A 42,345-nucleotide genomic window follows, 5' to 3' on the forward strand; every position below is an offset into this window, starting at 1 on the left:
GCACTTAATGTGCTTTCCGTCTTGCGCAGGACTGTAGAGCAGCAAACTTAACCCCCGCCCCCAGCCCCGGAGACCCTCCCGGATGGCCCCAAAAATTTTTTCAAAAAAGTTGTTGCGCGCCGGACAGACTTCTGTGTATACTAATCCCCGCAGCGCACGCGAGCGGAAACAAACGCGAACGTCTGCCTGGGGAGTTAGCTCAGTTTGGTTAGAGCGCCGGCCTGTCACGTCGGAGGTCGCGGGTTCGAGCCCCGTACTTCCCGCCAACGCAATTAAAGCCACGTCTTCGGACGTGGCTTTTTGCGTTTGATGCACTTTGTTTCGATAGAACGATCGCCCTGGCGCATCTTCGCCCAGAATCCCCGCCCCTTCGGGAACGCAAGTAAAATCTAATAAGCATATCTGTCTAAACAACAGCTTTGTTGCGCAACACCTGTTCAACGAAGCAGGGGGTTAGGTTATACTAAATTGCACTGTGGGCCGCATCTGATGCATTTCGCTCCAAGCGCGGCATTCAGTGGATATCCGATTTACCATTTGGATGTCCTGCGGTCATTTAGCGTCTCGACACAAGCTCGGCCCCGGAGCTCGTTCGAGCTGTTCGTATTCCTTGAAAGGGGAAAAATGGACATATCGAGGAAGACTGATTACGCCCTTCGTATGTTGGCGATGCTTGCCGAGGATCCGGAGCGTTTGCTTTCTGTTCGCACCGCTGCCGAAGAGGTCAATGTCCCGTATTCGTTTGCCCGCTCGATTCAGCACGGTTTGGTCCAGGCCGGTATTGTGGAGAGCCTGCGTGGCGTCCACGGTGGCATGCGTCTCAAGGTCAGTCCGGACGACGTTACCATTCGTCAGGTCGTCGAGGCCGTTCAGGGCCCTATGGTTATGAATGATTGCACCGCACCCGATGGCGACTGTGCGCGCATGGGCACGTGCTGCTATCATCCCCTGTGGGCCGGAGCTCAAGCATTGATGCGCGACTACCTCGATTCCGTTTCGCTCGGCGACATCGTCGCTCACCGCCAGTTCCCGGCCGTCGATCCCAAGTTCGCCGACCGCGAAGCGTTTCCCGAGTACGCCACCTGTGCGTATACATGCCGGGAGGAATAGCGCCGCATAAGGAGCATAGATATGATTCAGGACCCCTTTCGTTCGATGATTCGTTCGGAAGGGGTCCTGCGTTATCGCGACCTTCCGTGGCGCCGCACGCGCGATCCGTACATCATTTGGCTTTCCGAGGTCATGTTGCAGCAAACACAGGTGCCACGCGTGGAGACGCGTATGCCGGCGTGGCTCGATCGCTTTCCGACCGTGCAGGCGCTTGCCCAAGCCGCGCCTTCCGATGTTTTGGACGCTTGGCAGGGCATGGGCTACAACCGACGCGCTCTGGCGCTCCACAAGGCCGCTCAGCGCGTTGTGGAGGACTGGGACGATGAGTTTCCGCGTGAGACGCGTGACTTGGTCGCTCTGCCTGGTATTGGCCCGGCAACGGCGCAAGGTATCCGGTCGTTTGCGTTTGACCTTCCAGGCGTGTATCTGGAGACCAACGTGCGCACGGTCTTTCTGCATCACTTCTTTCCCGATGTACCGGCTGTTCCCGACCGCGAGCTGGTGCCGCTGATTCAGGCGGCCTGTCCGGCGGCCCCCGGTGCGGCGACCGACGAGATCGCTCCCTTTGCCGTGCCGCTCGATGATGCCGACACGCCGCGCGCGTGGTATTACGCGTTGCTGGATTACGGCGCATATCTAAAAAAGACGTTGCCCAATCCGTCCAGGCGCTCGGCGGGCTATAGCCGTCAATCAAAGTTTGAGGGCTCACGTCGCCAAAAGCGCGCGCATATCGTGCGCATGTTGCTGGCAGCGCGCGATGGCCAACCGGCGGGGATTACGCTTGCTGATGCCGTGGTGGGCGTTAACGATATGGAAGCGGCGGCTGGGCGCGGGCCGGTCGAGCGCGAGCTTGTCGCGGGCATTCTGGCCGACCTGGAGCGTGAGGGCTTTTGCCGAGCCGAGGGCGATCGCTGGCTGAGCATCTAGCCCGTGCAAATCTGAAGAACAGGATTGTAAGGTTTAGATTTCCGACATGAGGGCATCCTAAAGACGAGGCCGCTCGAAGCCTACGGGCGGCATGCGTTGAAGGGAAGTACACCTATGGATTTTGAGAATTCCCAAACCAAGAAGAACCTCGAGACCGCTTTTGCTGGTGAGTCCCAGGCACACACCAAGTATCGCTACTATGCCTCCAAGGCAAAGAAGGACGGCTACGTTCAGATCTCGAACATCTTTGCCGAGACGGCTGGCAACGAGTCCGAGCACGCCAAACTGTGGTTTAAGTATCTGCACGATGGCGCCGTCCCCGATACCCTGGACAATCTGCGCGATGCCGCCGCGGGTGAGAACTACGAGTGGACCACGATGTACGACGAGTTTGCCAAGACCGCCGAGGAAGAGGGCTTTGCCGAGATTGCCGCAAAGTTCCGTGGTGTCGCCGCCGTCGAGAAGGCCCACGAGGAGCGCTACAACAAGCTCGTCGAGCGTATCGAGTCGGGCGAGGTGTTTGAGCGTGAGGGCGTAAAGGTGTGGAAGTGCCTGAACTGCGGGCACCTGCATGTGGGTGCCGAGGCGCCTGAGGTGTGCCCGGTGTGCAACCACCCCAAGGCGTACTTTGAGGAGCAGGTGGTGAACTACTAGCGCTTGGCGCTGGCTGCTGCGGAGCGCAGGGCGGGGAAATACCTTTCCCTCTCGCTCACGGCTTCGCAGAGTCGCGCGAGGCAAAGGTATTTCCCCGCCTTGCGCTCCGGCGTTGGGTCGTCGCGTGCTCGATACAGAAAAGCTGATAAAAAAGGTTGTGTGCCGCCCCTTTTTGGGGCGGCACGTTTTTGTGGGGTCCCGGTCTCCACAATTTTCGTCAAGCTATTGGTTAGATTTTGGTCAGTTGGCGTAAGGGTGGAAGGCCAAAAGATTGTTGGCGAAAAAAGCTCAGAGAAAGTGCTGGTAGGGGAGTTGTTGAGCTTTTCGACAGCTTTTGAGCAAAAGAAACTTTGTGGCTATTGCCGGCGATTGCGTTGTCGCGGTCATGGCGGTGCGGGATGCTGGTCGTAAGCGTCGAATGCTCCGATTTTGGAGGCCAGCATGGATCTGTTTCTTGAGACTCCGCAGCAACAAGCTGAGCGCATGCTGCGTCAGCAGCAACGACTCATGGAGATGCAAATGCAAGGGGTTGCCAACCAGGCGCCCGTGCAAAACGTCGTGCCCGCTGCTGTACCTGCAGCTGTGCCCGGGTGTGAATCGGCGCCAGAGGCCTATTCCGTACAGCAAGATTCATATGCGCAGGAGCTCGCGTTCGACAAGCATCGTGCGCGTCGCCGTCGCTGGGCCCAGCGCCTGCGTACGTTGGCGATGATCGTGCTCATCCCGTTGGGGCTTGCGGCCATCTTTCTGGCGTCGTATGCCCTCACGTGCATCCTCAACGGTGCATCGCCCAACGAGGTGCTCAAACATCTAGCGGCCCTGGGCCAGCGCCTAGATGACGTCATAACAACCATCCGCGCCGGCTGGGAGAGCTAGCGTTTGTCGCATTAGGACTTCTAGGGTGTAGGGATTATCGCCACGAGTGGAATCCTTGCATCCTGTGGGTTCTGTCGTGCGACTGAATAGTATTATTGAAGATGAATAATAATAAGGGATACAGGTAATACAAAAAGGAGGTGCTCGGTTGAATCTGACTTTTGAGGGATTTTTGAAAGGCTATTGCCGGGAGCTATCCGGACAGCAGTCGCTGAGTTTTAGAAAACTGGTTGAGCAGGCGACGACGGTTGCGCCGCGCGTGGCGGAGCCTCTGTTTTTGCTCGCTTTGGCGCAAGGAAAAGCCGAATACGTTCTGGGTTTATCCGAGGGCTCGTGGATGGAAGAGGATTACCGAGGCGTTTTGTCCTTGTACGATCAAGCGGGTGGCATGGCGTCTCTATGCGCCAAAAGTGAGCTCCCTAACCGTTATGCCAACGTTTGGCGTGCGTATAGAGCGGTGAAGGAAAAGCCAGTGGCGGACAGAAGGATCAACGCCCTGATGCGAAAAAGAACATTGGGGGCGCTAGGGGAATCGGGCGTAACGCGCTACGGTCTCTGCCGCGATTTGAATCTGAATAAGGGAAACGTATACGCATACTTGGCCGGCGATGACTCAAAGGTGAGCAGGGAGACGGCGCGTCGCATTATGGAATATGCGGAGGAGAGGGGCACCCAAGAAGGGGCCGGCCGCCCGGTGCGTGTGGCGGGGTAAGATTGATCGCGGTTTTGATTGGTGCTCGATTGGGTTTGTTGGGCGGAGTTTATGTCTGCTATTGATATTGCGCTTGTTGTGATTGCCTTGGTGGCGGTGGGGGTTGCTGTGGCTTGCGCCCTCCAGCTCAAGAGCCTGCGTGCCGAGCTGCGGGAGCGTGGCGACAGTAGCGCGGAAACGCTGGTAGCGCTCGAGCAGGCCAACAGCACGCTCGACACCCTGAACGTCGCGTTGGCCGAAACCCGCCGCACGGCAAATGCCATCGCGCAGCAGCAGACGACCGATGCCGCCGTAGAGCAGCAGCGCTACCTGACCATTGCGCGCGAGTTCTCGCAGGCCGGCGACCGTATGGATGACCTGCGCCGCGAGACGGCCCAACAGCTTGGCGCCAACCGCGAAGGCATCGAGCATCGCCTGGACAAGGTGCGCGAGACGGTCGATGCTCAGCTGGGCGCCATCCGCAAAGACAACAACGTGCAGCTCGACCAAATGCGTGCGACGGTGGACGAGAAGCTCTCTCGCACGCTCAACGACCGACTGTCGGCATCGTTTAAGCAGGTGAGCGACCAGCTCGAGGCCGTGTACAAGGGCCTGGGCGACATGCAGTCTATCGCCACCGGCGTGGGCGACCTTAAACGCGTGCTGGGCAATGTGAAGGCGCGTGGCATTTTGGGCGAGGTGCAGCTGGGCGCGATCCTGGCGGACATCCTTACGCCCGACCAGTATCTGGAAAACGTTGCCACCAAGCCCGGCGCCTCGGAGCGTGTTGAGTTTGCCGTCAAGCTGCCGGTAGACGAGGGCGACCCCGTGCTGCTGCCGATTGACTCCAAATTCCCGGGTGATGCGTACGAGCATCTGCTCGACGCGCAGGAGTCGGGCGATGCGGAGACCGTGGCGGCTGCGCGCAAGACGCTCGACACCATGGTCAAGCGCGAGGCCAAGGACATCTGCGAAAAGTACCTGAGTGTGCCGGCAACGACCAACTTTGGCATCATGTTCGTGCCGTTTGAGGGGCTGTACGCCGAGATCGTCAGCCGCCCCGGGCTTATCGAGATCCTGGGCCGCGACTATCACGTCAACGTAGCCGGTCCCAGCACCATGGCCGCCATTCTCAACAGCCTGCAGATGAGCTACCAGACGTTTAGGCTGCAAAAACGTACCGACGACGTGCTGCGCGTGCTCTCCGCCGTCAAGGCCGAGCTGCCGCGCTATCAGGCGGCGCTGCGCCGCGCCCAGCAGCAGATCGAGACCGCGGGCAAAACGGTCGAGGGCATCATTACCACGCGCACCAACGTCATGGAGCGCAAGCTCAAGGACATCGACGCGCTGGAGGATGCCGACCAAGCCGATGAGATTTTGGGGCTCACATCCGCGGAGCTGCTCGCAGGCCAAAAAGACGAGGACTAGCTGCATCTGACGGCGGGGCGCCGGTGTAAACGCGGGTGCCCCGCTGCTTTTCGCATCGTGCTTGCCTGAAGTGCGCTTCAATGTGCAACAATGGCGTTTCGCCCTATCAGACGCGAAAGGAAGCCCATGTCTCAGAGAAGCACCAGTCCGCTCAAACGCTCCACTGTGCGCCGCACGCTGCGGCGGTTTTGGGGTGTCACGCGCACACAGCCGCTGATTGTCTTTCTCTCGGTGTTCTCGTCGGCGGGCTACATCTTTTTGCTCACGTTTGCCAACACCTACGTTATGGCCCTCATCGTCGACCGCGTCCAAGCCGGCCCCGTGGCGGGCGACCAGGTGTTTGAGGTCTTTGGCCCTTACATTCTGGCGCTCGTACTCGTTAACCTGGTGGGCCAGATCCTCTCCAAGCTACAGGACTACACCGTCTACAAGCTCGAGATTGCGGGCAACTATCACCTGGCGCGCCTGTGCTTTGACACGCTCTCCAATCAATCCATGACATTCCACACCAGCCGCTTTGGCGGATCGCTCGTGAGCCAGACGAGCCGTTTTATGAGCGGCTACACGGGTCTGGTGGACGTGACGGTGTATTCGCTCATCCCCACTATCACCTCGGTCATTTGCACGGTGGCGGCGCTCGCTCCGGTGGTGCCCACATTTACCGTGATCCTGGTGTGCATCATGGTCGTCTACATTGCGTTTGTCTGGCTTATGTACAAGCGCATCATGCCGCTTTCGGCCGCGACGTCCGCCGCGCAGAACAAGCTCTCGGGCGTGCTCTCCGACGCGGTCACGAACATCTTGGCCGTCAAGACCTGCGGGCGCGAGGACTTCGAACGCGATCTGTTCGACGCCGCCGATCGTGCCGCGCGCGACGCCGAGACGGTCTCGATGCACGCCATGATGCAGCGCAACTTTACGACCTCGGGCCTTATCGTCATCACCATGGCCGTGGTGAGTGTGTTCGTGGCGGGCGGCAACGCGTGGTTTGGCATCTCGGCGGGCTCGCTCGTCATGATCTTTACCTACACCTATAACCTCACCATGCGCCTGAACTACGTGAGTTCCATGATGCAGCGTATCAACCGCGCTTTGGGCGATGCGGCAGAGATGACGCGCGTGCTGGACGAGCCACGTTTGGTGGCAGACGACCCGGACGCCCCTGAGCTCAAAGTAACCGAGGGCGCGATTGATTTTGAGCACCTGAGCTTTGCGTACCGTGACGCTGCGGCGGGCGAGAACGTGTTCGATGACCTGACACTTCATGTGGCGGCGGGCCAGCGCGTGGGCCTGGTGGGCAAATCGGGCTCGGGTAAGACGACGCTCACCAAGCTGCTGCTGCGCCTGGACGATGTCCAGGGCGGCCGCGTGCTCGTGGACGGTCAGGATGTCTCGCGCTGCACGCAGCAAAGCCTGCGCCGCCAGGTTGCCTACGTGCCGCAGGAGGCGCTGCTGTTCCACCGCTCCATTCGCGAAAACATTGCCTACGGTCGTCCCAACGCCACTGATGAGCAGATTCGCGAAGCCGCGCGCCTGGCCAATGCCCTGGAGTTTATCGACCGATTGCCCCGTGGCTTTGACACCATGGTGGGTGAGCGCGGCGTCAAGCTCTCGGGCGGCCAGCGTCAGCGCGTGGCTATCGCCCGCGCCATCCTAACCGACGCGCCGATTCTAGTGCTCGACGAGGCGACCTCTGCCCTGGACAGCGAGTCCGAGGCGCTGGTGCAGGAGGCGCTCGAGAACCTGATGCGCGGGCGCACCTCCATTGTGGTGGCGCACCGCCTGTCCACCGTGGCGGCGCTCGACCGCATTGTGGTGCTGGCCGATGGTGAGATTGTCGAGGACGGCACGCATGCGCAGCTCGTCGAGGCGGGTGGCGAGTACGCGAGCCTGTGGAGCCGTCAGACCGGCGCATTCTTGGAGGCGTAAGCGTCTCGGACGTGGGACAATTGTGCCCATAAGTTGATTGTGCCGTTGAGCCGAGGAGTCGTTATGCCACGCGAGACCAATGCCGCCAAGCGCGAGCGCGCTATCGAGGTGTGCGAGCGCCTCAACCGTCGCTATGGCCCAGTCGAGTGCTTTTTGGACCACGAGAATCCCTTCCGCCTGCTGATCGCGGTGCTACTCTCGGCGCAAACGACCGACGCGCAGGTCAACAAGGTGACGCCGCGGCTGTTTGCCCAGTGGCCCACGCCCGAGGCCATGGCCGGGGCGAGCGTGGCTGACGTGGCAGACACCATCAAGTCACTTGGCTTCTACAAGAGCAAAGCCAAGCATGCCGTCGAGGCCGCGCAGATGATCGTCGCCGACTATGGCGGCGAGGTGCCGGCCGACATGAAGGAGCTTGTAAAGCTGCCGGGCGTGGGACGCAAGACGGCGAACATCGTGCTCAACGTGGGGTATGGCATCGTGGAGGGCATTGCGGTGGACACGCACGTCAACCGCATTGCGCACCGCCTGATGTTGAGTCCCAGGACGCATGCCAAGGAGCCGCTCAAGACCGAGCAGGATTTGCTCAAGATTTTGCCGCACGAGTATTGGGAGTCGGTCAACCATCAGTGGATCACCTTCGGTCGCGAAATCTGCGATGCCCGCAAACCCAAGTGCGACGAGTGTCCGCTGGCAGATTTGTGCCCCAGCGTGCGCGTAGCGGGGTAGGGCGGAATGCATCTTCGTCTGGCGTTTTTTGCAGGGCCGGGTTTGCCCTTGAGCAGGAGTCCTCTCCATGCGCTACCATGACAAACAATGATCTTTGACGTACGACCCGCCGAGCTTGCCCCGGCGGGCTTTTGGCGTTGCGATGCCGGAGGAACAGCATGCTCATTCACCGTATAGCCGCGCAGCTCTACACTGCCGAGGCACTGCAGACCGTCGAGGCCGGACTCGATGCCGGCGAGGACGTGACGTTGGCCGTGTCGCAGTCGGGTCGCACGCTTATGGCGGCCGCCCAGTTTGCGCGCCGTCCGCGTCCCACGGTCTATATCGTGAGCGGCGAGGACGCTGCCGATCGCGCCGCGCGCAGCCTGGCCGCCTATGTGGGCCTGGCGCACGTGTGCCGCTTTCCCGAGCGCAAGGACTACCCGTGGCGCGAGCAGGCGCCCGACGATGCCGTGGTGGCGCAGCGCTGCGAGGCCCTGGGACGCATCGTGCGCGGTGACAACTGCATTATGGTTGCCTCGGCCCGCGCGTTGCTGCGTTGCGTGCCGCCAGTCGAGAGCCGCTACTGGGAGTCCACGACCTTTGCGGTGGGCGAGGAGATCCCTTTTGACGAGGTGCCGCAGCGCCTGGTGGGCATGGGCTATACCAATGCCGGTGCCGCCGACGCGCCCGGCCTGTTCCGCGTGCATGGCGACACCGTCGAGGTATTTCCCGCGCAGGAAAAGGCGCCCGTGCGCATTGAGTTTTTCGGCGACGAGATTGACCGCATCCGCCGTATGGTGAGCTCCACGGGCCAAACTATCGGCAACGAGGACAGCATCGAAATCTTCCCCTGCCGCGAGCTGGCGCTCACCGACGAGGCCGTTCACAACATGCACGTGGCGCTCTACCGCGCCAGCCAGGACGACAGTAAGCTGGCGGCGCTGCTCGAGATGGTGGATGCACGCATCGTCACGCCCGAGCTCGACCGCTTTTTGCCGGTGATGTACGGCCAGACCGTGAGCCCGCTGTCGCATGTGAGCGGCCAGGCGCTCGTGGTGCTGTCCGAGCCGCGCTCGCTGTTCGACGACTGCCTGCGCGCCTACGAGGATATCGAGGCACGCGCCGGCGAGGCGGGGATTGACCGCTTGGACGGTCTGTACGTGCGCGCCCAGCAGCTCGACTTTGGTGCCCAGCAGCGCTTGAACTACGTGAGCTTGATTCGTGCCGGTGGTGCGGTGACGGCAGAGCTCAAGATTGAGCAGCCGGCCATCGCGGGCTCGGACAATCGCTTTATGACGCGCATCCAGGAGGTCGTGGGCAAGCGCTATGCCTGCGTGTTTGCCATCCCCGACCGCGGTGCACGCGAGTCGATGGAGCTCACCTTTGGCGATGAGGGTATTACCTTTGAGGAGTCGCTGACGGCCGCGCCCGAAAACGCGGGCGCTATTGGCGACCGTGTGCGCGTGGCGGCGGCGGATTCTGCCGACCGTGCTGCCCGTCAGGAGGCCCATGCTTCCATTCGCGAGCGTAAGGCCGACGCGCTCAACGCCCGCTCGCTCGAGGCAGGCGCCGCGCAGGCTGCCGCCGGCGCCGCCGTGCCCACCATCTCGCGCGGGCGCGTGACCTTTGTCGACGCTGCCCTGCCGCAGGGCGTGGTGGTGCCCGACGCCAATTTGGCCGTGTTCTCGATCGCCGACCTCAATGCCCGCATGGATGCCAACCGCGCGCGCAGCCGCCGCAAGGTTGACATTACGCAGATCACCTTCCCGTTTAAGCCGGGCGACTACGTGGTGCACGCAACGCATGGCATCGCGCTCTTTAGCGAGATCGCGCGCCAGGAAGTGGGCGGCAAGGAACGCGACTACTTTTTGCTGGAATATGCCGACGGCGACAAGCTCTACGTGCCGCTCGAGCAGGTCGACCGCATCACGCGCTACGTTGGCCCCGACGGCGACAAGCCGCGCCTGACCAGGCTCAATACCGCCGACTGGACGCGTGCCACCAACAAGGCGCGCAAGAACGCCAAAAAGCTGGCGTTTGACCTGGTCGACCTGTATACGCGCCGCTCGTCGATTACCGGTATCGCCTGTCCGCCCGATACGCCCGAGCAGATCGAGATGGAGGAGAGCTTCCCCTACGACGAGACGCGCGACCAGCTGGAGGCTATCGCCGACATCAAGGCCGACATGGAGGCGCCCAAGCCCATGGATCGCCTGCTCTGCGGCGACGTGGGTTTCGGCAAGACCGAGGTCGCCCTGCGTGCGGCGTTTAAGTGCGTGGACTCCGGCCGCCAGGTCATGGTGCTCTGCCCCACGACCATTCTGGCCCAACAGCACTACGAGACCTTCTTTGAGCGGTTTGCCCCGTTTGGCCTGGAGGTCGAGGTGCTCAGCCGCTTTCGCACCCCGGCGCAGCAAAAGCGCGCGCTTAAGGCGTTTGCCGAGGGCACGATTGATGTGCTCATCGGCACGCACCGTCTGCTTTCGGCCGACGTGAACCCCAAGAACCTGGGCATGGTGATCATCGACGAAGAGCAGCGCTTTGGCGTGCAGCACAAGGAGCAGCTCAAGAACCTGCGCGAGCAGATTGACGTGCTCACGCTTTCGGCAACGCCGATTCCGCGAACCATGCAGATGGCCACGAGCGGCGTGCGCGACATGAGCCTGATTACGACGCCGCCGACTGGGCGTCGTCCCGTGATCGTGCACGTGGGGGAGTACGACCCCGACGTGGTGAGTGCGGCGATCCGTCTGGAGGTGGGTCGCGGCGGTCAGGTGTATTACGTGTCCAACCGCGTCAAGACCATCGACGATGCCGTGGCGCGCGTGCACGAGGCCGCGCCCGAGGCGCGCGTGGGCGTGGCGCACGGCAAGATGAGCCCGCGCGAGGTCGAGGACGTGATGATCGAGTTCGCGACCAAAAAGATTGACGTGCTCATCGCCACGACCATCGTGGAGAGCGGCATCGACAACGCGACCGCCAACACGCTCATCATCGAGGATTCGCAGCGTCTGGGCCTGGCGCAGCTCTACCAGCTCAAGGGTCGTGTGGGCCGCTCGGCCACGCAGGCCTACGCGTACTTTATGTTCCCGGGCGAGCTGCCTCTCACCGAGGAGGCCACGGCGCGCCTGACTGCACTTTCCGAGTTCCAGGACCTGGGCAGCGGCATGCGCATCGCCATGCGCGACCTGGAGATTCGTGGCGCCGGCTCGCTTATGGGCGCCGAGCAGCACGGCAATCTGTCGAGCGTGGGCTTTGACCTGTTTACACAGATGCTGGGCCAGGCCGTGGCCGAGGCGCGCGGCGACGACGACGCCGGCGTGGAGGCGGCGAGCGTGGGCATTAACCTGCCGGCCGATTACTTCTTGTCCGAGGAGTACCTGCCGGCGGTGGATCAGCGCGTGCTCGTGTACCGTAAGCTCGCAGCGGCCGAGGACTTGGAGAGCATCGATGAGGTGCAGGAAGAGACCGAGGCCGCGCATGGCGAGCTGCCGTTGGCAGGGCTCAACCTGTTCAACCGCGCGCGCATCCGTATTCGCGGCGAGCGCCTGGGGCTCGAGAGCGTCACGCTCAGCGGCGGTCGCATCACGTTTTTGGGCGTCGACGTGCCCAAGAAGGTGGCCTTTGAGCTTAAGACCCGCTATGGCGCGGTGAGCTTCCCCAAGAGCCGCAAGCTGTCGGTGCCCTACAAGGCGGGCGCCGGTGCGGGCAGCGGCTTGGGCCGTGGCCTCGATGCCAACGACGGCACCGGCCCCGTGGCCGCGGCGCTCATGCTGCTGCAGCAGTTGGGCGCTAGTGACGACGACTAACAAGTAGGGGACGTGGCGGGACGAAGTCATCTTTGCCCCGCCATCTCGCAGATTGATTTCAGCCCCATCGAAAGGAAAGCATGTTCGGATACATCTATAAGAAAGATGTCGCCATGATCGCGGTCGTCCTGTGCCTTTGTCTGGGCGTGGGCAGCTTCTTCGATTATCAGATCTCGAGCGCGCTGTTCAACATCGGCAGCATGTACGGTCGCTTTATCGAGGCCGCCGGCGAGCTGCCGTTTGAGCTGACGGCGAGCGTTGCGGGCGTTATGCTCGTGCGCGCGGTGCGTCCCGATTCCAGAGGGAGCAAATGGCTCGCCGTGCTCGGCGTCCTTGTCAACGTTGGCCTGGCCGGCTATGAGATCGTTTCGTCTCTGAAGGTTGGCGGCAAACTCATCGCGTTTCAGTTGGTGCTGACGTTTGTGCTGGTCATCGTCGCCAACCTCATCGCCTATCGCCTCACGCGCACGACCGAGCCCGACGAGCTTACGCGCTGGGCGTTGATGGTGCTTGCCGTGTGGGTCGCTCAGGTCATTATCCTCAACGTGATCGTCAAGCCGCTGTGGTCGCGCCCGCGCATGCGCGTGATCGAGGTGACGCAGGGACTCGATTTTCAGCCGTGGTGGGTGATCGGCAACCCCGACAAGTGGGCCTATATCGCCGCCGGCGTGATCAAGGACGGCTTTAAGTCGTTTGCGAGCGGACACACGGCGCACGCGGCGATCGGTATTATGCTTGCCGGGCTTCCTGCGGCGTCCTTTAAGGAAAAGCCGTCGCGCCGTCGCGTGGTCTTTTGGACGGCGGCTGCGGTTGCGGCGCTCGTCGCCTTTGGCCGCATTGTGATCGGTGCGCACTTTTTGACTGACGTGAGCTGCGGCTTTGCCCTGGTGCTGGCACTTGAGTGCCTTGCCGCGCGCATTGCCTATCCGGGCGGCGTACAATAGCGGCGTTTAAATCATCGGGCCCATGCCCGGCTAGAGAGGATTGCCATGCTCGCGTTCAACAACGACTATTCCCACGGTGCTCATCCGGCAGTGCTGCAGGCGCTCGTCGATACCAACATGGAGCCGCAGCCCGGCTACGGTACCGATGCGCACACCGAGCGTGCCAAGCAGCTCATTCGTGAGGCCTGTCAGGTACCCGATGCCGACGTGTTTTTTCTGGTGGGCGGCACACAGGCCAACGCGACGGTGATTGACATGCTGCTTGCGCCCTACGAGGGCGTCGTTGCAGCCGAGACCGGCCACGTTGCCTGCCACGAGGCGGGTGCCATCGAGTTTGGCGGCCACAAGGTGCTTACCATTCCCGGCTACGAGGGCAAGATGCATGCCGAGGATCTCGACAGCTATATCCAGGTGTTTTACGAAAACGAGAGCTACGAGCACACGGTGTTCCCAGGTGCCGTGTACGTGAGCCTATCGACCGAGTACGGCACGCTGTACTCCGCCGCCGAGCTTGCGGCGATTCATGCGGTGTGCCAGAAGCGCCAGATTCCGCTGTTTGTGGATGGCGCCCGTCTGGCCTATGCGCTGGCGGCCGATGAGTGCGACATTACCCTGCCCGAGCTGGCGCAGCTGTGCGACGTGTTCTACATTGGCGGCACCAAGTGCGGCGCGCTTTGCGGCGAGGCCGTGGTGTTTTGCGGCATGCACGCTCCGGCACACCCCATTCCGCGCATTAAGCAGCACGGAGCGCTGCTGGCCAAGGGCCGTCTGACGGGCGTTCAGTTTGAGGCGCTCTTTACCGACGGCCTGTATTTTGAGATTGGCCGCCAGGCGATTGAGACGGCGCAGGCGCTTCGTCGCGTGCTGCATGAGCGCGGCTACCAGTTCTTCTTGGAGACGCCCACCAACCAGCAGTTTGTGATTTTGCCCAACGAGGACATGGCCCGCATTCGCGAGCATGCTTCGATCGAGTACTGGGAAAAGTACGACGAGACCCACACCGTGGTGCGCTTTTGCACCAGCTGGGCCACGACACAGGAGGACATCGACGCGCTGGCGGCTGTCCTGTAGGTTGATGTAATGACGAGGGGCCGCCTTGCGCCTGGGTTTGGCGCAAGGCGGCCTTTGCTTTTGAGAGGGGCTGTATGGCCAAGATGTCCGAGCCGACGATTCGCCTGGCGACGCCCGATGATGCGCCGGCATTGCTTGCCATCTATGAGCCGTATGTGCGCCAGACGGCGATTACCTGCGAATACGAGGTGCCGAGCGTTGAGGAGTTCGCCGGGCGCATCGAGCGCACGCTCAAGCGCTATCCGTATCTGGTGATGGAGCTGGACGGGCGTCCGGTAGGTTATGCCTATGTGAGTCCGCTCAACAGCCGCGAGGCCTATGACTGGTCGGTTGAGACCTCGATCTACCTGGCGCGCGATGTGCGCCACGGCGGGCTGGGCCGCAAGCTGCACGATGCGCTCAAGCAATGCCTGGTCGCGATGGGCATCACCAACATGTGCGCGCTCATTGCCGTGCCGCACGACAATGACGACGAGTATCTGACGCACAACAGTCAGGATTTCCATGCCCATATGGGCTACCGTTTGGTGGGCGCCTTCGATCGCTGCGCCCAAAAGTTCGGCCGCTGGTACGACATGTGCTGGATGGAGCTGGTCCTAGCCGAGCGCACACCCAACCAACCCAAGCCGACCTGGTTCCCCGACCTCCCCAAACCTGCCATTTAGGGACAGGTTTATTTTGGCAGGTTTTATCTGGGCAAACGTTGCAAGCCGCTGCGAAGGATGCGGATACCTTCGCGGCGGCTTTTGTTTTGGGTGTGTATGACCAAGGCGATTGACCTGCGGATGCAGCAAAGCTCCAGATAAAACCGACCAAACTAGACCTGTCCCTTTTTGGCAGGTTTTTGGCTGTCTTGTGGCATCAAATCGCCGCAAGAAGCACGGCGTTCGTATGCTATTTTGACCTGAATCGTCCCCTCGGGACGCCTTGCGAGCTAAGTGAGTAGACTTTTTGGCGCAGGGCGAGCACAAAGCGCATCTGCCTTACTAAAACCGCAGGTCACAGAGATGGCTGTTTTGGGTGTGCTCGGCAGATCGCGAAAAGTCTACTCACTTAGGTTTACGGTGCTGGATATTCTGGACAGGAACAGTTGAGCTTGGACGGCGTGCGTTGCCAGGCGATGCTGGCATTTGCGCCATGCTGGTTTGAGATTTTATAAAAACCGCAGGTAAAACGTATATTAGGTGCATTTTGCCTGGTTTGGCGCGCTAGCCGATGGGCTCGGTGTATTTGGCGCGGTCGGTGCGTTGGATGCGCTTGGAGATGTGCAGCGGGCGGCCGTCGGTGTCGTAGACGTAGTCGGTGATCAGGATCAGCGCCTGCCCGCGCTCGACGTTGAGCAAAAACGCCTCGTTTTGCGAGGCATAGCACACCTCAAAGGTCTTGTGCCCCTGTGCCGGCGCGCGATGGAATTCTTGGCGCAGCGTGGCGTAGAGCGAACCGTTGATATCGCGGTCGATGAGTGCCTCGAAGCTTGGCGGCAGATAGGTGGTCTCCAGGCACAGCGGCGCATCGTCCAGATAACGCAGACGGACAAGTTTGACGAGCTTGCTGCCCACGGCGGCGTCAAAGAACTTAGCTATGCTGCCGGCCGCCTTGGCAAAGCCCGAGTCCACGGTGCGCGTGGTGGGCTTCATGCCCTGGCCTTCGACCTGCTTGGTATAGCTCGAAAACATCAGGTTGTTCTCGTGGAGCGCGGGCGTGTCGGCCACAAAGGCGCCACGCCCGCGCTCGGTGCGCACCAGGCCCTCATCAACGAGCACCTTAAGGGCGTGGCGCACGGTGCTGCGCGACAGACCCGATTCGTCCATGAGTTCCATCTCGGACGGCAGCTTGTCTTCGCGTGCGTAGGTGCCGGCGGCGATGCGGTCACGCAGCGTACCCGCCAGACGCTCGTATTGGGCCAAGTTCTTTTTTGACGAAGTGCTCATGCGAATAACCTGTATCTAACTTATATGCTTACTGAACCAAGCATGTATCCAACATGACAACAAAACCGCTGGTAATGGATTGTCGAAAACTTTACCAGCAAAATTTCTAAGACAAATATAGCATACAACTAGTCGACATAACCAAAACATGTATGTAACTTGTATGCCATCGAGAGCATCAAACGAGAAGAAAGGCTGATGCACGATGACTACTCAGGAACAGGTTAAGGACGTCGTCTCCCAGGTTTTGGCTGACAAGGCGGACAAGGGCGGCATCAAGCGCGTCGTGTGGATCGGCGCTGGCGGATCCAACGGCGGCAACTATCCTGCCCAGTACTTTATGGAGCACGAGGCCACGCAGGTCGTGAGCTCCAGCTACACCAGCAACGAGTTCGTGCACGCCACCCCGGCCTACGTCAACGAGAACACCCTGGCCGTCGTCGTGTCCATGCGCGGCACCAAAGAGACCATCGTCGCCGCCCAGGTCGCCAAGGATCACGGCGCCAGCACCATCGCCATCTATGTCGACGAGTCCGGCCTCACCGAAGTCTGCGACTACAAGATCCAGTATGACAGCCTGGCCGTCGATGAGTCCTGCATGGGCCGCACCAACTCCGCCGTCGTGACCATGATCGCCATGGAGCTTACGCAGCAGACCGAGGGCTATGCCGAGTACGAGACCGCTATGGCCGCCTTCGACCTGGTCGATCCCATCTATCGCAAGGCCGTCGAGTACACCCGTCCGCTCGCTGCCAAGTGGGCCGAGCAGAACGCCGACAAGCCCTGCATCAACGTCATGGCTCAGGGTCCGCTCTTTGGCGCCGCCTATGTCTTTAGCATCTGCAACGTGCAGGAGATGCTGCAGATCGACTCCTGCACCATCAACACCTGCGACTTCTTTCACGGCCCCTTCGAGATCCTGGACAAGCGCACCTCGCTGTTCCAGCTCATCAGCGTCGGCCGCAGCCGCTGCAACGACGAGCGCGGCATCCGCTTTGTCAACCAGTACGGTGGCGAGCGCGTCTATCAGCTCGACGCCAAGGAGCTCGGCCTCAACGACATCAAGGACAGCGTGAGCGAGTACTTCAACCACCTGATCTTTGCCCCGATCCTCAACAACGTGTACATGCGTGCACTCTCTGCCGTTACCCACAAGGACTACATGACGCGCCGCTACATGTGGAAGCTGGACTACTAGTTACGCCGTTCTACCGAACGGCGTAACGGCTCGACGCTGCGCGCCCGGCATTTGGCCAATCTGCCGTTCAATTTCAAAGGCGCGACCAGAAGGTCAGCGCCTTTTCATTTCACGGCACCTTGGCTCAAATGACGGGCGCTCGCTGACGTTGCCAAAACGTCGGCGTCGTCGTGTTTGTTAAGGGGTTGGTGCATTGGGGCCAGGTTCATATGCACCAAGTTGGTGCATATGAACCTGGCCTCTTTGCACTAATGGGTTGTAGCGGAAAAGCAGATTTTCCCGTCTGCCGATTTGTGCCTTGAAAAATGTATATAACGACTATAACGTAGTGTGAAACATATTGGAAACAATACCGAGGAGGCTGCGTTGAAGAAAAGCAATCTGGGCTATGTGCTGGTGCTGATCGCCGCGCTTATGTGGGGCAGCATCGGAATCTTTGTAAACGGCATCTCGGCCATGGGCGTTACGTCCCAGAGTATGGCTGCCTTTCGCTTGTTGTCGGGTGCCGTCTTAATGGCTCCGGTCTTGGCATTCATGGGTTGCCAGGGAGGTGCTCGTGAGGGAAAGGCATCGGGTCCCCTGGCACTGTTCAAGGCAAGCCCTAAAGAGCTTGTTCCCTGCGCGCTTGTCGGTATCGTCGGTTTGGCCGCCGCCAACACCTGCTATTACGAGTGCATGGGCGAGGTGGGCATGTCCACGGCCTCGGTGCTGCTCTACACCTCGCCGGTGTTTGGCGTCATGCTTGGCCGCGTGCTTTATCGCGAGGACGTGACCCCCAACAAGCTCGTTGCCATTGTCTTTAACATCGTTGGCTGCGTGCTTGCAGTGACCAATGGCGACCTTTCCGGTTTTCATTTTTCGGTTTGGGGCGTCACGTCGGGCGTGATTGCAGGCCTTTGTGGTGCGTCGCTCGCGGTGTTTAGCCGAATAGCAACCAAGACGGTCCACCCGCTGGCTGTCACGTTTTGGGGCTTTGTTTTTGGCGGTGCGGTTATGGCGGCTATCGCGGCTCCGTGGCCGGATGTCGCCGCGGCAATGTCGCCACAGCTGCTGCTGCTGTTCCTTGGCTTTGGACTCATCCCCACAGCCGTGGCTTACATCTTATATATGCAGGGCCTGTCCATGGGGCTCGAGACGTCGAAAGTTCCCGTCGTAATGTCATTCGAGACAGTCGTCACCGTACTGCTGGGCATTGGTGTCTACGCCGAGCCCGCCGGTGCGATCAAAGTCCTGGGCATCGTGCTGGTGCTCGCGTCTATCCTGATTATGAACACCGACTTCTCCAAGCTGCGCAACAGCGTCATTGCCAAACGTATTGTCGAGAGCATGACCTTTAAGCCCAACGCGTGGTGGACCGAAAAATCTCAGGACATGGATCTGTTTAAGGAACGCACCGGCATCGCGCTGGAGCCCACCGTGCAGGAAAGCCCCTGGTACTTCGTGCGATAAGGGATTGCGCACGGCGTCCGACCTGGGATTATCCAGCCAGCGCCGGCCTACCCAGCCCCAACGTTTCAAGTACGTTAAACCCGTCAACGGTCGATTTTCACCCGCGAACGGTCTTTATACTAATTAGCAATATAAGCAACGTATAAGACGTTATAATGACCATAACGAAAAGGAGGAGGCAAGATGAATCAGATCATTCTCGCATCTCATGGCGGCCTGGCCGCAGGCGCCAAAGACACGCTCGAGATGGTTCTCGGCGACGTGTCGAACGTCCACGTCGTGTCGCTTGCTCGTGACGACAAGGAGCCCATCACCAATAAGGTGGACGCCATGATCGCCACGTTCAACGCGGACGACACCGTCTATGTGCTGACCGATATGCTCGGCAGCTCGGTCAACAACAGCATGGTCGAGCTTTCCAAGAACGGCACGAAGTTCACGGTTGTCAGCGGTTTCAACATCCCGCTGGCGCTCACGCTCGCTATGAGCCCCGTCCCCGTCAAGGGCGCCGAGCTCGCGGCCCTCATCAACGAGGCCCGCACCGGTCTGACCAACCCCAACGCACCGGTCGAGGTCGCCGCGGCTCCCGCCAAGAAGGCCAAGGCGTCCCGTCACAGCTCCGGTCCCGCCAAGATTGTCCTCGCGCGTCTTGACTACCGTCTGCTGCACGGCCAGGTCGTCTTTACCTGGACCACCAAGGTCCAGGCCGAGCGCATCATCGTCGTCGACAACGCTGCCGCCAACGATGACATCAAGAAGGGCGCTCTCAAGCTTGCCAAGCCCCAGGGCGTGCGCCTGAACGTCTTTACCGTCGAGCGTGCCCTCGCCAAGATGGACAAGCTCAACACCCTCGGCGAGCGCGTCATGTTCGTCTTTGGCAACACGGCCGAGATGCTGCAGTTCTGCCAGGGCTACAAGCTCGACGCCATCAACCTGGGCGCCACCGCCAACCACGACGGTGCCGATCAGATCGGCGGCAAGGACAGCTCCGTCTTCTTCGACGCCACCCAGAAGGCCGACGTCAACCAGCTGCTCGACATGGGCATCAAGCTCTACGTCCAGCAGACCCCCACGTATCAGAGCGTCGACATCGACGCCAAGCTGTAATCAACCAGGCTTTTGCCTGACTGAAAGGAGAAGGGTATGAATACGTTCATCAGTGCGGTGCTCGTCGGCCTCGTCGGCGTGTTCTGCATGTGGGACTCCCGCCTGCTCGGTCGTCTTAACTTCGAGCAGCCCCTCGTTGGCGCTACGCTCGTCGGTCTGCTGCTGGGCGATGTGCCCACCGGCCTTGCCGTCGGTGCCGCCGTCGAGCTCGTGTCCATGGGCCTGGTGCAGGTCGGCGCCGCCGTTCCGCCCGATATGGTCCTGGGCGGCATCGTGGCCGCTGCCTTTGCGTGCCTGACCGATGCTTCCGCCGAGACCGCCATGACGATCGCCATCCCGGTCGCCGTCCTGGGTCAGCTCCTCGGCATCGTGTTCCGTTCCATCATCGCCGCCCTCACCCATGTGGCAGATAGCGCGATCGATAACGGAAAGTTCAAGACCGCCTATCGCATGCACATCTGCGCCGGCTCCGGTCTATACGCCGTCATGTACTTCCTGCCGATCTTCCTCGCCGTCTTTGTTGGCACCGACCTGGTTCAGGCCATCGTCAACATGGTTCCCGAGTGGCTGTCCACTGGTCTTAACGTTTCGACCAAGATCATGACCGCCTACGGCTTGGCCCTGCTGCTCACCATGATGATCAAGAAGGGTATGACTCCGTTCCTGTTCATCGGTTTCCTGCTCGCCGCTTACCTCAACCTGTCCGTCATCGCGGTCGCTCTGATCGGTGTGTGCCTGGCTGTCGTCTTCATGGGCTTCAAGTTCAACGGTTCCCATGCAGCCGCCGGTGTCGATTCCGACTACGATCCGCTCGAAGACGACGAAGACTAAGGAGGAACACACTATGGCAACCGCAACCAAGGACGTGTCCCTGAACAAGAAGGTCAGCCAGTTCTTCTGGCGCTCCTGGGCCATCCAGGCCTCTTGGAACTACGAGCGTCAGATGAACATGGGCTTCCTCTACGGCATGGTTCCCACGCTCGATCGCCTCTATCCGGACGAGTCCGACCCCAAGCAGCTCGCTGCTAAGAAAGAGGCTTACCACCGTCACATGGCGTTCTACAACTGCACCCCGCAGACGAGCGCTTTCATCCTAGGCCTCGCCGCCTCCATGGAGGAAGAGTACGCCAAGGATCCCGAGAACTTCGACCCCGATTCGATCAACGCGGTCAAGACCTCCCTTATGGGTCCGCTTTCCGGCATCGGTGACTCCTTCTTCCAGGGCACCATCCGCGTTATCGCCTTTGGCCTGGGTGTTCAGCTGGCTCAGCAGGGCTCCATCATGGGCCCGATCCTGGCCATGCTCATCTCCATCGTGCCCTCCGTGCTGATCACTTGGTTCGCAGCCAAGATCGGCTATCAGGGCGGCCACGAGTACCTGAGCAAGCTCCAGGGCGGCGACCTCATGGAGAAGCTCATGTATGTCTGCGGTATCGTGGGTCTTATGTCCGTGGGCGGCATGATCGCTACGCTGATCGGCGCCACCACCCCGCTGCAGTTCGCTGAGGGCACCGTCGTGATCCAGGACATCCTGGACGGCATGATGCCCCAGATGATTTCCCTTGGCCTCACTGGCCTTATGTACTGGCTCATCAAGAAGAACGTCAACACCGGTTGGCTTCTCGTGATCGCCATCGTGGGCGGCATCGCCCTCTCCGCGGCCGGCATCCTGGCGTAGTCGCGACCAAGCGCCTAATCGCTTTCCCCCGGGGGCCTGCCTGGCATCCCATACCCCAGGCAGGCTTCCATCCCTAAATGTGTCAAAGGGACAGTTCCTTTGACACATCCTCAACGGGCCGGCGACTCGGTCCAAATCACGGTAACCCTGCGAGCGCCCGGCAATGTGGCGCCGCAAAAATCGAAAGGAATGTGTCAGATGTACGAGATCGACCTTAACCTCCCTAAGCAGATCGTCGCTGACGTCCTGTCCAACCACGAGATCCACAGCGTCGCCTTCGTCGGCTGCGGCGCTTCCATGTCCGACCTTTACCCCGCCAAGTACTTCCTGGCCAACAACACGGACAAGCTGAACGTTCAGATCTTCACCGCTAACGAGTTCAACTACGACACGCCTTCCTGGGTCAACGAGCACACCTTCGTGATCACCTGCTCCCTCGGTGGCTCCACGCCCGAGACCGTCGAGGCCAACAAGACCGCCAAGAAGCACAACTGCCCGGTCGTCTCCCTCACCAACAAGGCTGGCTCCGCTCTGACCGTCGACGCCGACCACGTCATCGTTCACGGCTTCCACGCCAACTACGCTGCCAAGTGCGAGAAGCCCGGCTACGCCATCGCTCTTGCTCTCGAGATCCTTCAGCAGACCGAGGGCTATGACCACTACGAGGACATGATCACCGGCCTCACCAACGTCTTCGATCTCTGCGAGAACGCCGCTCAGCACTGCAAGAAGCTCGCCAAGAAGTTCGCCGAGGACTTCAAGAACGACAAGATGATCTACTTCATGGCCTCCGGTGCCTCCGAGAAGATGGCTTACTCTCACGCCGCCTTCCTGTTCACCGAGATGCAGTGGATCGACGCCGCCGCCTACAACACCGGCGAGTACTTCCACGGCCCGTTCGAGGTTTCCACCGAGGGTAAGCCCTACGTCTTCTTCATGTCCGATGGCGCTACCCGTCCGATGGACGCCCGCGCCCTCACCTTCCTTGAGCGCATGGGCGCCAAGGTCGCTCTGATCGACTCCAAGGACTACGGCCTGGCTGACGCCGTGCCCGCGAGCGTCATCACCTACTTCAACCCGCTGCTGCACCTCGCCGTTATGCGCGAGTACGGCAACCAGATCGCCGAGGCCCGTCAGCACCCGCTGACCATGCGTCGCTACATGTGGAAGCTTTCCTACTAATCACAAGTAAGTAGACCTTACGGGTTGATTGAGAGGGGATGGGGTTTGCGCCCCGTCCCCTTTTTGCTTTGGGGGCGTGTCTGTCGCGTCGCAAAACACCAGATAAAACCTACCAAAATAAACCTGTCCCTTTTTGGCAGGTGGGAGGAGATGCGTATGATCAAGGCAGTGCTGTTTGATATGGACGGCGTGCTGGTCGATACCGAGTGGTTCTACAACCGTCGCCGCGTGGCGTTTATGGAGGAAAAGGGGTTCCACTTTGACGAGATCCCCGATCTTTCGGGGTCTAACGAGCCTGCCATCTGGAAGTCGCTGGTGCCCGACGATGTTGAGCTGCGCGAGCGCTTGCGCGTTGAGTACAAGCAGGTCTACAGCCCGGTTCACCCTGTTCCGTATGCCGAGCTGCTCAACGAGCAGACGGAGCCGGTGATGCGCGAGCTGCACGAGCGCGGCGTCAAGTGTGCCATCGCGAGCTCGTCCTATCGCGAGCTCATTGACGAGCTGGTGGAGATTGCCGGTATCGCCGATGTGCTGGATTACACCATCAGCGGTCACGAGTGCAGTGCGTTTAAGCCCGACCCCGAGATCTACCTGCGTGTCATGGAGGCGCTGGATGTTGAGCCGTTCGAGTGCCTGGTTATCGAGGACTCGCCGTTGGGCATCGAGGCCGGCAAGCGCTCCGGCGCCCGCGTCCTGGCGCTGCGCCCGCACGAGGGCGTCAACCTGGATCAGTCCGCCGCTGATGCCATCATCGATAGCCTCGCCGACATTCTGACCGCTTTATAGCGTCAATTCGCTACGAGAAGTACCGATTCACGCGTCTTTTGCGGCAGATCGGCTCATTTTGGCTTCGATTTGATCCGTTTGGCTCCGATTCAGACTAAGTGAGTAGACTTTTCAGCTCAGGCAGAGCACAAAGCGAATCTGCCTTAGTAAAACTGCAGGTCACAGAGGTGGCTGTTTTGGGTGTGCTCGACAGGTCGCGAATAGTCTACTCACTTGGAATTTGGGCTCTTTGGTTGGGGAGATGCTGGCTCGTTTTGGTTGTCGAGAGCGGGTGAATTGAAGCGCCCTTTCGCGCTCCATGCTACAATCGCCGACATGCCCCACAACTACATCTGCCTCCGAAAGGAGCCTACGTGGCGAACGCCATCGATCAGCTCACGGACCGCGTGCTCGTGCTCGGCCGCCTTACCATTGTCCGCCGCGCCATCACTGCTGTGGCGGTCACAATTTCCGCCGTTCTCCAGACATTCCTGATCCAGGCGTTCATTCGCCCCGCCGACCTGCTTCCGAGCGGTCTCACCGGCGTCGCGGTCCTGCTCGATCGCGTTACCTCGCTCGGCGGCGTTCATATCGACATCTCGCTCGGCATGCTCGCGCTCAACATCCCCGTGGCGCTTCTGTGTTGGAGCGGCATCAGCAGGCGCTTCGTCATCTTCTCGATGATGCAGGTCGTGCTTTCGTCGCTGTTTCTCAATATCTTTCACTTCGCCCCGTTTTTGGGCGACAAGATCATGCTCATCATTTTTGGCGGCGTGGTCTCGGGTCTGGGCGCTGCCATTGCGCTTAAGTCCGGCGCATCCACCGGCGGTACCGACTTTATCGCGCTGTGGGTTTCCAACCACACGGGCAAGACCATCTGGGGCGTCATCTTTGGCTTTAACTGTTTTATCCTGGCGATCTTTGGCTTTATGTTTGGCTGGGACAATGCGGCGTATTCTATCGTGTTCCAGTTTATTTCGACCAAGACCATCGACAGCTTCTACCGTCGCTACGACCGCGTGACGCTGCAGATCACGACGCGCAAGGCCGACGAGGTCATGAACGCCTATATCGACCATTTTCAGCACGGCATCAGCTGCGCCGAGGTCGTTGGCGGATACAGCCGCGAAAAGATGTACCTGCTGCACACCGTTGTCTCGACCTACGAGAGCCAGGACATCATCAAGTTGGTGTGCGACATTGATCCCGGCGCCGTGATCAATGTGTTCCACACGCTTAACTTTGTGGGCGGCTGGTGGGGCGGCCATGTCGACGAGCCCATGCCCACGGCCGTTCCCGATCCCGACAAGCCCGCGCGCATGGCCAGCAGGCAGGCCCGTCTGCACGATCAGGAAAGCTTGCAGCAGGACGACGGCAAGTAAAGATTTGCTGTATGCGGTGTATCGTTTTATCAAACTAAGGTAACATATAAAAAGACGTTATATACGTATTAGTTATTTCGATATTTTGATAAGAGTGATCAGATATGCCAGCGCCCAAAAATGCACCGCTTTACCAGCAGATTTACGACGAGATCAAGGACGCGATTGAGAAAGGTGTTTATGCACCAAAGGAGCGCATTCCATCTGAGCTTGAGCTTGCCGAACAGTATGAGGTGAGCCGCATTACGGTGCGTCGCGCCGTCGAGGAGCTGTGCTCCGATGGCTACCTGGTTAAGCAGCAGGGCCGCGGCACCTTTGTCTCCACGCCGCACATCAACCGCCAGTTCCACGCTTCGACGCTGCAGACGTTCACCGAGCTTTGCGCCGATAACGGCATGAAGGCGGGCGCGCATGTGATCGATCGCCAGATTGTGCCGGCACGTCAAAACGAGATGGAGTTCTTTGGCCTGCAGAAGGACGCGCTGCTGCTGCACATCAAGCGCGTACGTACAGCCGACGGCGAGCCCATCTTTGAGGAGAACATCTTTGTGCCGTTTGATGCATACCGCGAGCTGTTGACGGCCGATCTTGAGGACAAGTCGATTTTTGCCGAGGTCGAGCGTGTTAGCGGAACGCCGATTGTCTCGGTTGGCTACCGCACGGTCGAGGCCGTTCGCGCCAACGCCGAACAGGCCGCCGAGCTGGGCATTGCCCCGCACGACCCGCTGCTCAACCTGCGCGCCGGCTTTATCGGCCCCAATGGCGAGCCGGTCCTGATGGGTAAGCAGTACTACGTGGGCAGCCGCTACGTCATGGTGATGTAAGTTACGCGGTTTTACCAAACCGCGCAACGGCTCGACGCTGCAAGCTCGCCAGAGCGGCAATCTGCCTTTCAACTTCGGCGGCATGATCAGAAGATCAATGCCGCCTTGTTTCAAGGCACCTTGCTCGCTCTGACGGGCTTTCGCTGTCTGCGCCAAAACATCGGCGTTGCCGTGGTAGTCATTGGGGACGTTCTTAAACGACTAGTCATTCAAGAACGTCCCCAATGACTACCCGCAGAATGAGCGTGGCTGACAGCCGTACGGCAGCGGTCCGCGTGGCGGCGTATAATCGGCGGCAGATGACTTGGACGTTAGGAAACCATGACCGATAGCATGCAGCAGATGGCGCTCGACACGCTCAGCGCCTATTTTGGCTACACCTCGTTTCGCCCGGGGCAGGACCGCATGGTCGATGCGATCCTTGCCGGCCGCGATGCGCTCGGCGTTATGCCCACAGGTGCCGGCAAGTCCATTTGCTACCAGGTGCCTGCGCTCATGCTGCCCGGCATCACCTTTGTGGTGAGTCCGCTGCTGTCGCTTATGGAGGACCAGACCCGCGCACTGCTCGCGGCGGGCGCGCGCCCCAGCTATCTCAACTCCAGCCTTACGCCGGCTCAGCAAAATACCGTGCTCAAGCGGGCGCGCGAGGGTCGCTACCAGCTTATGTATGTGGCACCTGAGCGCCTGCTCGAGCCGCGTTTTCTGGCCTTTGCGCAGGAAGCTGCGGCCGAAGGCGGCATCGGCGTTCCGCTCGTGGCCATTGACGAGGCCCACTGCGTGAGCCAATGGGGTCAGGATTTCCGCCCCGCCTACCTGCAGATTCGCGAGTTTATCGATTCCCTGCCGCAGCGCCCCATCGTGGCGGCCTTTACCGCTACAGCGACTGAGCGCGTGCGTGCGGACATTCAGCAGATGCTCGGCCTGCAAAACCCGGCGACGGTGGTGACGGGCTTCGATCGCAAGAACCTCTACTTTGGCTGCGAGGAGATGGGCGACAAGGCTAAGACCGCGTGGGTGCGCGACTATGTGATCGCGCATTCGAGCGAGAGCGGCATCGTGTATTGCTCGACCCGCAAGACCGTCGATGCGCTGGCAGGAGAGCTTGCCGAGGCTCTGGGCCCCAGCGGCATTCGCGTGGGCCGCTACCATGCCGGCATGGGCAACGACGCCCGTCGTCAGAGCCAGCGTGCCTTTATCGACGACGACATTCAGGTGATGGTCGCCACCAACGCCTTTGGCATGGGTATCGACAAGCCCAACGTGCGCTACGTCATCCATAACAACGTGCCCGAGAGCATCGAGGCTTACTATCAGGAGGCGGGCCGCGCCGGCCGCGATGGCGATCCGGCCAGCTGCCATTTGCTGTGGAACGGCAACGATTTTCGCATGCGCCGCTTTTTGATCGACCGCGGCGATGCGGCCGACGAGACGCTCGACGACGAGCAGCGCGCGTGGGCGCTCCAGAACCGATATCGTCTGCTCAGCCAGATGGAGGGCTACTGCAATACCACCGGCTGCCTGCGCGAATACATGCTGCGCTACTTTGGCGACGAGGCCGCGGCCGAGCATGCTGCTGCGGCTGGTGCGGGCGCCACCGCCACGGACGAAGCCGAGGGCTGCGGCAACTGCAGCAACTGCCTCACGCAGTTCGAGGTCGAGGACGTCACCGATATGGCCCGCGCCACCGTGCGCTATGTGGCCACGCGCCCCATGCGCTTTGGCAAGTCACTCATCGCCGACGTGCTCCACGGCGGCAATACCGAGCGCATTCGCCAGATGCATCTGGACGAGGACCGCGGCTACGGTGAGCTGTCGAGCGAATCGGTCGGGCGCATTAAGAACATCATCGGTCAGCTGTGCGGCCGCGGTTATCTGGCCACCTCACAGGGACAGTACCCGGTCGTGGGACTGGGTCCGCGTGCCGGCGAGGTCGAGGACGAGGCGTTTGCCTTTACCGTTAAGCGTCGCGCGTCCAAGCGCAAGGCCTCGGCCCGCGCCCGCCGTGCGGTGGATCTGCTGCGCGAGGAGGCCGAGCTGGATCAGCGCCCGCGCGTGGGCGATGATGCCGAGCTGTTCGAGCGCCTGCGCGCCCTGCGCAAGGAAATCTCGACCGAGCTGGAGATGGCGCCGTATATGGTCTTCTCCGACAAGGCCCTGCGCGGCCTGTGCCGCCTGCGTCCGCAGACGCGCGACGAGCTTATCCAGGTCAACGGCATCGGCGAGAAAAAGGCCGACGCCTTTGGCGAGCAGTTTATGGCGGCGATTGAAGAGTTTGAGTCCGAGCATGCGCGGGATGGAGCGTAACGATGGCAACCGACGATAAAACCGACCGCGCTGGCGTATCCGCCGTACCACTGTACCAGCAGGTCATGGACGACCTGAAGGGCGAGATCGCGCGCGGCGTGTATGCGGCCGGCTCGCGCATTCCTTCCGAGATGGAGCTCGCGAAGTCTTACGGCGTGGGGCGCATCACCGTGCGCCGCGCCATCGAGGAGCTGTCGCGCGCGGGGTATCTCAACCGCCAGCAGGGGAGGGGCACCTTTGTGTGCGCCCCCAAGCTCAAGCGTAAGATTCGCCAGAAAGGCGACGTCCAGAGCTTTACCGAGGGCTGCGCCGCCAACGACATGGTTGCCGGAGCGCGCCTGGTGTCGCGCACGGTGGTCGCGGCGACGCGCGAGGACGCGGCGTTCTTTGGCGTGGAGCCCGGCTGCGAGCTCATCGTAGTCGAGCGCGTGCGCACGGCAGATGGCGTGCCCGTCATGCTCGAGAACAACTCTTTTGTGCTGGCCGACCATCCCTACCTGCAGACGCTTGCCGACGAGGACCTTGCCGATAACTCGATCTTTGCACTCGTTGCCGAGCATTCGGGCCGCGCGCCGCTCAAGTCCGACCCCTGCACCGTGGAGATTGCGCTTGCCGATGCTCAGGCGGCCCCGCTGCTGGAGGTGCCGGTCGGCGAGCCGCTCTTCTATATGGAGGCGTACTTTACCGATGCAGACGGGCGGCCCCTGCTGCTCGGGCGCCAAAAGATCGTGGGCTCGCGCTACGTGTTCGACATCTAACGTCCATAGATAGAACAACATAGAACAAATCTGCTGAAACGACTTCACCTGTGACAGCTCGCATGCTATAAATAGAACAACATAGAACGATCGCAGGTACGAGCTGTCGTCGTTCGAAACCGCCACACAAGGAGGGACATCACCATGAACGCACACGATCTGGTTCAGGAAATTATCGAGCGCAAGGGCAAGATTGAGAACGTCTTTTGGATTGCCTGCGGCGGTTCGATGATCGACCTCATGCCGGCTAACGAACTGCTCAAGCGCGAGGCGACCACGTTTACCTCGACGGTCTACACCGCGCGCGAGTTTTGCCTGATGGCCCCCAAGAGCCTGGGGCCGAAGTCGCTCGTCGTCGCCTGCAGCCACAGTGGCAACACGCAGGAGGTCATCGACGGTTGCGAGATGGCGTTGACTGCCGGCGCCGAGGTCGTGACCATGACCGACTATGCGGGCTCCAAGATCGACAGCGGCAAGTGGACAACCTGGGTCTATCCGTGGGGCAAGGGCGAGTCGCAGGCCGAGGTCCCGCAGGGCATCGGTGTTCTGATGGCTGCCGAGCTGCTCGACCAGCAGGAGGGCTACGAGGCGCTCGCCGACATGTACGCCGGCCTTAAGCAGATGGATGCGCTGCTGCCCGCCGCCCGCGAGAAGGTCAACGCCGAGCTGGGCGCCCGCTTTGCCGAGCTCTGCCAGCAGCACAAGTTCTTCTATATCCTGGGGTCCGGCCCCAACTTTAGCCAGACCTACGCCATGGCCATCTGCTCGCTCATGGAGATGCAGTGGCAGCACTGCTGCTACATCCACTCTGGCGAGTACTTCCACGGTCCCTTCGAGGCCACCGAGCCCGGCGTGTTCTACTTTGTGCAGCTTGGCGCGGGCGAGTGCCGCCCCATGGAGGAGCGCGCGCTCGCGTTTCTCAACACGCACACCGATACGATTATGGTGCTCGACGCCCTCGAGTACGGCGTGGGCGAGGTGCCCGCCAGCGTGCGTTCGTTCCTGGAGCCGATCTTCTTCTACAACATGAGCTGCGAGCTGCGCGCCGCCCGCGGCAAGGTGTTTGACCACAGCCCCGAGGTTCGTCGCTACATGGGCATCGAGCAGTACTAGGCACCGGGAATTATCTTTTTTGACGGGGTCTGTGCTGCGCGCGGACCCCGTTTTGCATTGTGGCGGCCGGATTCGTGTCTGCGCGAAAACGAAGTCGAATACTTTTCCGCGAAGTGAACGACCTGTTTTGGACCCCCGAAGCATCCACACTTTTTGACGCCAAAACTGCAGGAAAAACTCGGCGAAACCGCAGGAAACGGCGTCTGAAAAGTGTCGATGCTTCGGGGGCTCGTTTTTGCTCGTTCACTTCGCGGAAAAGTATTAGACCTAAATCTGCAGGCATGCTGTTGGGGTCAATAAAAAGCGGGCCGCGCCGATGGGTTTCCGGCGCGGCCCGCTTTACATGGCGTCCGTATGAGCGAGGTGTCGCGTCAAGCGGCGGCCTACTTTGCGTCGTAGGCCTCGGCATCCCACCAGTCGAGCTGGGCGATGTTGTCGCGGATGTGCTGGCAGCTCTTGTGGAAGCCCTCGAGCTCGTGCTCGGAAAGGTCGAGCGTGTAGACCTCCTCGACGCCCTCGGCGCCGATCACGCACGGCAGGGAGGTGAAGATGCCCTCCTCGCCATACTGGCCGGTCATGAGCGTGGAGGCGGAAAGCACGGCGTGCTCGTTGTGCAGCACGGCGGCGCAGACGCGCGCGGCGGAGTTGGCGACGGCGTACTCGGTGCACTGCTTGCCCTGGTAGGTCACATAGCCGCCCTTGCGCGCGAGCTCCTCGATCTCCATGTGGTCGAAGGCGTACCTGTCGGGGTTTTCGGCCTGAAGCTCGTTAAGGCTCTTGCCGGCGATGGTCGCGGACTTAAAGGCGGCCAGCTGGCTAAAGCCGTGCTCGCCGATCATGTAGGCGTCGATGGACTTGGGGCTCACGCCGACCTTCTTGGAGATCTCGGTGCGCAGGCGGGCGGAGTCCAGGCCGCAGCCCGAGCCGATGATCTTCTTGGGATCGTAGCCGGTCAGGTGCCACAGCTCGGTGCACACGACGTCGCAGGGGTTGGAGATGCTCACAAAGATGCCGTCAAAGCCGGCGTCGACGATGCGCTTGGCAAAGGTGCGGGCAGCGTCGGTGGTAAAGAACAGCTCGCCGTCGCGGTTGCCGGCGGCCAGCGCGACCTTGCCGGCGGCGTTGACGATGACGTCGCAGCAAGCCAGCTCCTCGTAGTGGTCGTAGCAGTTGACGATTTTGGTGTTATACGGGACAAACGAAAGGGAGTCGCGCAGGTCCTGGACTTCGGACGTCACCTTGGCCTCGTTGATATCGCACAGGTACAGCTCATCGGCAATGCCCTGCATAAGCAGGCTGTTGGCGACATGTGCTCCTACGTGGCCCTGGCCGACCACACCGATCTTACGCGTCTGGTACATATATGTATCCTTTCGGCCGAGTTTTTCGCGTCGAACCATTGTAGCGTCCTGCTACCACTTTGCTAGACTAAAGCGCCGTAGATTTTTTGGGACATACCTTAATCTCTATTTTTGGAGTGATTTGGACCGCTGACGGCATCGCTGAGCGATGTGCTCGCGCGGATGTGCCCGCTCGTTGTACCATAGCTGCAACTGACTCGTAAGGAGCATCCATGCCCATTCGCATCCCCGACGCCCTCCCTGCCGCCGCGCAGCTCGAGAGCGAGAACATCTTTGTCATGACCGAGTACCGCGCGCTGCACCAGGACATCCGCCCGCTGCGCGTGCTCATCCTCAACCTCATGCCCACCAAGATCGCCACCGAGACGCAAATCATGCGCAAGCTCTCCAACACGCCGCTGCAGGTGGAGGTGGACCTGCTGCGCACCAAGACGCACGAGGCCACGCACGTAAGCGCCGGCCACCTGGAGACGTTCTACCGCACGTTCGACGACATCCGCGACATCCACTACGACGGCCTGATCATCACGGGCGCGCCGGTGGAGCAGATGCCGTTCGAGGAGGTCGACTACTGGCCCGAGCTCTGCCAGATCATGGATTGGTCTACCACGCACGTGCACTCCACGCTGCACATTTGCTGGGGCGCGCAGGCGGGCCTGTATCACCACTACGGTATTCAGAAGTACGACCTGCCGGCTAAGGCGAGCGGCGTCTTTGAGCATTATCTGGTGAAGCCGCAGAGCCCGCTGGTCCGCGGCTTTGACGACCGTTTCTATGCCGTGCATTCGCGCAACACCGATGTGCGCCGCGAGGACGTGGAGGCCGAGCCGCAGCTTGAGGTCGTGGCCGTGTCCGACGAGGTGGGCCTGTACATCGTCAAGTCGACCGACAGCCGCCGCTTCTTTGTATTTGGCCACCCCGAGTACGATACCGACACGTTGCGCCTGGAGTACGAGCGCGACGTGAAGCGCGGGCTCAGCCCCCAGGTGCCGGCGCATTACTTCCCAAACGACGACCCCACGGCCGAGCCGCGCAACGTCTGGCGCAGCCAGGCTCAGTTGCTCTATACCAACTGGCTCAACTACTACGTCTACCAGACCACGCCCTACGACCTGGCCCGCGCCGGCGAGGAGCACTAGACTGCGCTCGTGTAATGAGGCCTGCCAGCGGTTAGGCGCTGATGATGTTGGGTAGCGGCAGGTCGTGGGCATCGGTGGGGACGTGGTCGACGCGCTGTTCGTCAAAGGCGATGCCGACGATTTGGCATGCGGGCGAGAGCATGGGCAGGTAACGGTCGTAGCAGCCTCCGCCGTAGCCCAGGCGCGAGCCGGCGCGGTCGAAAGCTACGAGCGGCACGACGATCATGTCGAGAGTTTCGTCAGACACGATGGGGAAACGGCCGCTGTCGATGTCCGTGGCCGCGAAGGCCCGCGTGGGGCGGGCGATAAACGGGGCCGCGGGCGCATCGCCGACGGCGACGGCCCTCATACACATGCGCTGGCCGCACGCAGCGGCTTCGGCTGATGAGAGCATGCAGGGGTACGCGACGCGGCAGCCGCGCCGCTCGGCATAGCTGGCAAATGCGGAAGGATCGGGCTCGGATCCTATTGCCGCATACGTTGCCACGGTTACCGGGCCGCCTTGATGGCTGTCGAGCAGCCGGTCGAGTTTTGCCGCGAGCTGGGAGGATATCGAGGCCGACTTTTGCTCACGGAGAGCCTGCGGGATGTCGTCGCGCCGGGCAAGCGCTTTGACGCGGGCGGCTTGTTTGTGTTGCGCAACGTTAAGCATGCATTCCTCCAAAGCAGCTGTTCGGTTGCTACAAAGTCTATCCCTTCCGTCGCGAGGGCAAACGGGTCAACCGCCGGCCCTTAGGTCGGCCAGCAATCCGGTGGTTAGCCACCGCCAACTGTTGCATGTGCGCAACTATGGTCGAGATGTGCATAACGCGAGTTACCATGGCCTACCTTCCCACTTGCGGGGTAGATTGAACCCCAGTTCAGCAGCACAACGCAAAAAGACGCGCCTTCGGGGTTGCCGTACGGTGACTTTGCATCCTCGTCTACTCAAAGAATGTTAGTCTGAACTAATTACCGTTCTATCCACACGTCCGAAAGGATCATTCATGGTCAGCATTTCCAAGACTCACTCCCTGCTCGTTGCCGCCGGCGCCGTCCTGGGCGTCGTTGTTCCCAAGGCCCTCGCGTCCGACACCGCCAAGCGTGCCGCTGTGGCTACCGTTGCCGCCGGCATGCGCGTCAAGGCCGGCTACCAGGATATCGTCGAGCAGGCCAAGGCCCAGGTCGACGACATCGTTGCCGAGGCCGAGTACCTCAACAACCCCGTTGACGTGGAGGTCGTCGAGGGCGGCAAGGCCGAGTAGACCTCGCGCCCAACGCTTGTCTCAACGACTCTAAGCAGCTGCGATCGCCCCCAAGCGACGCAGCTGCTGCTCTTTTGGGCACACGTTTGACGCCCCATACCAAGAGAGGCCTTCACGCATGAACTACACCATCCAACACGAGGTCCCCGGCCGCGTGCGCGTTAAGCTCGCCGGTCGCGTGCCCGAGGCGGACATCGACGCCCTCACGCGCGCCCTCCGCCAACATCCCGTCATCCAAAAGGCGACGGTCTATCCGCGCACGGGCTCGCTCGCCGTCGCGTTTGACCCTGCCGCCCGCGCCCAGGCGCTCGCCGCCATCGCCGCTATCGACCGCACGGCCGTGGACGAGGCCCGTCGCGACTGCACCGTCGCGCTTGCGCCGCGCACCAACAGTCTGCTCATGGATATCGCCACGCTCCTCGGCGGACATTTAGCCCGCCGCTGGTTCCTGCCGGCGCCGCTCTCCACGATCTATACCGTCTGGAGCTATCGCGGCTTTCTCAGGGCCGCGCTCGCATCTCTTGCCGGCGCGCGCCTCGACGTGCCCGTGCTCGACGCCGCGGCCATCGGCATCTCCTTCCTCAAGCGTGACTGGCGCACCGCTGCCAGCACGATGCTGCTGCTCAACCTGGGTGAGCTCCTCGAGGACTACACCCGTGCGCAGTCGCAAAACCAGCTCATCTACTCGCTGCTCGATGTGCCCGACTACGCGCAGCTCATCCCCTGCGGCGATGCCACGGTGCGCGGGGCAGAGGAGCGCCGCGTCCAGGCATCGAGCCTTGTCGCCGGCGACCTCATCGTGGTGCGCACCGGCATGCCCATCCCCGTCGACGGTACCGTCGAATGGGGCTGCGCCATGGTCAACCAGTCCACGCTCACCGGCGAGCCGCTGGCTATCGAGCGCAGCGTGGGCGACGACGTCTTTGCCGGCACGGCCGTGGAGGACGGCGAGGCCTACGTGCGCGTGCGCGCTGCCGCGACCGATACCAAGCTGCGCTCGATCGTGAGCCTGGTCGAGCAGTCCGAGGCCTTAAAGGCCGAGTCGCTCAGCCGCCGTGAGCATATGGCCGACGCCTTTGTGCCGTGGAACTTCCTGCTCGCCGCGGGCGTCTACTTCAAGACCCGCAGCCTGGTGCGCACGAGTGCCGCGCTCATGGTCGACTACTCCTGCGCGCTCAAGCTCACGGGCGCCATCAGCGTGCTCACGGCCATGAGCCAGAGCGCGCGCGAGGGCTTCACCGTCAAGGGCTCCAAGCATTTTGAGGCCTTCGCCACGGCCGACACCATCGTCTTCGACAAGACGGGCACCCTGACTGCCGCTGCCCCACAGGTGGCGGACGTGCTTTCGTTCGATGGCTGGGACCGCACGCAGGTGCTGCGCTTCTCGGCCTGCCTTGAGGAGCACTTTCCGCACCCGGTGGCGCGCGCCGTGGTCAATGCGGCTGCCGAGGCCGGGCTCGAGCACCGCGAGCGTCATGCCGAGGTCGAGTACCTGGTGGCGCATGGTATTGCGAGCTCGCTCGACGACAAGCGCTGCGTGATCGGCTCCGAGCATTTTGTGGTCGAGGACGAGGGCGTCACGATCGCCGACGATGTGCGGGCGCTGATCGAGGAGAAGCTCGACGGCCTCTCGAAGCTCTACCTAGCGGTCGATGGCGTGCTCAAGGGTGCAATCGGCATCCAGGACCCGCTCAAGCCGGGCGCGCCCGAGGCGCTGGCACAGCTCCGCGCGCTGGGCTTTGAGCATATCGTGATGCTCACGGGCGACAACGCCAACGCCGCCGCGCGCATCGCGGGCAAGGCGGGGATCGATGAGTTCCGCGCCGACCTCTTGCCCGAGGACAAGCACACCGTGGTCGAGCAGATGCGCGCGGCCGGGCGCCGCGTGGTCATGGTGGGCGACGGCGTCAACGACTCGCCGGCGCTTTCGGCCGCCAACGTGGGCGTGGCCATGGGCTCGGGTACCGCGATCGCCAAAGAGGTCGCCGACATCACGCTCACCGACGGCGACCTTTCCTCGCTCGTGGTGCTGCGCCGTCTGGCGCTTGGGCTCGAGGAGCGCATGGACGCATCGTTTAGAGAGGTCATCGGCCTCAACTCGCTGCTGTTGGCGGGAGGCGTCGCGGGCCTTATCGCCCCGCAGGTGAGCTCGCTCATCCATAACGGCTCCACGGTCTTCCTCTCGGCGCGAAACGCCCGCGCCTACCAGGTGCGCTAGCCGCGGGAAACCTGCCAAAAAGGGACAGGTTTATTTTGGCAGGTTTTATCTGGGCAAACGCGATAATGACGGCCCAAACCACCACAAAGGGGACACCTTTGTGGTGGTTTGGGCTGAGGCTAGCGTCCGTAGTGGTTTGTCTAAATCTGTAACAGTTACTCGGCAAAAATGGGCTCAGATGTTACAGATCGAGACAAAGGGCTGGTGTCATCCAGAACTGTCTCGATCTGTAACGTTTTGAGCCCATATTCCTGCCCAACTGTTACAGATTTAGACAAACCGGCGGGCGGTGCGGTGCATCCCGTGCCAAAGCCGGCTCGCTCCACCCCGCCCGTTAAAGAAAAAGGTAGATTTTCGGGTATGTCCCAAAAATCTACCTTTGTGCGTTAGGCGAGCAGGTCGACTACGTTGAAGCCGGCGTTGCTCTTGGCGATGACGTCGCGGCCGCCAAAGACGCAGGTGGGCGACGCGGCTGCGATGCGCGTCACATCGGCGCCGAGCGAGCGCAGCTCACCGGGCGTGGCGGCGAGCATCTGGGCGCGACGCTCCTCGCGCGCGTGCGGATCGAGCCCGGCCAGGTAGGTCGTGTTGCGGCGCTTGGTGAGCGCGTACGGCTTCACCGGCGCGTCCATGCCACTTACGCAGCTCACGATAAAGCCCTCGAAGGCGGCCTCGTCGGGCTCAAAGCTGCCGAGCCATTCGCCTGCGCGTTCCACACGCTCAATCGAGGGGTCGATTGCCGGGTCGCGGTAGGTATAGAACGCCGTCTGGCGCTCGCCGGCTGCGCGGAATCCGCAGCCGTACGCACCGCCCTTCACGCGGATCTCGTTCCACAGGTAGTCGTAGGAGAGCGCGTTGGCAGCCACGGCCCAGGCTCCCGTCACGTCAATGCCCAGACGACGCGGGTCGCACGCGCTTGCCGCAAAGCAAATGTCGCTGGGAATGACAAAGGCCTCGTGACGGTCGCGCGGCGTCGGCACCACGAGCGCGTCGCGGCCGGCATCGACGTCGTCGCCAGCGTCCAGCCCCAGGTTACCCGCGGCATCCCAGTACGCGTCAAAGTCCTCGTCGCTGCCGGTAAAGCTCGCCATGCAGCCATCGGCTACAAAGATACGCTCCGCCAGCTCGGCAAGCTTGGCGCGCAGGTCGTCCAGGCGCTCGTCAAAGTGCTCGAGCAGATCGCGCAGGAACAGATAGAAATCCACGCCCGAAAGCTGCTCGCGCACCACGGCCGAAGGCGAGCTGTAGCTCATCGCGCGACCGAGTGCCGCCGAGTGACCGTTGTTGATAAAGCCCTGCTCAAGACCAATGCGAATCTGTGTGAGCACGTCGCGCACGCGGTCGGCGTCGGCGTCCGCCAGCAGCGTGCTCGACCACACCTCGCGCGGCAGGCTCGCCAGCGCGTCGATCTTCTCGGACAGGGCGCCGGCACTCACCAGCAGGTAGGGGCGCGCGCCGTCCACGTCGGGCTGCGTCATAACTTCGGTCGTAAAGCTCAAAAAGCCCAGCTTGCCGGCGATAAGGTTGTCGAGTTCCTCGGCCGAATGCTCGCGCGTGGGCAGCTGCTTGAGCAGGCGGCAGAGCAGCGTCACATAGGGCAGGTCCTCAAATGCGACGCAGCTCAGGTCGAAATACTGCATGGCGTAGGCCAGGCGGTTGGTGGGGATGCCGTGGCGCAGGCAGGGGATGGGCGCGGTCGTGTCTACGACCAGCGGCGGCTCGGGGCGCGCCTCGCCAATGTCGGACACGCGCAGGCGCGGCAGCGTGGCCTTGTCCTCGGGCGTGTCCTCGGCCTCCTGCGCGGCACGCAGCGCAGCCGTGCGCTCGACCACGTCGGCCAGCTCGGCATCGGTCATGGCGTCGCGCTTGGCTGCCAGCTCAGCGGCCTCGGCACCCTCCGAGCCAGCACCAGCATCCACCGGCACCAGCTCGACGAGCGCCGTGTAGTCGTTCTCCAGCACCAGCTCGCGCAGCAGGTCCTCAAAGTAGCTACCGTCCAGCTCGCCGCGCAGCTCCTTGTACACCGGGCCATACTTGAGTGCCAGCGTCGCGGCATCGTCATCGTAGAGCCACGTGCTCAGCGCGTCGCACGCAATGGCCACGCCGTCGGCGATACCGTAGTCGCGCTGGCGCAGGTCGTATTCGTTGCTGCTGATGATAGCTTCCAGGCGCTCGCGCGGAACGCCGTGCTCACACAGGTCGCGGCAGGCGTCCTGGAACACGCGGCGCAGCTCGCGTGCCACACCGGGCTGCGCGTTTTGCAGCATGATGAGCTCGTAGGGCTGCAGGCACTCGGCCGCGGTGTAGCTCACCACGTTGCCGCCCAGGCCTGCCGCCAGGATAGCCTTCTTAACCGGCGCCTCGTTGGAGCCCAGCAGCGCCTCGAACAGGATGTCCGCTGCGATCGTGCGCTTGCGGTCGAGCGCGCTACCCAGCACAAGGCCCAGGCCTACCAGGGCGTTCTCGGGCGTGGTGGCCATCTCGACGCGCTTGTACTCGCAGGTCACAGGCGCCTGCGCGTCCAGCGGATTGGGCGCCAGCGCGGACGGGTCCTCGCCGGCGGCGACGGCGGCGTCCATGCGGCGGCTCGCGGCACTCGACCGCGACAGATAGCGTTCGTCCAAAAAGGCCAGGGCGCGGTCCACGTCCAGGTCGCCGTAGAGCGTGATGTAGGAGTTGGAGGGGTTGTAGTGGCGCGCGTGCGTATCCAGGAACTGCTCGTAGGTGAGCGCGGGAATCGCGCGCGGGTCGCCGCCGCTCTCGTGCGCATAGGCGGTATCGGGATAGAGCGCGGCGTTGACGGCGTCGTCCAGCACGCTCATGGGGTCGGACAGCGCGCCCTTCATCTCGTTGAACACTACACCGTTATAGCGCAGCGTGCCCTCGCGCAGGCTGGCGGCGCTGCCGTCGCCGCCAGCGCCCTCCGGCAGGTCCAGCTCGTAGTGCCAGCCCTCCTGCTCAAAAATGGTGGGCTTGGTATAGATGGCCGGGTTGAACACCGCGTCCAGGTACACGTCCATCAGGTTGTACAGGTCTTGCTCGTTGGTGGTGGCGACCGGGTAGATGGTCTTGTCGGGGTAGGTCATGGCGTTGAGGAACGTCTGCATGGAGCTCTTGATCAGGTCGACAAACGGCTCCTTGACGGGGAACTTGGCCGATCCGCACAGTACCGAGTGCTCAAGAATATGGAACACGCCGGTGGAATCGGCCGGCGGCGTCTTAAAGCCAATGGCAAAGGCCTTGTTTTCGTCGTCGCACGCTAGGTACAGCAGGCGCGCGCCCGAGGTGGTATGGCGCAGTACGTAAGCGTCCGAGTCGAGCTCGGGCACGGTCTCACAGCGCTCGACGGCAAAGCCGTGGCAGGTGGTGCCGGGCACCAGCAGCGCGGCAGCAGCGGCGCGCGGGTCGGTTGAGGTAGTGGGCATATGCAGTCTCCTTTGGCGCCCCAGCGGGGGCGAATCGAGTCGAATCCTCGAGAGTATACCCATATGGGGCCTTCGACCAATCTGCCGGATGAGCGTGGATTTTCTGGCACACGAGCGTGGAAATTCGGACGTCTGCCGCATGAGCGTGGATTTTCGGACGAAATCGGCCGCCAAAAGCCCAAAAACCGTCCAAATATCCACGCTCGCGCGTCAAGTACGTATCTCTCACCTCACATTCATCTCTACGACGAGGGATGAATGTGAGACAGGTAGAAGATAAAAATCAATCGGCTTATCGGATGCATATACCGCCATCAGATTGAAGCTGTATGCGGAAATGGATGGACTCTACACCGCTTACGCAAAATAACCCCTCGTTTGCTAAAACATTATAGGAAATGGCGTGGAGTGCTAAAAAGTTCTAATACAATATAAGTCATTTATCTATAGGCTGCTGATTCCTTGTAAAGGTATGGTTGATATGGTTGAGGCAAATAGCGTTATCCCCCTGTACAAACAGATTGTTCGTGCGCTTTCTGATTCAATCGCCAACGGCACGTACCGCCCGGGAGATAAGCTTCCGACCGAGGCGGAGCTTATCGAGCAATTTGGCGTGAGCCGAATAACGGTTCGCTCCGCAATTAAAGAAATGGAAGATGCTGGGCTTGTTGAGAGGGCCCGCGGCAAGGGCACGTTCGTTTCGTCGGACACGCAGATGTATGCCGCGGACGACCGTGAGAGCTTTACCCATTCGTGCCAGCTTGCGGGCAAACAGGCGTCTACCAGGGTTCTCGAAATGGGCTGGGACTTCCCAAGTCTGCGAGACGCGAAGTTCCTGGGCGTAGACGATACCCAAAAGGTATTGCGTAGCCGTCGTCTGCGCCTTGTGGATGGCAAGCCCACGATGCTGGAAACCAATAGCTATTCCGCTGCGCTTTCTTTTTTGGAGCATGAGTCCCTCGATGATTCGCTGATGGCGGTACTCGATCGCCAGGGGATCAAGATGGGTCCCAACACGCGTACGCTCGAGGTCTGCTATGCGAGCGAGCTCGAGGCGGCATACCTTAACGTGGAGCTGGACTCTTCGCTGCTTCTGTTTGTCGATAGACGTTATGCCCCAAGTGGCGAGCCGCTTTTTATCTCCCGTCAGGTGTACTGCACCGAGCGACTGAAGTTCTATTTGTAAATTAGCGATAGATTGGTCGATTTACCGACCAATTGTTACCGTTCGCGGATTTGGAAAATAGACACACCACGTAGGGTAGATTGCTAATATACTTTGTTATGACAATATAGTACGTCCTATTGGTATTGGAGAACTATGAATAAGATATTGCTAGCGAGTCATGGTTATCTCGCCCAAGGCATGAAAAGCTCTCTGGAGATTCTGATGGGCACCAACGACCGAATCGAGTGCCTGTGCGCCTATGTCGATGACGATTCAAGGGACGTCGCGGCGTTGCTTGATGCATGGATGGAGACGAGGGACCCTGCCGACTCTTGGTTTGTCGTGACTGACATCTTTGGCGGCTCTGTAAACAACGAATTCATTCAGAGGCAGACCGACGGATCGTTTACGTTAATCGCTGGAATGAACTTGCCGCTGCTGGTGGAAATGGTTACACAGCTGGACTCCCTGGATGCGGACAAGGCCAAAGCCGCGGTCGAGGGATCGCGTTCGTTTATTCAGCTTTGCGAGGCGGCGGACATGCTTGCCGGCGCCGAGGAAGAAGAGTTCTAGTTAGTTCTGGTTCGAGCCCTAGCTAGGGGCCACACCTGTCATTCCCTTTATCACGTGCGGAGATGATAACGATGATTAAGCTTACGAGAGTTGATTACCGACTGATTCACGGCCAAGTTGCCATGTCCTGGACTCACGCTTTGGATGTAGATTGCATCTTGCTTGCCAGCGATGCTGTGGCAAAAGACGACATGAGGAAGGCGGCCTTGAGGCTCGCCCGCCCCAACGGCGTTAAACTCGTCATCAAGGATGTTGACGCTGCTATCGAGGCGCTCAACAGCGGCGTTACCGACAAGTATTCGCTGTTTATCATCACTGAGACGATTGAAGATGTCTATCGTCTCGCTAAGGGTTGCAAAGACATCAAAGAGATCAATCTGGGCGGAACCCGAAAGACCCCTGAGACCACGCTTCATCCGACCCCTGCGATCTTTGCGACCGAGAAAGATGCCGAGCATATCCAAGAGCTCCTGGGCGATGGCGTGGCCATCGAAATCTGTCAGGTCCCCAATGACGCTAAGGTGTTTGCCAAGGACGTTTTCTAGCCGGAAACACGTTGATGCTCGGCATTTATTGAACCAATGCTCTATGCCTATGCCCGTCGATCATTTGATCGGCGGGCTTTTTATTCAAGACTTTAGTCTGCTGGCCGCGCAGCGGCCAGCTTTAAACCACCCGCTACGCGGGTGGAGACAAACGGCTTTACAAAGCCACCCCTCCGACCGATATTGACGATTGTTCAGGCCGTCAAGAATTCGAGTCGAAGGGGTGGTCGCCATGGCCCAGAAGGCCTACAGCCTTTCCCACACGAAGTGGATGTGCAAGTACCACATCGTGTTCACGCCGAAGTATAGGCGCAAAGTGATCTACAACCAAATCAGGAGCGACATAGGGGAGATCCTCAGGAAGCTGTGCGAGTACAAGGGGATCGAGATAATCGAGGGGCACCTGATGCCCGACCACGTGCACGTGCTGCTGGCGATCCCGCCGAAGTACAGCGTCGCGAGCGTCATGGGCTACCTGAAGGGGAAGAGCTCGCTGATGATATTCGACAGGCACGCCAGCCTCAAGTACAAGTTCGGCAACAGGAAGTTCTGGGCGGAGGGCTACTACGTGTCCACCGTCGGCCTGAACGAGGCGACGATCGCCAAGTACATCAGGGAGCAGGAGTCCCACGACATCGCACTGGACAAGCTGAGCGTGAAGGAGTACGAGGACCCCTTCAAGAGGGGGTGATGCCGCCGGTTCGACCGGCGCGCCACGGGTCAAGATGCACTAGGCCTGGACGAAGTCCGGGCCCGCGCCTTTAGACGCGAGCCCGGGGCCCGTGGGTTATACCCTAAGAGCAAACCACCCTTTTTAAGGGTGGTTCTGAT

The 42,345-nt window shown here is 61.1% G+C and carries 35 protein-coding genes and 1 tRNA gene; 32 read left to right on the plus strand and 4 right to left on the minus strand.

The genetic code is table 11. From position 1 onward, the window contains the following. The first annotated feature begins 188 nt into the window (after positions 1-188). The 13 genes from DW754_RS08580 (at position 189) to DW754_RS08640 (ending at position 14,815) form a co-directional block, all read left to right on the plus strand. Positions 189-266, plus strand: a tRNA-Asp gene (locus DW754_RS08580). Between the two features lie 358 nt (positions 267-624). Then, positions 625-1,110: an Rrf2 family transcriptional regulator gene (locus DW754_RS08585; protein WP_117564951.1), complete on the plus strand. Its 486-nt coding sequence runs from the start codon at positions 625-627 to the stop codon at positions 1,108-1,110. A 21-nt stretch (positions 1,111-1,131) separates the two neighbouring features. Further along, positions 1,132-2,037 carry an adenine glycosylase gene (locus DW754_RS08590; RefSeq protein WP_117758478.1) on the plus strand — a complete coding sequence of 302 codons (906 nt, stop codon included), beginning with the start codon at positions 1,132-1,134 and terminating at the stop codon, positions 2,035-2,037. Positions 2,038-2,151: 114 nt separating this feature from the next. Beyond that, complete coding sequence (gene rbr / locus DW754_RS08595) at positions 2,152-2,691, plus strand: rubrerythrin (protein ID WP_055252097.1); 540 nt, start codon at positions 2,152-2,154, stop codon at positions 2,689-2,691. A 441-nt stretch (positions 2,692-3,132) separates the two neighbouring features. After that, on the plus strand, positions 3,133-3,567 hold the full coding sequence (locus tag DW754_RS08600; RefSeq protein ID WP_117758479.1) for a hypothetical protein: 435 nt from the start codon (positions 3,133-3,135) through the stop codon (positions 3,565-3,567). A 148-nt stretch (positions 3,568-3,715) separates the two neighbouring features. After that, on the plus strand, positions 3,716-4,279 hold the full coding sequence (locus tag DW754_RS08605) for a transcriptional regulator (protein ID WP_117758480.1): 564 nt from the start codon (positions 3,716-3,718) through the stop codon (positions 4,277-4,279). Between the two features lie 51 nt (positions 4,280-4,330). Then, positions 4,331-5,686, plus strand: a complete 1,356-nt coding sequence (locus DW754_RS08610; RefSeq protein ID WP_117758481.1) for a DNA recombination protein RmuC — start codon at positions 4,331-4,333, stop codon at positions 5,684-5,686. A 126-nt stretch (positions 5,687-5,812) separates the two neighbouring features. Next, entirely contained in the window at positions 5,813-7,615 is a 1,803-nt protein-coding gene (locus DW754_RS08615; protein ID WP_117758482.1) for an ABC transporter ATP-binding protein, read from the plus strand. A gap of 63 nt (positions 7,616-7,678) precedes the next feature. Further along, a complete protein-coding gene (gene nth / locus DW754_RS08620; protein ID WP_117758483.1) occupies positions 7,679-8,344 on the plus strand; it encodes an endonuclease III in 666 nt (221 codons plus the stop codon). 158 nt (positions 8,345-8,502) lie between these two features. Next, positions 8,503-12,135 (plus strand): transcription-repair coupling factor, encoded by a 3,633-nt coding sequence (gene mfd / locus DW754_RS08625; RefSeq protein WP_117758484.1) that lies wholly within the window; start codon positions 8,503-8,505, stop codon positions 12,133-12,135. A gap of 80 nt (positions 12,136-12,215) precedes the next feature. After that, positions 12,216-13,079 carry a phosphatase PAP2 family protein gene (locus DW754_RS08630; protein WP_117758485.1) on the plus strand — a complete coding sequence of 288 codons (864 nt, stop codon included), beginning with the start codon at positions 12,216-12,218 and terminating at the stop codon, positions 13,077-13,079. 45 nt (positions 13,080-13,124) lie between these two features. Then, positions 13,125-14,150, plus strand: a complete 1,026-nt coding sequence (locus DW754_RS08635) for a low specificity L-threonine aldolase (protein ID WP_117758486.1) — start codon at positions 13,125-13,127, stop codon at positions 14,148-14,150. A gap of 74 nt (positions 14,151-14,224) precedes the next feature. Continuing rightward, positions 14,225-14,815, plus strand: coding sequence for a GNAT family N-acetyltransferase (locus tag DW754_RS08640; protein ID WP_117758487.1), 591 nt, complete (start codon positions 14,225-14,227; stop codon positions 14,813-14,815). A 543-nt stretch (positions 14,816-15,358) separates the two neighbouring features. On the opposite strand, the gene DW754_RS08645 is transcribed toward DW754_RS08640, so the two are convergent. Beyond that, positions 15,359-16,081 carry a GntR family transcriptional regulator gene (locus tag DW754_RS08645; RefSeq protein WP_117634403.1) on the minus strand — a complete coding sequence of 241 codons (723 nt, stop codon included), beginning with the start codon at positions 16,079-16,081 and terminating at the stop codon, positions 15,359-15,361. A gap of 205 nt (positions 16,082-16,286) precedes the next feature. Here DW754_RS08645 and DW754_RS08650 point away from each other — a divergent pair, with 205 nt between their 5' ends. The 12 genes from DW754_RS08650 (at position 16,287) to DW754_RS08705 (ending at position 29,841) form a co-directional block, all read left to right on the plus strand. Next, on the plus strand, positions 16,287-17,279 hold the full coding sequence (locus tag DW754_RS08650; RefSeq protein WP_006235139.1) for an SIS domain-containing protein: 993 nt from the start codon (positions 16,287-16,289) through the stop codon (positions 17,277-17,279). A gap of 366 nt (positions 17,280-17,645) precedes the next feature. Then, the gene (locus tag DW754_RS08655) at positions 17,646-18,728 is read left to right on the plus strand and encodes a DMT family transporter (protein WP_117758488.1); all 1,083 of its coding nucleotides are present in this window, start codon (positions 17,646-17,648) and stop codon (positions 18,726-18,728) included. Between the two features lie 183 nt (positions 18,729-18,911). Then, positions 18,912-19,835, plus strand: coding sequence for a PTS mannose/fructose/sorbose transporter subunit IIAB (locus DW754_RS08660; RefSeq protein WP_117758489.1), 924 nt, complete (start codon positions 18,912-18,914; stop codon positions 19,833-19,835). Positions 19,836-19,871: 36 nt separating this feature from the next. After that, positions 19,872-20,666: a PTS sugar transporter subunit IIC gene (locus tag DW754_RS08665; RefSeq protein ID WP_006235136.1), complete on the plus strand. Its 795-nt coding sequence runs from the start codon at positions 19,872-19,874 to the stop codon at positions 20,664-20,666. 13 nt (positions 20,667-20,679) lie between these two features. Next, positions 20,680-21,513 (plus strand): PTS system mannose/fructose/sorbose family transporter subunit IID, encoded by an 834-nt coding sequence (locus DW754_RS08670; protein ID WP_117640939.1) that lies wholly within the window; start codon positions 20,680-20,682, stop codon positions 21,511-21,513. 198 nt (positions 21,514-21,711) lie between these two features. Beyond that, complete coding sequence (locus DW754_RS08675) at positions 21,712-22,695, plus strand: SIS domain-containing protein (RefSeq protein ID WP_233508845.1); 984 nt, start codon at positions 21,712-21,714, stop codon at positions 22,693-22,695. A gap of 156 nt (positions 22,696-22,851) precedes the next feature. Then, positions 22,852-23,481 carry an HAD family phosphatase gene (locus DW754_RS08680; protein ID WP_158561606.1) on the plus strand — a complete coding sequence of 210 codons (630 nt, stop codon included), beginning with the start codon at positions 22,852-22,854 and terminating at the stop codon, positions 23,479-23,481. 353 nt (positions 23,482-23,834) lie between these two features. Further along, the gene (locus tag DW754_RS08685) at positions 23,835-24,842 is read left to right on the plus strand and encodes a YitT family protein (RefSeq protein WP_117758492.1); all 1,008 of its coding nucleotides are present in this window, start codon (positions 23,835-23,837) and stop codon (positions 24,840-24,842) included. 104 nt (positions 24,843-24,946) lie between these two features. Continuing rightward, on the plus strand, positions 24,947-25,666 hold the full coding sequence (locus DW754_RS08690) for a GntR family transcriptional regulator (RefSeq protein ID WP_117758493.1): 720 nt from the start codon (positions 24,947-24,949) through the stop codon (positions 25,664-25,666). A gap of 321 nt (positions 25,667-25,987) precedes the next feature. After that, on the plus strand, positions 25,988-27,970 hold the full coding sequence (locus tag DW754_RS08695; RefSeq protein ID WP_117758494.1) for an ATP-dependent DNA helicase RecQ: 1,983 nt from the start codon (positions 25,988-25,990) through the stop codon (positions 27,968-27,970). A gap of 2 nt (positions 27,971-27,972) precedes the next feature. Further along, positions 27,973-28,728: a GntR family transcriptional regulator gene (locus DW754_RS08700; RefSeq protein ID WP_117758495.1), complete on the plus strand. Its 756-nt coding sequence runs from the start codon at positions 27,973-27,975 to the stop codon at positions 28,726-28,728. Between the two features lie 144 nt (positions 28,729-28,872). Further along, positions 28,873-29,841, plus strand: coding sequence for an SIS domain-containing protein (locus tag DW754_RS08705; RefSeq protein ID WP_117758496.1), 969 nt, complete (start codon positions 28,873-28,875; stop codon positions 29,839-29,841). Positions 29,842-30,224: 383 nt separating this feature from the next. Here DW754_RS08705 and DW754_RS08710 read toward each other — a convergent pair whose 3' ends face one another. Next, positions 30,225-31,202 (minus strand): L-lactate dehydrogenase, encoded by a 978-nt coding sequence (locus tag DW754_RS08710; protein WP_117758497.1) that lies wholly within the window; start codon positions 31,200-31,202, stop codon positions 30,225-30,227. Between the two features lie 212 nt (positions 31,203-31,414). Here DW754_RS08710 and metA point away from each other — a divergent pair, with 212 nt between their 5' ends. Then, entirely contained in the window at positions 31,415-32,341 is a 927-nt protein-coding gene (gene metA, locus DW754_RS08715) for a homoserine O-succinyltransferase (protein ID WP_117758498.1), read from the plus strand. 31 nt (positions 32,342-32,372) lie between these two features. Here metA and DW754_RS08720 read toward each other — a convergent pair whose 3' ends face one another. Beyond that, positions 32,373-32,993 (minus strand): 5-formyltetrahydrofolate cyclo-ligase, encoded by a 621-nt coding sequence (locus DW754_RS08720; RefSeq protein WP_117758499.1) that lies wholly within the window; start codon positions 32,991-32,993, stop codon positions 32,373-32,375. Positions 32,994-33,327: 334 nt separating this feature from the next. Here DW754_RS08720 and DW754_RS08725 point away from each other — a divergent pair, with 334 nt between their 5' ends. Beyond that, a complete protein-coding gene (locus DW754_RS08725; protein WP_117758500.1) occupies positions 33,328-33,585 on the plus strand; it encodes a DUF6110 family protein in 258 nt (85 codons plus the stop codon). 118 nt (positions 33,586-33,703) lie between these two features. Continuing rightward, positions 33,704-35,803 (plus strand): heavy metal translocating P-type ATPase, encoded by a 2,100-nt coding sequence (locus DW754_RS08730; RefSeq protein WP_117758501.1) that lies wholly within the window; start codon positions 33,704-33,706, stop codon positions 35,801-35,803. A gap of 386 nt (positions 35,804-36,189) precedes the next feature. On the opposite strand, the gene DW754_RS08735 is transcribed toward DW754_RS08730, so the two are convergent. Then, positions 36,190-39,228, minus strand: coding sequence for an insulinase family protein (locus tag DW754_RS08735; protein ID WP_117758502.1), 3,039 nt, complete (start codon positions 39,226-39,228; stop codon positions 36,190-36,192). A 481-nt stretch (positions 39,229-39,709) separates the two neighbouring features. Between DW754_RS08735 and DW754_RS08740 the strand changes: the two genes are divergently transcribed. The 4 genes from DW754_RS08740 (at position 39,710) to tnpA (ending at position 42,205) form a co-directional block, all read left to right on the plus strand. Beyond that, positions 39,710-40,414, plus strand: coding sequence for a GntR family transcriptional regulator (locus tag DW754_RS08740; RefSeq protein ID WP_117563729.1), 705 nt, complete (start codon positions 39,710-39,712; stop codon positions 40,412-40,414). Positions 40,415-40,549: 135 nt separating this feature from the next. Beyond that, positions 40,550-40,969 (plus strand): PTS sugar transporter subunit IIA, encoded by a 420-nt coding sequence (locus DW754_RS08745; protein WP_117758503.1) that lies wholly within the window; start codon positions 40,550-40,552, stop codon positions 40,967-40,969. A gap of 71 nt (positions 40,970-41,040) precedes the next feature. Beyond that, positions 41,041-41,514 (plus strand): PTS sugar transporter subunit IIB, encoded by a 474-nt coding sequence (locus DW754_RS08750; RefSeq protein ID WP_117758504.1) that lies wholly within the window; start codon positions 41,041-41,043, stop codon positions 41,512-41,514. A 232-nt stretch (positions 41,515-41,746) separates the two neighbouring features. Continuing rightward, the gene (tnpA, locus tag DW754_RS08755) at positions 41,747-42,205 is read left to right on the plus strand and encodes an IS200/IS605 family transposase (protein ID WP_117630087.1); all 459 of its coding nucleotides are present in this window, start codon (positions 41,747-41,749) and stop codon (positions 42,203-42,205) included. The last annotated feature ends 140 nt before the right edge of the window (positions 42,206-42,345 follow it).

Origin of the sequence: Collinsella sp. AM29-10AC, from assembly GCF_003469085.1 — a bacterium.
Classification (GTDB): domain Bacteria; phylum Actinomycetota; class Coriobacteriia; order Coriobacteriales; family Coriobacteriaceae; genus Collinsella.

What these genes read in the sequence shown, in the direction of transcription:
- DW754_RS08720 (WP_117758499.1), bottom strand. Translation starts at nt 32,993, where the DNA reads ATGCTTAACGTTGCGCAACACAAACAAGCCGCCCGCGTCAAAGCGCTT.
- nth (WP_117758483.1), top strand. Translation starts at nt 7,679, where the DNA reads ATGCCACGCGAGACCAATGCCGCCAAGCGCGAGCGCGCTATCGAGGTG.
- DW754_RS08695 (WP_117758494.1), top strand. Translation starts at nt 25,988, where the DNA reads ATGACCGATAGCATGCAGCAGATGGCGCTCGACACGCTCAGCGCCTAT.
- DW754_RS08740 (WP_117563729.1), top strand. Translation starts at nt 39,710, where the DNA reads ATGGTTGAGGCAAATAGCGTTATCCCCCTGTACAAACAGATTGTTCGT.
- DW754_RS08705 (WP_117758496.1), top strand. Translation starts at nt 28,873, where the DNA reads ATGAACGCACACGATCTGGTTCAGGAAATTATCGAGCGCAAGGGCAAG.
- tnpA (WP_117630087.1), top strand. Translation starts at nt 41,747, where the DNA reads ATGGCCCAGAAGGCCTACAGCCTTTCCCACACGAAGTGGATGTGCAAG.
- DW754_RS08670 (WP_117640939.1), top strand. Translation starts at nt 20,680, where the DNA reads ATGGCAACCGCAACCAAGGACGTGTCCCTGAACAAGAAGGTCAGCCAG.
- DW754_RS08710 (WP_117758497.1), bottom strand. Translation starts at nt 31,202, where the DNA reads ATGTACCAGACGCGTAAGATCGGTGTGGTCGGCCAGGGCCACGTAGGA.
- DW754_RS08675 (WP_233508845.1), top strand. Translation starts at nt 21,712, where the DNA reads ATGTACGAGATCGACCTTAACCTCCCTAAGCAGATCGTCGCTGACGTC.
- DW754_RS08730 (WP_117758501.1), top strand. Translation starts at nt 33,704, where the DNA reads ATGAACTACACCATCCAACACGAGGTCCCCGGCCGCGTGCGCGTTAAG.
- DW754_RS08700 (WP_117758495.1), top strand. Translation starts at nt 27,973, where the DNA reads ATGGCAACCGACGATAAAACCGACCGCGCTGGCGTATCCGCCGTACCA.
- DW754_RS08750 (WP_117758504.1), top strand. Translation starts at nt 41,041, where the DNA reads ATGATTAAGCTTACGAGAGTTGATTACCGACTGATTCACGGCCAAGTT.
- DW754_RS08665 (WP_006235136.1), top strand. Translation starts at nt 19,872, where the DNA reads ATGAATACGTTCATCAGTGCGGTGCTCGTCGGCCTCGTCGGCGTGTTC.
- DW754_RS08590 (WP_117758478.1), top strand. Translation starts at nt 1,132, where the DNA reads ATGATTCAGGACCCCTTTCGTTCGATGATTCGTTCGGAAGGGGTCCTG.
- DW754_RS08690 (WP_117758493.1), top strand. Translation starts at nt 24,947, where the DNA reads ATGCCAGCGCCCAAAAATGCACCGCTTTACCAGCAGATTTACGACGAG.
- DW754_RS08745 (WP_117758503.1), top strand. Translation starts at nt 40,550, where the DNA reads ATGAATAAGATATTGCTAGCGAGTCATGGTTATCTCGCCCAAGGCATG.
- DW754_RS08635 (WP_117758486.1), top strand. Translation starts at nt 13,125, where the DNA reads ATGCTCGCGTTCAACAACGACTATTCCCACGGTGCTCATCCGGCAGTG.
- DW754_RS08645 (WP_117634403.1), bottom strand. Translation starts at nt 16,081, where the DNA reads ATGAGCACTTCGTCAAAAAAGAACTTGGCCCAATACGAGCGTCTGGCG.
- DW754_RS08630 (WP_117758485.1), top strand. Translation starts at nt 12,216, where the DNA reads ATGTTCGGATACATCTATAAGAAAGATGTCGCCATGATCGCGGTCGTC.
- DW754_RS08585 (WP_117564951.1), top strand. Translation starts at nt 625, where the DNA reads ATGGACATATCGAGGAAGACTGATTACGCCCTTCGTATGTTGGCGATG.
- DW754_RS08650 (WP_006235139.1), top strand. Translation starts at nt 16,287, where the DNA reads ATGACTACTCAGGAACAGGTTAAGGACGTCGTCTCCCAGGTTTTGGCT.
- mfd (WP_117758484.1), top strand. Translation starts at nt 8,503, where the DNA reads ATGCTCATTCACCGTATAGCCGCGCAGCTCTACACTGCCGAGGCACTG.
- DW754_RS08615 (WP_117758482.1), top strand. Translation starts at nt 5,813, where the DNA reads ATGTCTCAGAGAAGCACCAGTCCGCTCAAACGCTCCACTGTGCGCCGC.
- DW754_RS08660 (WP_117758489.1), top strand. Translation starts at nt 18,912, where the DNA reads ATGAATCAGATCATTCTCGCATCTCATGGCGGCCTGGCCGCAGGCGCC.
- rbr (WP_055252097.1), top strand. Translation starts at nt 2,152, where the DNA reads ATGGATTTTGAGAATTCCCAAACCAAGAAGAACCTCGAGACCGCTTTT.
- metA (WP_117758498.1), top strand. Translation starts at nt 31,415, where the DNA reads ATGCCCATTCGCATCCCCGACGCCCTCCCTGCCGCCGCGCAGCTCGAG.
- DW754_RS08600 (WP_117758479.1), top strand. Translation starts at nt 3,133, where the DNA reads ATGGATCTGTTTCTTGAGACTCCGCAGCAACAAGCTGAGCGCATGCTG.
- DW754_RS08680 (WP_158561606.1), top strand. Translation starts at nt 22,852, where the DNA reads ATGATCAAGGCAGTGCTGTTTGATATGGACGGCGTGCTGGTCGATACC.
- DW754_RS08610 (WP_117758481.1), top strand. Translation starts at nt 4,331, where the DNA reads ATGTCTGCTATTGATATTGCGCTTGTTGTGATTGCCTTGGTGGCGGTG.
- DW754_RS08640 (WP_117758487.1), top strand. Translation starts at nt 14,225, where the DNA reads ATGGCCAAGATGTCCGAGCCGACGATTCGCCTGGCGACGCCCGATGAT.
- DW754_RS08725 (WP_117758500.1), top strand. Translation starts at nt 33,328, where the DNA reads ATGGTCAGCATTTCCAAGACTCACTCCCTGCTCGTTGCCGCCGGCGCC.
- DW754_RS08735 (WP_117758502.1), bottom strand. Translation starts at nt 39,228, where the DNA reads ATGCCCACTACCTCAACCGACCCGCGCGCCGCTGCTGCCGCGCTGCTG.